This is a genomic window from Confluentibacter flavum, assembly GCF_002843175.1.
Classification (GTDB): Bacteria; Bacteroidota; Bacteroidia; order Flavobacteriales; family Flavobacteriaceae; genus Confluentibacter; species Confluentibacter flavum.
In genome coordinates this window covers 1-57671 of record NZ_PJEO01000043.1, presented here as the reverse complement: position 1 = coordinate 57671, position 57671 = coordinate 1, and the positions used below count along the sequence as shown (strand labels likewise).

The 57671-nt window shown below is 33.7% G+C and carries 52 protein-coding genes (1 of these 52 running past the window's edge); 36 read left to right on the top strand and 16 right to left on the bottom strand.

Annotation, left to right across the window (positions count from 1 at the left end; genetic code table 11):
* The 3 genes in view from dxs to CSW08_RS11990 are tightly spaced (at most 21 nt apart) and all read left to right on the top strand, a layout consistent with a single transcriptional unit that may run on beyond the window.
* Positions 1-1019, top strand: the 3' portion of a protein-coding gene (gene dxs / locus CSW08_RS12000) for a 1-deoxy-D-xylulose-5-phosphate synthase (RefSeq protein WP_106660126.1). The gene continues 751 nt to the left of window position 1, outside the view; 1019 of the gene's 1770 nt are visible here — the last part of the coding sequence; its start codon lies off the left edge, out of view; the stop codon is at positions 1017-1019.
* A gap of 21 nt (positions 1020-1040) precedes the next feature.
* Complete coding sequence (locus tag CSW08_RS11995; protein ID WP_106660125.1) at positions 1041-1622, top strand: hypothetical protein; 582 nt, start codon at positions 1041-1043, stop codon at positions 1620-1622.
* A complete protein-coding gene (locus tag CSW08_RS11990; RefSeq protein ID WP_106660124.1) occupies positions 1612-2304 on the top strand; it encodes a DUF2490 domain-containing protein in 693 nt (230 codons plus the stop codon). The genes CSW08_RS11995 and CSW08_RS11990 overlap by 11 nt, the downstream gene beginning before the upstream one ends.
* A gap of 208 nt (positions 2305-2512) precedes the next feature.
* On the opposite strand, the gene CSW08_RS11980 is transcribed toward CSW08_RS11990, so the two are convergent.
* Positions 2513-3070, bottom strand: a complete 558-nt coding sequence (locus CSW08_RS11980) for an REP-associated tyrosine transposase (RefSeq protein ID WP_106660123.1) — start codon at positions 3068-3070, stop codon at positions 2513-2515.
* Between the two features lie 227 nt (positions 3071-3297).
* Entirely contained in the window at positions 3298-4638 is a 1341-nt protein-coding gene (gene dgt / locus CSW08_RS11975; protein ID WP_106660122.1) for a dGTP triphosphohydrolase, read from the bottom strand.
* A 336-nt stretch (positions 4639-4974) separates the two neighbouring features.
* Between dgt and CSW08_RS11970 the strand changes: the two genes are divergently transcribed.
* The 3 genes from CSW08_RS11970 to CSW08_RS11960 all read left to right on the top strand — a co-directional run bounded on the left by CSW08_RS11970 (position 4975) and on the right by CSW08_RS11960 (position 9819).
* A complete protein-coding gene (locus CSW08_RS11970) occupies positions 4975-5367 on the top strand; it encodes a carboxypeptidase-like regulatory domain-containing protein (protein WP_157831477.1) in 393 nt (130 codons plus the stop codon).
* A gap of 283 nt (positions 5368-5650) precedes the next feature.
* Positions 5651-6928 (top strand): right-handed parallel beta-helix repeat-containing protein, encoded by a 1278-nt coding sequence (locus CSW08_RS11965; protein WP_106660120.1) that lies wholly within the window; start codon positions 5651-5653, stop codon positions 6926-6928.
* A gap of 65 nt (positions 6929-6993) precedes the next feature.
* Positions 6994-9819 (top strand): TonB-dependent receptor, encoded by a 2826-nt coding sequence (locus tag CSW08_RS11960; RefSeq protein ID WP_106660119.1) that lies wholly within the window; start codon positions 6994-6996, stop codon positions 9817-9819.
* A 78-nt stretch (positions 9820-9897) separates the two neighbouring features.
* Here the strand turns inward: CSW08_RS11960 and CSW08_RS11955 are convergent, their stop codons facing one another.
* Positions 9898-10242 (bottom strand): toxin-antitoxin system YwqK family antitoxin, encoded by a 345-nt coding sequence (locus CSW08_RS11955; protein WP_106660118.1) that lies wholly within the window; start codon positions 10240-10242, stop codon positions 9898-9900.
* 289 nt (positions 10243-10531) lie between these two features.
* Between CSW08_RS11955 and CSW08_RS11950 the strand changes: the two genes are divergently transcribed.
* Positions 10532-12817 carry an inorganic phosphate transporter gene (locus tag CSW08_RS11950; RefSeq protein WP_106660117.1) on the top strand — a complete coding sequence of 762 codons (2286 nt, stop codon included), beginning with the start codon at positions 10532-10534 and terminating at the stop codon, positions 12815-12817.
* 85 nt (positions 12818-12902) lie between these two features.
* Positions 12903-13823, top strand: a complete 921-nt coding sequence (locus tag CSW08_RS11945; RefSeq protein ID WP_106660116.1) for a M28 family peptidase — start codon at positions 12903-12905, stop codon at positions 13821-13823.
* A gap of 15 nt (positions 13824-13838) precedes the next feature.
* Here the strand turns inward: CSW08_RS11945 and CSW08_RS11940 are convergent, their stop codons facing one another.
* The 4 genes from CSW08_RS11940 to CSW08_RS11925 all read right to left on the bottom strand — a co-directional run bounded on the left by CSW08_RS11940 (position 13839) and on the right by CSW08_RS11925 (position 23231).
* Complete coding sequence (locus CSW08_RS11940) at positions 13839-14975, bottom strand: efflux RND transporter periplasmic adaptor subunit (RefSeq protein ID WP_106660115.1); 1137 nt, start codon at positions 14973-14975, stop codon at positions 13839-13841.
* Between the two features lie 11 nt (positions 14976-14986).
* Positions 14987-19303 (bottom strand): CusA/CzcA family heavy metal efflux RND transporter, encoded by a 4317-nt coding sequence (locus CSW08_RS11935; RefSeq protein WP_106660114.1) that lies wholly within the window; start codon positions 19301-19303, stop codon positions 14987-14989.
* A 75-nt stretch (positions 19304-19378) separates the two neighbouring features.
* Positions 19379-19771: a hypothetical protein gene (locus tag CSW08_RS11930; RefSeq protein ID WP_106660113.1), complete on the bottom strand. Its 393-nt coding sequence runs from the start codon at positions 19769-19771 to the stop codon at positions 19379-19381.
* A 49-nt stretch (positions 19772-19820) separates the two neighbouring features.
* Positions 19821-23231 (bottom strand): hypothetical protein, encoded by a 3411-nt coding sequence (locus CSW08_RS11925; protein WP_106660112.1) that lies wholly within the window; start codon positions 23229-23231, stop codon positions 19821-19823.
* A gap of 168 nt (positions 23232-23399) precedes the next feature.
* On the opposite strand from CSW08_RS11925, the gene CSW08_RS11920 reads away from it, so the two are divergent.
* The 3 genes from CSW08_RS11920 (at position 23400) to CSW08_RS11910 (ending at position 26414) form a co-directional block, all read left to right on the top strand.
* A complete protein-coding gene (locus CSW08_RS11920; RefSeq protein ID WP_106660111.1) occupies positions 23400-24164 on the top strand; it encodes an exodeoxyribonuclease III in 765 nt (254 codons plus the stop codon).
* A 25-nt stretch (positions 24165-24189) separates the two neighbouring features.
* Positions 24190-25149: an OmpA family protein gene (locus tag CSW08_RS11915; RefSeq protein ID WP_106660110.1), complete on the top strand. Its 960-nt coding sequence runs from the start codon at positions 24190-24192 to the stop codon at positions 25147-25149.
* A gap of 224 nt (positions 25150-25373) precedes the next feature.
* Entirely contained in the window at positions 25374-26414 is a 1041-nt protein-coding gene (locus CSW08_RS11910; RefSeq protein WP_106660109.1) for an NADP(H)-dependent aldo-keto reductase, read from the top strand.
* A 93-nt stretch (positions 26415-26507) separates the two neighbouring features.
* Here the strand turns inward: CSW08_RS11910 and CSW08_RS11905 are convergent, their stop codons facing one another.
* The 3 genes from CSW08_RS11905 to CSW08_RS11895 form a co-directional block, all read right to left on the bottom strand.
* Complete coding sequence (locus CSW08_RS11905) at positions 26508-27299, bottom strand: SDR family NAD(P)-dependent oxidoreductase (protein WP_106660147.1); 792 nt, start codon at positions 27297-27299, stop codon at positions 26508-26510.
* A 356-nt stretch (positions 27300-27655) separates the two neighbouring features.
* On the bottom strand, positions 27656-29203 hold the full coding sequence (locus tag CSW08_RS11900) for an Rne/Rng family ribonuclease (RefSeq protein ID WP_106660108.1): 1548 nt from the start codon (positions 29201-29203) through the stop codon (positions 27656-27658).
* Between the two features lie 486 nt (positions 29204-29689).
* Entirely contained in the window at positions 29690-29980 is a 291-nt protein-coding gene (locus tag CSW08_RS11895) for an HU family DNA-binding protein (RefSeq protein ID WP_106660107.1), read from the bottom strand.
* A gap of 137 nt (positions 29981-30117) precedes the next feature.
* Between CSW08_RS11895 and mutY the strand changes: the two genes are divergently transcribed.
* From mutY to gldD, 4 genes are all read left to right on the top strand, one after another.
* Positions 30118-31161: an A/G-specific adenine glycosylase gene (mutY, locus tag CSW08_RS11890; protein ID WP_106660106.1), complete on the top strand. Its 1044-nt coding sequence runs from the start codon at positions 30118-30120 to the stop codon at positions 31159-31161.
* An 86-nt stretch (positions 31162-31247) separates the two neighbouring features.
* Positions 31248-31700 carry a single-stranded DNA-binding protein gene (locus CSW08_RS11885; RefSeq protein WP_106660105.1) on the top strand — a complete coding sequence of 151 codons (453 nt, stop codon included), beginning with the start codon at positions 31248-31250 and terminating at the stop codon, positions 31698-31700.
* Positions 31701-31749: 49 nt separating this feature from the next.
* Positions 31750-33060 carry a gliding motility-associated protein GldE gene (locus tag CSW08_RS11880; protein WP_106660104.1) on the top strand — a complete coding sequence of 437 codons (1311 nt, stop codon included), beginning with the start codon at positions 31750-31752 and terminating at the stop codon, positions 33058-33060.
* Complete coding sequence (gene gldD, locus CSW08_RS11875) at positions 33053-33637, top strand: gliding motility lipoprotein GldD (RefSeq protein WP_106660103.1); 585 nt, start codon at positions 33053-33055, stop codon at positions 33635-33637. Before CSW08_RS11880 ends, gldD begins: the two co-directional genes overlap by 8 nt.
* A gap of 170 nt (positions 33638-33807) precedes the next feature.
* Here the strand turns inward: gldD and CSW08_RS11870 are convergent, their stop codons facing one another.
* A complete protein-coding gene (locus CSW08_RS11870; RefSeq protein WP_106660102.1) occupies positions 33808-34233 on the bottom strand; it encodes a hypothetical protein in 426 nt (141 codons plus the stop codon).
* 181 nt (positions 34234-34414) lie between these two features.
* On the opposite strand from CSW08_RS11870, the gene CSW08_RS11865 reads away from it, so the two are divergent.
* The 7 genes from CSW08_RS11865 to CSW08_RS11835 all read left to right on the top strand — a co-directional run bounded on the left by CSW08_RS11865 (position 34415) and on the right by CSW08_RS11835 (position 40962).
* Complete coding sequence (locus tag CSW08_RS11865) at positions 34415-34870, top strand: DUF4199 domain-containing protein (RefSeq protein ID WP_106660101.1); 456 nt, start codon at positions 34415-34417, stop codon at positions 34868-34870.
* Between the two features lie 76 nt (positions 34871-34946).
* Complete coding sequence (gene rplU / locus CSW08_RS11860) at positions 34947-35687, top strand: 50S ribosomal protein L21 (protein WP_106660100.1); 741 nt, start codon at positions 34947-34949, stop codon at positions 35685-35687.
* A gap of 20 nt (positions 35688-35707) precedes the next feature.
* Complete coding sequence (rpmA, locus tag CSW08_RS11855; RefSeq protein WP_106660099.1) at positions 35708-35968, top strand: 50S ribosomal protein L27; 261 nt, start codon at positions 35708-35710, stop codon at positions 35966-35968.
* A gap of 212 nt (positions 35969-36180) precedes the next feature.
* The gene (locus CSW08_RS11850; protein WP_106660098.1) at positions 36181-39027 is read left to right on the top strand and encodes a TonB-dependent receptor; all 2847 of its coding nucleotides are present in this window, start codon (positions 36181-36183) and stop codon (positions 39025-39027) included.
* 8 nt (positions 39028-39035) lie between these two features.
* Positions 39036-40055: a phytase gene (locus CSW08_RS11845; RefSeq protein WP_106660097.1), complete on the top strand. Its 1020-nt coding sequence runs from the start codon at positions 39036-39038 to the stop codon at positions 40053-40055.
* Positions 40056-40187: 132 nt separating this feature from the next.
* Entirely contained in the window at positions 40188-40586 is a 399-nt protein-coding gene (locus CSW08_RS11840; protein ID WP_106660096.1) for a Dabb family protein, read from the top strand.
* Positions 40587-40692: 106 nt separating this feature from the next.
* Complete coding sequence (locus tag CSW08_RS11835; protein WP_106660095.1) at positions 40693-40962, top strand: hypothetical protein; 270 nt, start codon at positions 40693-40695, stop codon at positions 40960-40962.
* Between the two features lie 29 nt (positions 40963-40991).
* Here CSW08_RS11835 and CSW08_RS11830 read toward each other — a convergent pair whose 3' ends face one another.
* Positions 40992-41462 carry a very short patch repair endonuclease gene (locus tag CSW08_RS11830; RefSeq protein ID WP_106660094.1) on the bottom strand — a complete coding sequence of 157 codons (471 nt, stop codon included), beginning with the start codon at positions 41460-41462 and terminating at the stop codon, positions 40992-40994.
* Between the two features lie 109 nt (positions 41463-41571).
* Positions 41572-42888 (bottom strand): adenosylhomocysteinase, encoded by a 1317-nt coding sequence (gene ahcY, locus CSW08_RS11825; RefSeq protein WP_106660146.1) that lies wholly within the window; start codon positions 42886-42888, stop codon positions 41572-41574.
* Positions 42889-43016: 128 nt separating this feature from the next.
* On the opposite strand from ahcY, the gene CSW08_RS11820 reads away from it, so the two are divergent.
* The 8 genes from CSW08_RS11820 (at position 43017) to CSW08_RS11785 (ending at position 50319) form a co-directional block, all read left to right on the top strand.
* The gene (locus tag CSW08_RS11820; RefSeq protein WP_106660093.1) at positions 43017-43643 is read left to right on the top strand and encodes a 4'-phosphopantetheinyl transferase family protein; all 627 of its coding nucleotides are present in this window, start codon (positions 43017-43019) and stop codon (positions 43641-43643) included.
* Positions 43644-44369 carry a geranylgeranylglyceryl/heptaprenylglyceryl phosphate synthase gene (locus CSW08_RS11815; RefSeq protein ID WP_106660092.1) on the top strand — a complete coding sequence of 242 codons (726 nt, stop codon included), beginning with the start codon at positions 43644-43646 and terminating at the stop codon, positions 44367-44369.
* 82 nt (positions 44370-44451) lie between these two features.
* A complete protein-coding gene (locus tag CSW08_RS11810; RefSeq protein ID WP_106660091.1) occupies positions 44452-44712 on the top strand; it encodes a thiamine-binding protein in 261 nt (86 codons plus the stop codon).
* Positions 44696-45328, top strand: coding sequence for a nicotinamide riboside transporter PnuC (pnuC, locus tag CSW08_RS11805; RefSeq protein WP_106660090.1), 633 nt, complete (start codon positions 44696-44698; stop codon positions 45326-45328). Before CSW08_RS11810 ends, pnuC begins: the two co-directional genes overlap by 17 nt.
* Complete coding sequence (locus tag CSW08_RS11800) at positions 45289-45852, top strand: AAA family ATPase (RefSeq protein ID WP_106660089.1); 564 nt, start codon at positions 45289-45291, stop codon at positions 45850-45852. Before pnuC ends, CSW08_RS11800 begins: the two co-directional genes overlap by 40 nt.
* Positions 45853-45858: 6 nt before the next feature.
* On the top strand, positions 45859-47400 hold the full coding sequence (locus tag CSW08_RS11795; RefSeq protein ID WP_106660088.1) for a DUF4301 family protein: 1542 nt from the start codon (positions 45859-45861) through the stop codon (positions 47398-47400).
* Positions 47400-47807, top strand: a complete 408-nt coding sequence (gene arfB, locus CSW08_RS11790; protein ID WP_106660087.1) for an alternative ribosome rescue aminoacyl-tRNA hydrolase ArfB — start codon at positions 47400-47402, stop codon at positions 47805-47807. The genes CSW08_RS11795 and arfB overlap by 1 nt, the downstream gene beginning before the upstream one ends.
* A 313-nt stretch (positions 47808-48120) precedes the next feature.
* Positions 48121-50319, top strand: coding sequence for a TonB-dependent receptor (locus CSW08_RS11785; RefSeq protein ID WP_106660086.1), 2199 nt, complete (start codon positions 48121-48123; stop codon positions 50317-50319).
* A 43-nt stretch (positions 50320-50362) separates the two neighbouring features.
* On the opposite strand, the gene CSW08_RS11780 is transcribed toward CSW08_RS11785, so the two are convergent.
* Positions 50363-50791, bottom strand: coding sequence for a Rieske (2Fe-2S) protein (locus tag CSW08_RS11780; protein ID WP_106660085.1), 429 nt, complete (start codon positions 50789-50791; stop codon positions 50363-50365).
* Positions 50792-51044: 253 nt separating this feature from the next.
* Here CSW08_RS11780 and greA point away from each other — a divergent pair, with 253 nt between their 5' ends.
* Together greA and CSW08_RS11770 are read left to right on the top strand one after the other, a co-directional pair.
* Positions 51045-51518, top strand: a complete 474-nt coding sequence (gene greA / locus CSW08_RS11775; protein ID WP_106660084.1) for a transcription elongation factor GreA — start codon at positions 51045-51047, stop codon at positions 51516-51518.
* A 94-nt stretch (positions 51519-51612) separates the two neighbouring features.
* Positions 51613-52020, top strand: a complete 408-nt coding sequence (locus CSW08_RS11770; RefSeq protein WP_106660083.1) for an HIT family protein — start codon at positions 51613-51615, stop codon at positions 52018-52020.
* Here CSW08_RS11770 and CSW08_RS11765 read toward each other — a convergent pair.
* Positions 52003-52347 (bottom strand): hypothetical protein, encoded by a 345-nt coding sequence (locus CSW08_RS11765; protein ID WP_106660082.1) that lies wholly within the window; start codon positions 52345-52347, stop codon positions 52003-52005. The two genes, CSW08_RS11770 and CSW08_RS11765, sit on opposite strands and share 18 nt — an antisense overlap.
* Positions 52340-53500 carry a sensor histidine kinase gene (locus CSW08_RS11760; RefSeq protein WP_106660081.1) on the bottom strand — a complete coding sequence of 387 codons (1161 nt, stop codon included), beginning with the start codon at positions 53498-53500 and terminating at the stop codon, positions 52340-52342. The genes CSW08_RS11765 and CSW08_RS11760 overlap by 8 nt, the downstream gene beginning before the upstream one ends.
* Before the next feature lie 146 nt (positions 53501-53646).
* Here CSW08_RS11760 and CSW08_RS11755 point away from each other — a divergent pair, with 146 nt between their 5' ends.
* The 4 genes from CSW08_RS11755 (at position 53647) to CSW08_RS11740 (ending at position 57652) form a co-directional block, all read left to right on the top strand.
* Entirely contained in the window at positions 53647-54024 is a 378-nt protein-coding gene (locus CSW08_RS11755) for a DUF3127 domain-containing protein (protein ID WP_106660080.1), read from the top strand.
* A gap of 107 nt (positions 54025-54131) precedes the next feature.
* Positions 54132-54761: a leucyl/phenylalanyl-tRNA--protein transferase gene (gene aat / locus CSW08_RS11750; RefSeq protein ID WP_106660079.1), complete on the top strand. Its 630-nt coding sequence runs from the start codon at positions 54132-54134 to the stop codon at positions 54759-54761.
* A 78-nt stretch (positions 54762-54839) separates the two neighbouring features.
* Positions 54840-56645, top strand: a complete 1806-nt coding sequence (locus CSW08_RS11745; RefSeq protein ID WP_106660078.1) for a glycoside hydrolase family 2 protein — start codon at positions 54840-54842, stop codon at positions 56643-56645.
* Between the two features lie 101 nt (positions 56646-56746).
* Positions 56747-57652, top strand: coding sequence for an IS982 family transposase (locus tag CSW08_RS11740; RefSeq protein ID WP_106657880.1), 906 nt, complete (start codon positions 56747-56749; stop codon positions 57650-57652).
* Positions 57653-57671: the final 19 nt, after the last annotated feature.

The following is a 57671-nucleotide window of genomic DNA, read 5'->3' as shown; positions in this document are numbered from 1 at the left end:
TAAAACAAGCGGAAGAGAACCAAGTAAAATACCATGCGCCCGGAAAGTTTGATGCTATAACAGGCGATTTAATATCAAAATCGACTTCTGGGCTGCCGCCTAAATATCAAGATGTTTTTGGTTATACCATCGTAGAACTGGCCAAAACCAACAACAAGATTGTAGGGATTACCCCTGCGATGCCAACGGGGAGTTCGTTAAAATATATGATGGATATTTTTCCAGATCGTGCTTTTGATGTGGGCATTGCCGAACAACATGCAGTAACCTTAGCCGCTGGCATGGCAACCCAAGGACTCATTCCGTTTTGTAATATCTACTCCACGTTTTTGCAACGTGCCTACGACCAAATTATTCATGATGTCGCATTACAACAATTACCCGTTATTTTTTGTTTAGATCGGGCGGGATTAGTTGGCGAAGATGGGGCAACGCATCATGGTGTTTTTGATGTGTCGTATTTAAGGTGTCTCCCCAATCTCATTATTTTTGCACCCAGAAACGAGATGGAGTTACGAAACATCATGTACACTGCACAACTTGGTTTACAACAACCCATGGCGATTCGCTACCCAAGAGGCACTGGCGTGACTGTTGATTGGAAACAACCGTTTTCTAAAATAGAGATTGGTAAAGGCATTCAACTTAAAGAAGGCAGTAAACTGGCTGTTTTAAGTATTGGGACGATTGCTAAAAATATTAGCGAAGCGATTGAAAAATCGAAGAACCCTGATGATATAGCGCATTATGATATGCGTTTTGTAAAACCCTTGGATGAGGTATTGCTACATACTATTTTAAAGACATTTGATGCCGTTATCACCATAGAAGACAACAGTATTAAAGGCGGTTTTGGAAGTACTGTTTTAGAGTTCGCCGCAACACATAATTATAAAAATAATATCAAAATTTTAGGCATTCCAGATGTGTTTATTGAACATGGCAGTGTTGCTGAACTTCAAAAAAGTATTGGGTTGGATGTTGAGAGTTTGACTGAATACTTTAAATTGTTTTTATAAAAGTTTAGAATTAAATTAGGAATGATGCATAAATTTTTCTACTTATTACTAATAATGGCTTGTACTTATTCATGCAATTTGTTTGCACAGGAAAAATTTGAAAAAGAAAGTCGTATTAAACCAAATGATGTGCCTGTTAAGGCCCTAGTATTTATTGATTCGTTAAACTTTAACAATAAAGTAAAATGGTATAAGGAAGAAGGACTAAACAGAAAAAGTATTGAAGGAAAATTTAAGCATAATAAAGTAAGATATAGTGTTGAATTTGATACACTTGGACATGTTGAGGATATAGAAATTGAAGTAAATTGGAAAGACTTGAGAGATAGCCTAAAAGACTCAATTTTTTTTCAACTCAGAACAGATTGTTTAAAACATAAAATTGTAAAAGTTCAAAAGCAATACACGGGTAGTGAATCTCAGTTGTTTTCCATACTAAAGGCTGATATAAATAACCTGTCCCTAACAACCAAATATGAGCTAATCGTTAGATGCAGACAGCAAAATGAGCTAGACCTTTTTGAATATTTGTTTAACGATACAGGGAAATTAATTTCTACATCAAAAATAGTATTTAAAAACAGTAGCCACCTTGAATACTAGAATAATAGCTTTAATCTTTGTTTTGGTGCTTCCTCAGATAAAAAATTCTGTATTTGCTCAAAGTGCTTATCAATTTGGTGGACTGCCGTCATTTAACTTAAACAGTAAGTTAAAAAATGATTGGTCTTTAAACACAAAAATAGAATTTCGACAACTTTTTCAGAGTGGTGAATTGAATGGAGATGTAGATAAAAGCTATAAATATGCTCTTACGGACTTTTCTTTAATCGCTGCAAAAAATGTTGGTTTAAATTCAAGAATAGCGAGTGGTTATTTAATTAGGTTTGAAGATGGGGAATTATTTCACCGATTCATACAGCAATACGTTATTGTGCAAAGATTGTCGGGATTTCGTTTGGCACATCGGTTTTTAAGTGACCAAACTTTTTCTAAAATTGAAAAACCTAAAATCAGAATTAGATATAGAATTACCTCAGAAATACCTTTAAATGGAGAGTCAGTAAATCCAGAAGAATTTTATGTAAAAATTAATAATGAATATGTAAATAGTTTACAAGCAATGGAATACGACCTTGAAATAAGATTAGTTCCTCTTCTTGGTTTTAGCATAGCTGGCGATTTTAAAATAGAAACAGGCTTGGACTATAGAGTCGACTCTTTTTTAAATAATAAGACGAGACATAGTTATTGGATGACATTGAATTTTTTTATAGAAATATAATGATCCCCGCTACCGCTAAGCTCTGCTTAGTGGCCACAACAGTAAGCAGCAAAACTCAACCCAAAAACCCAGCACTATCAATCTCTAAAACCGTATGGTCATCCTGAAAGTTTCTTGCACTAGAATATTTCCAATGCGTTGGATCTGTTACAAGTCCCCCCGCTACCGCTAAGCTCTGCTTAGTGGCCACAACAGTAAGCAGCAAAACTCAACCCAAAAACCCAGCACCATCAATCTCTAAAATCGTATGGTCGTCCTGAAAGTTTCTTGCACTAGAATATTTCCAATGCGTTGGATCAGTTACTAAACCACTTTGCACAGGATTATCATGAATATAATCTATTTTTTGCTTTATAACTTTATCAGTCCATAATTCAATTGGCTGATTATGATGTTGCCAAAATTGATATTTAGAACCATTACTTTTATTTTTTACAGCTCGTTGAAAAAACCATAACAAATAGTCTTTTCTACTCTCTTGCGGATTGGTTTCTATAGCTTCTATAATTCTCTTTGCTGTAAAACTTTTAAAATCTCTTAACAAACCATCCGGTTCATCATTACTCGATCTAAAAACTAAATGCAAATGACTTGGCATAAAACAATATGCATATAACTCCATGCCCTTTTTTGCTCTGCAATAGTTTATGCTTTCTACCAAAACGTCAAAATAAATCTGTCTTGTGAAAACATCCAACCAATATACCGTAGCAAACGATACACAGTACAACCCCGACTTATTATGAAATTTATAGTTTCTACTCATAAATCTAAAATACAAAAAGCTTTTACATCCTCTAATATTTACATTGTAAAAGCTTCTTTTTTCTTACTCTTGTCACCACTAAGCTGGAGCTTAGCGATAGCTTGCGGAAAGTAAAAGCGTTAATTTTCTTAATCATACCGCCACTAAGCGGAGTTTAGCGGTAGCGTGGTATTATTCTTAACTTTGTAGCCACTAAGCTGGAGCTTAGCGGTAGCGTGCATTTAATCCTAAAAACTAAACCCCTTTATCTTTTTATATTCTAAAATGGCTTTACTATCTGAAAGTAAGGACACATAAAAACACACACTAGACAAACGTTTGTACAAACTAGAACTCTCTATGTTTATTGTTTTTGGAAGGCTTTTAAAAATAAGTTTGTCATAATTGGAAGCCGTTCCATCAAACGTATTGTTTATGGCATTGGTATAAGTGGTTAATAGTGTGTTTAAAACGCCATAACCTGCAATTTCTTTATCGACCACCTCGGTTGATTGATAGATATTTTCAACACTGATTTTAATAATATCCTTTATTTGTGCGTCGTATTTGCTTTTGTCCAGCAAAGCACAATCGAATTCACCATTTAAAATGGCTTCTTCGTGTTTCATAAAAATGTCCACAGCTTCATTAATTAATGTGCCAATTGCCAATGCGCGTAAGTAACCAATGCGGTCTTCTTTAGTTGAAAGTGCATAATAATTTTCGGGTTTGATGTTATCGCGTATTATTTTAGACAGGTATTCCAGAGCAAATTCTTCTTGGATGAGTCCTAGGTTGATTCCATCTTCAAAATCGATGATGGTATAACAAATATCGTCGGCAGCTTCCACTAAAAAAGCTAATGGATGTCGCGAAAAACTTAAGTCTTTATTACTTCGTTTTATCAAACCCAATTCGGATGCAATATCCACAAAAGCATCTTTTTCACTTTGAAAAAAGCCGTATTTTTTATCGGCAATGTGAGTGGTTGGTTTTTTAGGAAGCGATTCTTTTGGGTATTTGGTAAAAGCGCCCAAAGTCGCATAACTTAAACGGAGTCCGCCACTTCTTCCTGCTCTGCTTTCAGTTAAAATTTTAAATCCGTTAGCATTGCCTTCAAAGTCACATAAATCTTGATATTCTTTTGCGGTGAGTTGGCTTTTATAGTGGTTGCCTGCTCCGGTTTTAAAAAATTCGCCTATCGCTTTTTCGCCCGAATGTCCAAACGGCGGATTCCCTATATCATGTGCTAAAGCTGCGGAGGCAACAATAGCACCAAAATCATTAACCTGGAAGCCATGAATGTTTTGTAAATGGGGATGTTTTTCCAGTAATTTTTTTCCAACCAACCGTCCCAACGAACGCCCAACCACACTAACTTCCAAACTATGTGTTAAGCGGGTGTGAACAAAATCGGTTTGCGATAAGGGGATTACTTGGGTTTTGTCTTGTAAGCTTCTAAATTCTGAAGAGAAAATAACGCGATCATAATCTACTTCAAACCCTAATCGGGTTTCATCTTGTTCTTTTCTAATGCGTTTATTGGTGTCGCCAAAGCGTTTTAAGGATAATAATTGTTCCCAGTTCATGGTTAAATTTTAAGCATGGGCAAGATAACTAAAATCAGTTAAAATAAAATCGGAATTTCATATGTAGATTTTTATTGATTTTTATTTGTCATATGTTATTCGCATATATAATTAGTGTTTACGACCAATTTTTCGGTCATGCTCATTTCATATGTAGATATTTATTTGTTTTTAAAGGTCATAGGCAATCGCTAAATCTCCATTGGTGTTTTGTGCTTCCAAATCATGGCGATTTGGTAACATTAAGCTAACATTTTAATGACCGTTGCTTAATATTTAGGTAACATTCTGTTGGCAGTAAAGCTTTTTATTTGCACTATTATTATGTATCCAATTATGAAAAACATTTTTTATTTATTTATAATGTTGTTTGCCACGTTTAGTTATGCCCAAAATACAGGCTTAATCGTTGGTAAAGTGATGGATAATGAGTCAGGCAATACACCTTTGGTATTTGCAAGTATGTCTATTAAAGGTACTTCAGTAGCATCCCAAACAGACTTAACAGGGTTATTCCTTATTGAAAATTTAGAAGCAGGCGATTATACATTGGTTTGCAGTTTTCCTGGTTACGAAACCCAAGAAATTAAGGTTCATGTAGATGCGCTACAACCAACGGAATTACAAGTATCTTTAGCAGCAAGTACAATTTCTTTAAGTGAATTGGCATCTCTTGCCACTCCAACAGTAAGGCAACAGGAAGACGAAACCCTTACGGTTTTAAAGTAACAGGTCTTTTTCTATACTTTCCAAAGTTAACGGTTTTATTTTTTAGCAATTGAACTAGAATAAAATGTAAAGTTATTTTTTAGTTTCTGCTTATTTTTTTTAAATAACCTTTTAATTTTCAATGTTAACTTAATGTTTTCAAATTAAGCATTTAATAACATTTATATAACACTTTTGTTACAGTTGTTTAATCCTTACGTAACCTCATTTTTACATTAAGTGTCTTTCTTTGCGTCATTAATTATAAAAATTATCTAAAAAATTTTATCTAAAAATTATTCTCATGAAAAAATTACTTTTAACTCTTTTAATTGCATCTTCTTTAATATTCACTGGGTGTTTTCAAGATGATGATACACCAATAATAATAGAGGAAAGAACTATCATCATAGAAAATGGTGGTGGTGGTGGTGGTGGTGAAACCTGCCAAACAATTGCTGTAACTGGTTTTATTTCTGCTAGCACTACATGGACAGCAGACAATATTTACCAACTTAACCAAAAAGTTGTTGTGCCAAGTGGTGTAACTTTAACAATCAATCCGGGGACTATTATAAAAGGTTCTTCAGGGACTGGTTCTTTAGCTTCTGCTTTAATTGTTGCTAGAGGAGGTAAAATTAATGCTCAAGGAACAGCTAATCAACCAATCATTTTCACTTCTACTAGTGATAACATTACTTGTGGACAAACTCAAGGTACTAACTTATCTGAAAATGATAGAGGTTTGTGGGGTGGTCTAATAGTACTTGGTAATGCACCTTGTTCTTTTTCTGGGGATATTGTAACTGCGCAGATTGAAGGGATTCCTGCTGATGATACTTTTGGTCAATATGGAGGAACTGATCCATTAGATGATTCAGGTAACTTAAGATATATCTCTATCAGACATGGAGGTTCTTTAATTGGTGAAGGAAACGAAATAAATGGTTTAACCCTTGGTGGTGTAGGTAGTGGTACTTTAATTGATAATGTTGAAGTTGTTGCCAATGTAGATGATGGTATTGAATTTTTTGGTGGTACTGTAAATGCGACCAACCTACTAGTTTGGGCTTGTGGTGATGACGGTTTAGATATCGATCAAGCTTACTCTGGAACTATTGACAATGCTGTTGTTGCATTAGGGGATAACTCTGACCATGCCCTAGAGATTGACGGCCCAGAAGGTTCTGCTAATGGTGCATTTATTTTAAGAGATCTAACCTTAATTGGTAATCTTGTGACATCTAACGGTGAGTATGCTGATTACAGAAGTGGCGCTCAAGGACGTACGGAAAACGTGTATGCTTATGGTTTTAAAGCAGCTGCTGATGTTGAATTGGATAATGATGGTGTTGCTACCAACTACAATGATGGTTTATTGACTTTTGCAGCTTGGGAAATTGTTTTACCAGATACTGTAACCGATGTAAAAACTATATTTAAAAATACCGCAGCAACCGTAACCGTAACTGGCTTTGGTGATTTTGCTTCAGCTGTAACAAAAGGCTCTCAAACTAAAGGTGCTAACACATCACTCCTTGCTTGGACGTATGCCAATACTGCTGGCAATTTAGGGTTTTAAAAAATTCACTTTATAAACACATTAAACCCATCACTTAAAGAGTGGTGGGTTATATAATTCTTAATATGAAAAATATACAAAACGTTTTAATTTTTGTTTTTATTCTCGTAAGTTATATTTCTTCTGCCCAAAGTAAAGTAGTAGGTACAGTTCTAGATGGTGAGTTTAATGAACCTATGGCTTTTGCTAATATTTTAGTTAAAGGAACCACTAAGGGGACTACCTCCGCTTTTGACGGAAAGTATGAGCTAGAGTTAGAAGCAGGGACTTACACCATCGTTTTTTCTTTTGTTGGTTATGAAACCCAAGAAATTTCTGAGGTGGTTGTCAAGCCTAATGAAATTGTTACTCTAGATATTGTTTTAACAACAAATTCGTTAGATACCGTTGTAATTACTACTTCTACAAAAAGAAATACTGAAAATGCGGTTTTAAGTTTACAAAAGCAATCTGTTGTGGTATTAGATGGACTTTCTGCACAAGCAATTAGAAGTTCAGGAGCAAGTAATGTTGCGAGTGCCATAAAAAGTGTTCCCGGTGTATCTATTCAAGGTGGTAAGTATGTGTATGTTCGTGGTCTTGGTGACCGTTATACAAAATCTATTTTAAATGGAGTAGATATACCTGGACTTGATCCAGACAGAAATACCATTCAAATGGATTTGTTCCCAACCAATATTCTAGACAATGTCATTGTATTAAAATCGGCTTCTGCTGAATATCCTGCTGATTTTACTGGGGGTATTGTAAATGTGGTAACTAAAGACTTTCCTTCTAAAGCTGAATACACCATATCTTTAGGAACTGGTTACAACCCAGATATGCACTTTAACAACGATTATTTATCTTATACCGGTAGTGATACTGATTTATTTGGATATGACGATGGCACAAGGAACTTACCAATTCACAGATATCAACCAATTCCTGGTACTTTTGATGATAGGCTCTTGTTAACATCCCTTACAAGCAGATTTCAAAAAGAATTGCAGGCAAAACGAGAAACCAGCAACATGAATTTCGATTTTGGTTTTACCTTAGGGAACCAGTATGATATTGGCGATGATAAATTAGGTTACCAGGCATCCTTTTCTTACAAAAATGAAACAACCTTTTATGAAAACAGAAATGATGGTGCTTATATAAAAGACTTTAGTAATGCAGGAAATAATGAGCTTAATGCTGTGCTTATTTCTAACGGCTCAGAAGGGATTAACAACATTATCTTAAATGGTTTAGTTGGGTTAACTTATAAAACAGATCTATCAAAGTATAAAGTAAATTTTCTGCACATACAGAACGGTGAGTCTGCAGCTGGTTTTTTTGACCAAGGAATTTCTGAAGATAAAGTAGGAGGGGGCTTTGAACCTTTACAAAAAAACTCGCTAACCTATACAGAACGTGCTATTTCTAATTTACAAATAGGGGGTAGCCACAGACTTGGTAAAGCCGAAAGAGCTATGGATTTTAATTGGGTTATTTCACCAACCTTTTCAAAGGTTATGGATAAAGCGCACCGAATTACACCATTAAGAGAATCTCAAAATGGAAATTTTATAATAAGTCCGAGTTCTACTACCTATCCAATCCAAATATGGAGAAACCTAATTGAGGAAAACTGGGCAGGGAAAGCAGATTTCGATAAAAAATTGGAGCTTTTTAACAGGCCTGCAAATTTAAAATTTGGTGGTGCTTATACCTATAAGTTTAGAAATTTTAGTATCGATGACTATACATTTTTTATTAGTGGTGATGATAGTTTCTTATTTGATGGTAACCCAGATAACTTACTAGCACCTGAAAATTTATGGACACCAACAACAGATGAGGGGTCTCACTTGGTTTTCGGTGACCAATTCAATCCTAATGATGCTTATAAAGGAGAACAAAGAATTGGTGCAACTTATATTTCTGCTGAGTTTAATTTAACCGAACGTTTTAAAACGGTTTTAGGTTTAAGAACAGAATTATTTAATTCATATTACACAGGACGTAATAACGCTAAAACTTTTGAAAGAGAGTTGATTATTGATGAGTTTGACCTTTTTCCGTCGGCCAACCTTATTTACGCTTTAAATGATAAAGCAAATTTAAGAACTTCATATTCTAGAACTACGGCTAGACCTTCCTTTAAAGAAGCTTCTGTGGCACAAATTTTTGACCCTATTACAAATAGATTATTTATTGGAAATATTGATTTAGTTCCAACCTATGTAAACAACTTTGATTTAAGGTTTGAACGTTTTGGCGATGATGGTCAAATGTTTGCATTAAGTGGTTTTTACAAAGATTTTAAGGACCCTATTGAGCAAGCATTCTTTTTAGAAGCACCAACCCAGCTTACAGTAGATAATTTGGGTAATGCCAAAGTTTATGGTGCAGAAGTGGAATTTAGACAACGATTGGGTTTTATAGCCGAAAGTTTAAACAACCTAAAGCTTAATGTTAATGTTTCGGTCATCAAATCGGAGCTAACCATGTCTGACGATGAATTTGAAGCCAGAAATAATGCTAAAAGAGATGGAGAGGTTATAGATCGTGAACGTGATTTACAGGGTCAAGCGCCTTATTTGATTAACGTTGGTTTCGATTATAATAATTCTGATATAGGATTTCAAACAGGTATTTTTTATAATGTACAAGGTTCAACTCTTGAAACTGTAGGTATCGGTTTAGTTCCGGATGTTTACACGCAACCATTCAACAGCTTAAATTTTACCTTAAGTAAATCTTTAGGTGAAAAACAAAGAAGCACCATAGATATTAAGGTGAATAACATTTTAAATGACGATAGGTTAAGTGAGTTTGAGTCTTTTGGAGCTAAGAATCAATTATATTCTTTAAGACAACCTGGAACGGAATTCTCTTTAGGATACAGTTATAAATTTTAAATAAAAATTTTAAAAAACAAAAAGCTCCCAAATCGGGAGCTTTTTGTTTTTTTGATAAATGCTTGCTTAAGTTTGAATCTATAAATTATCTGTGCTGGTGGCTATATTTACAATTTTAGAATCTTCAAAACTAACTTCGTTAGCTAATCCGTTGGTATAAAATATCCATTTACCTTCTTTTTTACCGTTTTCATAATTTCCAACAGCCAATTTATTTCCATTTGTATCAAAACTAGTCCAAGTGCCATGCAATTTTCCTTCTTCATTGAATGTACCAACTTGTTGTACACTTCCATCAGCATAGTAATAGGTAGCTTCAATTAAATCTTTCTTTTGTACGTGCGTAACTTTTTGGGTGTTTTCTTGTGCAAAAACTGAAGTACCAATAAACACAATTGCTAAGATTAAAATATATTTTTTCATTTTCTAGGGGTTTTTGATTAATATTCTTAAACAAATATATAAATAATTTACAATAAATCAACATTAAGGTAACATTAAATTAACATTAAAATACTAAATAGTTCATTTATAGTAAGTTAAATTTTAAAATAGTTTGATTATTTCTATTAATATCGAACTGTTTTCATGCCAAACAAGTTTTTTATAAGTATTTAAACTATAGAAGGCTGTAAAAAGAACATAACATTTTGATAACATTGAGTTCGTTAAAAAATGAGACATTTGCCATTAAATTATTTGGCTTTTTTTAATGGAAAATCTTTATATCTATATGCTAGTAGCCCTGGGCTTACTAGCTGTTGCAGATTTAGTAGTTGGAGTTAGCAATGATGCTGTAAACTTTTTAAATTCTGCCATTGGTTCAAAAGCTGTACCAGTTAAAACCATCATGATTGTAGCCTCTACGGGGCTTATTTTGGGAGCGGTTTTTTCTAGTGGAATGATGGAAATTGCGCGTGAGGGCATTATGAATCCCGCCATGTTTAATTTCAATGAGATCATGATCATTTTCATGGCGGTTATGATAGCCGACATTTTGCTATTGGACTTCTTCAATAGTGTTGGAATGCCTACATCAACCACTGTTTCTATTGTATTTGATTTATTAGGAGCCTCCGTAGCTATGGCACTCATAAAAGTCTACAGCCTTGATGGAACTTTTGAAGATGTTTTCAATTATATAAATACTGAAAAGGCTACACAAATCATATTTGGTATCTTACTTTCTGTGGTTATAGCGTTTTCCGTAGGTTCATTTGTTCAATACATCGCAAGAACATTATTATCTTTTAGGTTTCAAGAACATGGCAACTGGGTAAATGTATTAATGGGAGGTATTGCAGCATCGGCCATTACTTATTTTATTATCATAAAAGGGTTAAAAGGCGTTTCTTTTATCGATGTAACCACCTTAGATTTTATAAAGAATAATACCTTTATAATTTTAGTTGGAAATTTAGCTTTTTGGATGGCTTTTAGCGCTTTGTTAATAGGTTTATTTAAAGTTAACATTTATAAATTTATCATACTTATAGGTACGTTTGCTCTAGCATTAGCATTCGCAGGTAATGATTTGGTCAACTTTGTTGGTGTGCCTATTGCCGCATGGCAATCCTTTGAAGTATGGGAGGCTTCAGGTGTTTCGGCTACGGCCTTTAGTATGGGAAGCTTAGCGAGTGAAGTACCAACCCCAACGTTATTATTGGTCTTTTCAGGCATTATTATGGTAGTGACGCTTTGGCTTTCAAAAAAGTCAAGATATGTGACACAAACAGAAATCAACCTTTCAAGAGAAGGTGATGCAAAAGAACGGTTTGAGCCCAATTATTTATCACGGGTTATAGTGCGTTCGGCAGTTGCTCTATCAAGTGTTTATAAATTCGTTTTACCAAATTCGATACAAGAAAAAATAAACAAGCGCTTTGAGAAAGAGAATGCTAATATATCTGTAAAAGAGAATACCGAATTACCTGCTTTTGATTTAGTAAGAGCATCTATTAATTTAATTGTATCCAGTATTTTAATAGCGGCAGCAACATCCATGAAATTACCATTGTCAACCACATATGTGACGTTTATGGTGGCTATGGGTACGTCCTTGGCAGATAGAGCATGGAACAATGAAACCGCTGTTTACCGGGTTGCAGGGGTGCTTAATGTAATCGCAGGATGGTTTTTAACCGCAATCATGGCTTTTGTAGTTGCAGGACTTTTGGCCTTCATCATGTATGTTGGCGGTCCAATTGCTATAGGTATCTTATTATTAATAGCGGTTATTCTTATTGTAAGAAGCTCGATTAGCTTCACTAAAAAAATGAACTCCAATAAATCATCAGACCGTTTGCAAACGTCTGAAAGCAGCTCAATACAAGGAGTTATTCATGAAAGTGCTGATAATATTGCTAATGTGGTTAAACGTGGCAATAAAATTTACTCGAATGCAATCAATGGATTGGCATTACAAGATTTGTCATTATTAAAAAAGAATGGAAAGCAAATTGCAAAATTGTCTAGCGAGGTAGACGAATTGCGCGATAACATCTTCTATTTTATTAAAAATTTAGATGAGTCCAGTATTGCAGCTAGTAATTTTTACATCCATATTTTAGCGTATTTACAAGACATTGTACAGTCTTTAGAATATATCTCCAGAGTGAGTTACAAACACGTTAATAACAATCATAAAAAACTAAAGTTCAATCAAATAAAGGAATTAAGGGAAATTGACACCCGATTCGACACCTTTTTTAATGATACACAAGATGCGTTTGAATCTAGATCTTTCAAGCAAATTGGGGTTATTATCGGTAGGAAAGAAGAGATTTTAGGTTTGGTTGCATCTAAAATTCAAAAACAGGTTGGTCGCACGCGTTCAGAGGAAACTAGCCCAAAGAACACAACCTTATATTTTAGTCTTTTGTTGGAAACCAAGGATTTATTGAACGCAACCATGAATCTTTTAGAAGAATACCATAAATCACATGATGCTTCAGTAAAACCAGCAAGATTAGTATCTTCATCTGAAGAAGAAGAATAGAATTGGATATTTATAGAATTTAAATCCAAAGTAATATTAATTGCTTTGGATTTTTTATTTAGATTTGATTATCCTATAAAAATCTATGAGCCTAAAAACATTTTTTTACTGTCTCCTTTCTTTGGCACTGTTTCAAGTTATAAATGCCCAAAAAAACCAACTAAATGATAGTCTTGCCTTTAATCAGGATGTATTGTTGATGCATTTAAAAACGGTGTCATCGGACGCCTTTGAAGGCAGAAGAACAGGATCTGAAGGTGGCATTAAAACCAGAAAATATATTATCAATCAGTTTTATAGTTTAGGATTGTCCCCTTTAGGCAATACGTTTGAACAATCGTTTTCTTTTGTAGAGCAAAGAAAAGACTATAGAGCCACCAATGTTTTAGGGTGGATTAAAGGTACTGAAAAACCAAATAGTTATATAGTCATTAGTGCCCATTACGATCATGAAGGGATTAAGAATGGCACTATATACAATGGTGCTGATGATAATGCCTCAGGGTTATGCGCCTTGTTTAGCTTTGCCGAATATTTTAAAAATAACCCACCAAAGCATTCGGTTATATTAGCTGCTTTTGATGCAGAGGAGTTAGGACTTCGTGGGTCTAAATACTACATAGAAAATTCGATTGTTTCTTTGAATAAGATTAAGTTAAACTTAAACTTGGATATGATAAGCCGAGGTGATGATAAAGAATTGTTTGTTGTTGGCACACGGTATAATGAAAACTTAAAGCAATTAATCTTAAATTTTAAAGCGATTGGAGACATAAAGCTTATAGCAGGGCATGATGGAGAAGACCAAAAGGAAAATTGGACGTATTCTTCAGACCATGCATCATTTTACAAAAAAAAGATACCTTTTTTATATTTTGGCGTGGCAGACCACAAAGACTACCATCAACCTACAGATGATTTTGAGAATATCCAACCACAATTTTACATTGATGCCGTAAATAACATCATATCGATTTTTAAAAAAATAGATAGTTTAGGGTTGTAATAACTGTTTTTTGGGCTATTCACCACCTTCATTCAACAACATATAAATCCCTTTTGTCAAAATCTCTTTATTCAATAAATCTTCTTGGTTCGTTATTTCAGTAAATGTTTCGGTTTGCTTTCCTATATCAAGCTTTATTTTTTTAAAGTAAAAGTTATCATTTGTTTTATTGGTTAGTGCCAACGCAAAATATTGATTGTCAATCTCTGTTATGGCATCATTGGGTAAAGCCAAATAGTCGGTAACATTGTTCGTAATGGTTGCCTCTACAAACATGCCAACAATAAAATTAGTTTGATTTTCATCTGTAATATGCCCATGCACATTAACAATTCTATTTTTTTCATCTATTACCGTACCAACTAAGTATACTTTGGCTTCAAAAGTATCTTGAGATGCTTCAGGTATTTTAAATAGTATCTTTTGATCTTTTTTCACGTTTAAAATATCTTTTTCAAAAACCGATAATTCTAAATGAATATGTTCTGTGTCAACTATTTCCATAATAACATCCGATGGAGACACGTACACACCATTACTTACATTTACTTTTGTTACATAGCCATCAATAGGGGCATATAAATTGATGGTTGAGGTTATCTGTCCCTGTTCAACACTCGAAGGATTTATATGTATCATGCTCAATTTTTTCCTTAGACCATTATATTGTGCCAAACTACTTTTATAGCTACTTTCCGCTTTTAAAAAGTTTTTTTGGGATGTGATTTTTTCATCATAAAGTGTTTTTTGGCGGTCGAATTCAGATTTTAAGTAATTGAGCTGTTCCGAAAGTTCTAAATAGTGTTGCTGAACTTCAACATAATCGGGGTTCTCTAGAGTCACTAAGACTTGTCCTTTTTTTACCTTATCGCCAATTAATAATGGGGTTTTGGTAATATAACCGCCCATAAAGGTGCTAATGCTTGCTTTATTTTGCGGAGGCACATCAATCATACCGCTTGTTTTTATGGTTTCGTTAAAGGCATGTTCTTCGAGTTTTCCCAATTGCATTTGTTCGCTAGTAAATTGCGATTGACTAATTACTATAGCATCAGTTTTTAGTGATTCAGCAGGAACCGTTTCATTTTGTTTTTCTGAATTTCCGCAAGCCACAAATACAAGTGAAAATAATAAGATATATATATGTTTCATGTTAATTAAATTTATAAGATTAGATAATTGATAGCTATAATGGTTTGGTTGTATGCATTGATATTGTCCAGATAGGTCAATTCAATCTCGGTTGCTGTCTCTATACTTTGTATGTATTGGAAGAAATCAATTTCACCTTCTTTAAAGGTGCGGTCGGCAGTTTTTATAATTTCTTCTGAAAGAGTTTTACCTTGGGACTCATAATAGTTAATAGCTTCATTGTGTTGCTCAAGTTGGGCTAAAAGCATTTGATATTCGGCATGTAACTTAACCTTATAATTTTGTTTTTCAGTCTCAATGACTTCTTGGGCGATTTTTGAAGCTTTTATTTTTGAAGTATTACCGCTAAAAAGTAAAGGTACTTTTACTCCAAATTGATAGCCTTGTATATTGTTATTTAAACTGTTATTAGAGCCTTGAAAATATTCAACACTTAAATCGGGTAACAGATTTTGTTTTTCTTGCTGATTTAAAGCTTTATAATAGTGTTGGGACTCTTCATAATATAAAAGGCCCATATTGTTATCCAAAGAAATGGATTTTAATTCAAGCTTAGCCAACGGGGCGTCTACTATTGCTAAACTATCAATTTGTACCAATTTCTTTAATTGCTCTTTGGCCAAAACAACGTCTTGTAGCGATTTTTTATAAGCTGTTTCTAACTGCTTTCTTTTGGATTTTGCATTAATCATTTCCAAGTAGTTGGTTTCACCTAGTTCAAAACGACGTTCGGCTGCACTAGCAAAATTTTGATACAAACTATCTAAATATTTAAAAGTTTGAGCTTTATTTTTAGTATAACTCAAATTATAATATGCCAAATAAACATCACGCTTTAAGGTCTGCAATCTAATATCATAAGTGGATTCTTGAAGATTCGATCTTGCCTTATTGACTTTTTTGTCAGCAAAATAAACCGTTGGAAATTTAAAATCTTGAGAAACTCCAAAAACTTTTAACGGCAAACCATTGATGGCTAAATTGTTTTCGTCGTAGCTATAATATACCGATGTTTTATCAAAGTTAAATGCACTACCAATTAAGGCTTTCGTTTCATCAACCTTTAATGAATATGCTTTTAAATCGGCATTATTTTCAATAGCCAAATTTAAAGTTTCATCAATCGTTAATGGTTTGTTTTGCGCGTCTATATTCAGAGCAAAAAGAATAATGACTACAGATATTATGGCTTTTTTATTCATTTTAATTTCAGTTTTTTCTTCAAACCAAGCGTATAAAACAGGTAAAACAATTAGGGTAAGAATGGTTGCGCTCACTAAACCACCAATAACAACGGTAGCTAATGGACGTTGTACCTCTGCGCCGGCATTTGTAGAAATAGCCATAGGTAAAAACCCTAAAGCCGCCGCCGCCGCTGTTAATAAAACAGGTCTCAATCGTTCTGCAGTGCCTCTTTTTATACGTTCTTCTATATTAGTAACGCCTTCTTCTTTTAATTCTTTAAAGTGTTCAATTAATACAATACCATTAAGTACAGCGATACCAAAAAGCGCTATAAAGCCAACCCCGGCTGAAATACTAAAAGGCATATCTCTTATCCAAAGCAGTAATATGCCGCCAACAGCAGATAGTGGTATGGCTGAATACACCATAGCAGCCTCCTTTATAGACCCGAATGCAAAGTGAAGCAAAATGAAAATAAGTACGAGTGCAATAGGCACTGCAATCATTAATCGCGCTTTGGCGCTTTGTAAGTTTTCAAATTGTCCACCATAAGAAACACTATAACCCGTTGGTAGTTTTACTTTGCTTTCAATAATGAGCCTGACATCATCCACAACAGATTGTAAATCCCGGTTTCTAACATTAATACCAACTACAATACGTCGTTTCGTGTCGTCTCTTGAAATCTTAGCAGGCCCTGTGTTGTATTTTATGTCTGCTAATTCACTTAACGGAATCTTCAATCCGCTTGGTGTATCAACATATAAATTTTCTAGATTTGAAATATTTGTTCGGTGTGCTTCGTCTAAGCGGATTACCATATCAAATCGTTTTTCCCCTTCAAAAACAGTCCCAACGGTTTTACCTGCAAATCCCATGGAGATCAACTCGTTTATATCAGAAATATTCAAACCATATCTTGCAATTTTATTTCGATTAAACGTTACGGTCATTTGCGGTAAGCCCTCTACTTTTTCAATGATTATGTCTGATGCGCCTTCCACATTCTGAATAAGCGTTTTAATTTCATTTGCTTTATGTGCTAAAACAGATAAATCTTCTCCAAAAATTTTAATGGCCACATCGGCTCTTACACCAGTAATCAACTCATTAAAGCGCATTTCTATAGGTTGCGTAAATTCAACTTCCATACCTGGAATAATAGCGAGTGCTTCTTTAAACTTATCGGCTAATTCATCCTTGCTTTCGGCAGAAACCCATTCGTCTTTTGGTTTTAGTTTAATAATAACATCACTTTCTTCCATACTCATGGGGTCTGTAGGTACTTCAGCAGCACCAATTCTACTTACAACTTGATCAACTTCTGGGAAGTTATCTAAAAGGATTTGCTCGATTTTAGTGGTAATTTCAATGGTTTTACTTAAAGATGTCCCTGTTTTTAAAACGGGTTGAATAACAAAATCCCCTTCATCCAATGTAGGAACAAATTCCCCTCCCATGGTACTGAAAATCCAAATACTTAAGGCTAATAAAAGCCCTGCAAGCGAGACGACTATTTTTTTATTTTCTAGTGCCCAATGGATAGTCGGCTTATAGAATTTAGTTAAAAACCTCATTATTCTAACCGATATGTTTTTATCACTTTGTTTATTCGGTTTTAAAAACATAGAAGAGATTACTGGAACATAGGTTAAACAAAAAATCATGGCGCCTATTAATGCGAAACTGAACGTTAGTGCCATAGGTTTAAACATTTTTCCTTCTACACCACTCAATGATAAAATGGGGATAAATACAATGAGGATAATAAGCTGGCCGAAAATGGCAGAGTTCATCATTTTAGCGGCACTTTTATGTGTAATAGCATCTATGGTTGATTGCTGATCTGCATACGATAGAGCTTTGATTTTTCCGCTTTGCGACGTAATTTGAAAAGCAATATATTCTACTATAATAACAGCACCATCTATGATGATTCCGAAATCGATAGCTCCCAAGCTCATTAAATTGGCATCAATGCCAAAAAGGTTCATTAAGGTAATGGCGAACAATAGGGATAAGGGAATCACCGATGCTACAACCAATCCAGATCTTAAATTTCCTAAGAGTAAAACCACAACAAAAATAACGATGAGAGAACCTAGGATTAAGTTTTCAGCAACAGTAAACGTAGTTTTGCCAATAAGCTCGCTTCGTTCTAAAAAGCCATTAATATAAACACCTTCCGGAAGGGAATTTTGAATGGAAGCGACACGTTCTTTAACGGCATCAATCACTTTTTTGGAATTACCGTCTTTTAACATCATAACTTGCCCTAGCACTTTTTCTCCTTCACCGTTTCCTGTTATGGCGCCAAAACGAGTAGCGCTACCAAAACCTACGTTAGCAATATCTTTTATATAAATCGGTAAGCCATCATCATTTTTTATAACACTGTTTTCAATGTCTTCGATAGACGTTACTAATCCTTCACCACGAATAAAAAAGGCTTCATTGGTTTTTTCAATATACCCGCCACCCGCAATGCTATTATTTTTTTCTAAAGCATTAAAAACAGCCATATAATCAATATTCATGGCTTTAAGTTTTTGTGGGTTTAAGGCAATTTCATATTGTTTTAAATGTCCACCCCAAGTATTCACTTCAACAACACCGGGAATACCAGAAAGCTGGCGTTTCACAATCCAATCTTGAATAGTTCTTAATTCTGTATTACTATAGCGATTCTTAAATTCGGGTTTTACATCTAAAATATATTGGTAAATTTCACCCAAACCAGTGGTAATAGGCCCCATTTCTGGAGACCCAAAACCTTCAGGAATTTTTTCGCTAGCAGATTTTATTTTTTCGGCAATCAGTTGTCGGGGCAAATAGGTCCCCATATCATCATCAAAAACAATAGTTACTACAGATAACCCAAATTTAGATACCGAGCGAATTTCTTCAACACCTGGTAGATTTGCCATCTCAAGTTCAATGGGATAAGTAATAAATTGCTCGATGTCTTGAGTGGATAAATTTCTAGATGTGGTGATTACTTGTACTTGGTTATTGGTAATATCGGGCACCGCACCAATGGGAATTTGCGTTAAAGACAAAATACCAGAACCAATAACAAGAGCAATAAAAAGTAGAACTATAAGCTTATTCTTTAGGCTGAATTTTATAATGCTTTCTAACATAATTCATTTAATAGAAATTAATAAAAGCTATTCAAAATGTGCTATTTGAATAGTTTAAAAAAATATAAAAAGGAATTATGCTAGTTTGGGTGGTTGAAAAATGGACCGTTTTTCAAAAGATGAAAAGGATTCTTTATATAAAAAAATCACAGGATTTTCCGTGAATTCATGAAGGTTAATAATATAAGTTGTTTGTGGTGTAAGTATGAAAGAGGTGCTTATATGACAAAGGATATGGTGCTGGTCTTTAAAGGGTAAATCTTGATGTTCGCTATGTTTGTCTTCATGCGACACCATGTCATTGCCATAATGTTCAGATAAAAATTCAAAAAAAGTATCACCATACATTTCTTTATGGTATTGAGCATGTTCCAAAAGGGCATTGAACTTTGAAATATCTTCAATGTTAATGTTGAAACTTTGTATAAGGATCAAAAAAGAATAAAGGATGACAACTAGCTTACCCATACTAGAAGTAATATTACAAAAAAATGATTAATAATTTCTTATAAAGCGTTTAAAAATAAGCTTTTAATTGAATGCTTCCCGTATGGATGGTTTTACTGGTTTCAGTTTTTCTGCCGTAATAACTTAAATTTACGTCTAAGAAATCAGTTAGTTTTTTTTGAGCTAACAAGGTCCAAGTAAAGTTTTTGCCAGGTTGTAACCCTTCAAGCATTTGGTAAGCGACTGGTGTATTTGGGTTTCCCTCAAAGGCATTTGAAAAATAATTTAATTCTCCATTAATGGCACCTTTTTCGTTGTTGGCTAATGTAAATGATGTGCCATATTTTTGCTGTTTTAAGGACTCTAAGCTGCCAATAGTATTGTCTTTTGAAGCATATTGGTAAAACAAATCGAAGCGTGTATTATCACCAAGTAAATAGGAGATTTTAGGATTGAAACGGTTCTCGTTAAAATTGTAATTTTTACTGGCAAAGTTTTCGCTAATGCTTTCGTTGGTTTCAAAAGCGGTTAGAAAATTCAGCAACCAACTTTCCTCTATTTTATGTATGATATTTAATTGGTGACTTTTTAAACTATTTTCAATAAATCCAATGGATAATGTATTTGTTGATTTATTGGAGAGATAGGTGTATGATGTTGTATAATGCTGCTTGCCACGATTAAAAAACAACATATTTCTAAAATTTAATTGCAAACCTAACTGATTGTTGACATCGTTTTCAAATGGATTTAAATTGAAATTATTGCCGTCACGCCTTATTTTTCTATCGATTAAATAGCTGGTTTGATTGTAAAAATGCGACCAGAATTTTTCTGCTTTATCTTCTGAAACGGCCCATTGCGATGGATTGAACGTTAAAGTTTGGCTCAACCGATTTTGATGCGTTTTTACAAAAACTCGGTTTGGTAATAATACCCGAATGTATTTTCCTTGGTCTTGGAATTGGGCAATTTCAAATTCCTCTAACTCTTGTATGCTGTTATTATTGTAGTCAATCCACGTGTAAGTGCCTTGGCCTGGTTCTACTTCTACATAGGTAAAATCTTGTTGAGGAAAGGCTCCAGAGTTGGTTTCAAATAAAGTATTCCATAGTAAAAGTTGTTTAAAAAGATTTTGGTTGTATTGAATTCTGGAATTGATGGAGCGTTCATCTTCAATGGCTTCGTCTTCGTTTTTAAGGGTTCTGTAATTGGCGTAAAGTGCCAAATTTGTATTGTTATTTTGTATGAGTTTCGATTTTAAATAAAATGTATTTGAACTATTTACTTTTTGCAATTTATTGTTTTTAATACTATCGTTCACCCTGAATTTATAACCGATTTCAGCAAAAACCTTTAAACTATCGCCAACACCTGTGAAGACTTCATAAGATTTAAATTTTTGGCTTAATGGCGTTAATTGGGATGTTGACCTATTTGTTTGTTGATTATCTTCAATAGCTAGTTTGGTACCAATCCAATTGTTTTTCATGCTATAAGTAATTCGGTTAAAAGACCTTAAAAACGTTGAGGTATTTATATGGGATTCAGCATTTAGAAAACTGGAATACGATGTAATTTGAAATTTATTTAAAAAGAGGTTGGCATTAAAAACATGCCGGTTTCCATTAAAATTTTCAGAGAATTCCAAATGCTCAAAGTGGTAATTGGCGTTTCCTTTTTCGGGATGAAATAAATTCAATCCTGTTATAATTAATTGTTGGTTTCCCAGAGGCGTATCAATATTCCAATCACGGGAAAATTCGGCGTTATACAATCGTTGGATGGTTTTAAAATTTTTATGAATATAATCAGCATCAGCAAAAGCATTCAAGCTCCAAAGACTATCTTTTTTAAAAATGGTTTGCGTTATTTTTAATTTTCCTGCAAAACCATCATTATTGGCATCATCTTCAGTTGAAAATAAATTCAAATCGTTTTTACTTCCAGCCGCCTCAAAACTAATATTAGTTTTTTCAGTGGGATTGTATTGTCCGTTTAAAACAGCTATTTGAAGTTTTGTAGGCGCCACCAATTGAACAATGGGATTATAATTTCCTTGCGGAATGCCAGCTACAGGTTCAACATATTCATAAATATTGTTGATGGCATTAATGCTGCTTAATACATAATTTCCTTGATTGGAACCAACTTGAGAGAACGTTACCCGATACAATTCGTCCTCTGGATTATTGGAAAACACGTATGCTTCAACACCATTGATAAATTCTTTTTTGTATAGAATTCGGTTTTCATTATAAGGCTCCAACACACCAGACGGTGCTACCATAAGCGATTTATCATCGCCAGCATTGGCCAATATTTGAACTTGTTCTTCCGATAGGTTTTGCTGAAGCGGTTGATTTTTGGAATCGTTTTCAGAATACACCGAAACACCAAAACTCAGTTTTTCACTTTCGTGATGTCCGCCACCATAAGCAACCAATCGTGAGTAATTACGTTCGCTAAATTGATAATCCACAGTAATACGCATTTCAGAAGTGATAGGAAATGTGGAGTTGAAAATAATTTCCCCTGCATTATAATCGATGATATAATCTTTATTTTCACCGCGTTGAACAACTACACCATTAACATAAACCGTTTCGCTTCCAGATACAATAAGCACAAACAATTCGCCATTTTGTCCCTGTAATTTATAAGGCCCTTGATTGCCTTCTTGGGCCGTAAATTGGCTTCTTGTAAACTGTCCCCTCACTATAGCACCGGCAGCAAACACATTGGTTTGAGAATCTTCGTTGCCAAATTTGGTATTTACAAATAGTCCTTGTACCCGCTTAGAAAAGTTAGCAAAATAAGAGGTGTTATTTTGTAAATCAATATCGCCTGCACGTATGCTCCACGTATCGCTAAACAATTCTATAAACACTTGATCAAATTCATCCAGCCGTTGTGAATAACCGCTTTCCTGTAATGGTATATTGGCATCTTGAATAGACGCTCTTAACGACACCTTATCATTAAGTTTCCCGCTTATTTGTAAATCGAGTTCACTTCTTAAAACTGAGTTTTGATTATTGCCAACGGTGACACCACGGGAAATGCTTCCCGAAGTTGTTAAACCATCAAAAGGAATAAAAGTTTTAGTCTCGTTAGGTTGAGACAGTTTATATAGTTTTTGTTGGTTATCTGTGTTTTCAACAATAATATTCTCATCAAGTTGTTTGTAGGTTTTGGTTAAAAAATCTGGGAATCTTAAATAATCGATGGTGATGGAATCCGTTTCCAAAGGCTTTTTCAGAATTAAAATAGCTTTAGGAAAATTAATGGTATAAAAGGTAGAATCTACCAATACATTATTTTTGTCTTTTATGGAAAAAAAATTAGGATTGATGCTCACGCTATCAATAACAATAGTATCGTTTACAGCAACTTTTTTAGCTCTATAATTAGACAGTTGGTTTTGCGAAAATCCACAAAAGCCAATTAAAAAAATAAGAATTGCTGCAATGTGCTTCATTGATACTTAAACTACAATTAGTTTAAAATATTTTGTTGATAGATTTTGTTAAATCCGTTGCAAAATAATAGTGTAAAAGTAACGCATTATTTATTTTAGCTGAAAACAATACACTTTTAAAAGTGTATTGTCCCGACTTCATGTCGGGATCTCTTAAAAAATATAAAAATGAAAATTATATCCTATAATGTAAACGGAATTCGTTCGGCCATAAATAAAGGTTTTATGGGTTGGTTAAAAAGTGCCAATCCAGATGTTATTTGTTTACAAGAAATAAAAGCGTTGAAAGAACAGTTGGATTTAGATATTTTTGAAGCCGCAGGTTACCCATATCATTATTGGTTTAGTGCCCAAAAAAAAGGCTACAGTGGCGTTGCTATTTTAAGTAAAATAAAACCCAATCATGTAGAATACGGCACAGGAATTGCGTCGATGGATTTTGAAGGTAGAAATTTAAGAGCTGATTTTGACGACTTTTCAGTGATGAGTTTGTACTTGCCTTCTGGAACCAACGATGCCCGTTTAGGTCATAAATTAGAATACATGGATATGTTTCATGATTATATAAATACGCTCAAACAAGTAATCCCCAATCTTGTCATCTGTGGCGATTATAACATTTGTCATGAAGAAATCGATATCCACAACCCAAAAGGATTGAGCAATGTGTCCGGGTTTTTACCTGTAGAGCGCATCTGGATTGGTAACTTTATTAAGAATGGATTTATTGATTCTTTTCGGCATCTTAATAAAGAACCACATAATTACACTTGGTGGAGTTACAGAGCCAATTCTAGAGCAAATAACAAAGGTTGGAGAATCGATTATGCCATGATTACAAAACCCTTACAAGAAAAATTAAAAAGAGCCGTTATATTATCGGAAGCCGTTCATAGCGACCATTGTCCTATTTTAGTAGAAATCGAAAATTAATTTATAAATCAACAACCCAAACAATATGATTAAAAAACTTTCTTTGGCAGTAGTAACATTAATGTTCGCTGCTTCATGTGTATCGCCAAAAGTGTATAAAGATTTAGAAGCTAAATACGCCGATTTAAAGTCTGAAAACAGAAAACTTTCAGATGATAACGAAACACTTTTAAGTGCAAAAACAGCCGCTGAAAATGAATTGAAACAATTGCAAGCTGCTTATGATGAAGCTATTGCCGAGCGTGATAGATTGCAAAGTGACTATACTGCGACAAAAGCAAATTACGATGCTTTAAAAGCGTCTTATGATGCCTTAGAAACAAATAGCTCCGCGGCCATTGCTTCCAACACAAAAAAGAATAGAGAATTATTAGCACAATTGGAAGCTAAAGAACAAGCCCTTGCAGCTGAAAATGCACGTTTGGAAGCTCTTAAAAGAGAATTGGCAGACCGTTCCAATAGAGTAGCTGAATTGGAAAAAGTCATTTCAGATAAAGATGCCGCCATGACGGCTTTAAAAAATGCTATTTCAAGAGCTTTAACCGATTTTGAAGGAAAAGGATTAACCGTTGAGCAAAGAGATGGTAAGGTGTATGTTTCAATGGAAAACAAACTACTTTTTGATTCAGGTAGTTGGGCAGTAGGTACGGAAGGTAGAAGAGCCGTGCAACAATTAGGCGGTGTATTAGGTGAGAATCCAGACATCGCTGTTTTAATTGAAGGCCATACCGATAATGTGCCTTACCAAGGTAGTGGACAATTAACAAGCAACTGGGATTTATCGACCAAGCGAGCTACATCGATCGTTAATATTTTAAGGGAAAATGCCTCTATAAATCCTGAAAACTTAACTGCTGCGGGTCGTGGAGAGTATGCGCCCATTGCAACCAATAGCACCCCAGAAGGTAAAGCAAAAAACAGACGTATAGAAGTTATTTTAACACCTAAATTAGATGAGCTTTCTAAGTTGTTAAGTGAAAACTAAACATATTCTTATTACTATAATTTTAAAACCTTTCAAGTTTTTTTCTACTTGAAAGGTTTTTTATCTTTAGCATCTAGTAAACATAATAATTTTATGACTGTCATTGACTTCGTCGAATCTTTGATTTCCTGCGAATCCCGATAGTTATCGGGAAGGAATCCATTTTTATATAAGTTTTAATTTAAGAGATTCCCGCCTTGGCGGGAATGCCAAAATAATCTAACATGAAATACACAACACTACCAAATACCAATATAGAAATCAGTAAAATTTGTTTGGGCACCATGACTTGGGGCGAACAAAACACAGAAGCCGAAGGACATGCGCAACTAAATTATGCTCTAGAGCAAGGCATTAATTTTATTGATACCGCCGAGTTGTATCCAGTACCTGCCAGACCCGAAACCAGTGGTAGTACTAGTAACATTATTGGATCATGGTTAAAAAAAACAGGTAATAGAAATAAGGTTATTCTAGCAAGTAAAATAGTAGGAAGAACAAGCGATTATGTATCACATATCAGGAAAGACGGTTTTAGTCCAGATTCCATAAACGATGCCATAGAAAAGGAATTAAAACGATTGCAAACTGATTATATTGATCTCTATCAGCTACATTGGCCAGAACGTCTAACAAACACATTTGGGATAAGGGATTATGAACATGATCCCGAGGATTCTTGGAAAGACAATTTTAATGAAGTATTACATTCTTTGGAAAAGCAAATAAAAGCAGGCAGAATTAGACATATTGGTTTGTCCAATGAAAAAGCTTGGGGAACCATGCGATTTTTAGAAGAACATAAAATGCATCATTTACCTAAAATGATTACCATTCAAAATTCATACTCATTGCTTAACAGAACCTTTGAAGGTGATATTGCAGAGATTTCCCATCGAGAAAATATTGGACTATTATCGTATTCAACCTTAGCGTTTGGAATGCTTACAGGCAAATATATAAATGGTACGGCAAACCCGAAATCACGATTAAACCTGTTCCCTCACATGTCGCGTTACAGTAGTGAGCAATGTGTTGAAGCCACAAAGCGTTATTTGGAAATTGCCAAAAATAATGGTTTAAAATTGGCACAAATGGCATTGGCTTTTGTAAACCAACAGCCTTTTTTAACCAGTAATATTGTTGCAGCAACTAATTTAGAACAGCTTAAAGAAAATATAGAAAGTATTCATGTAACGTTAGGTGAAGATGTTTTAAAACAGATTAATGAAGTGCATGCTGTGATTCCTAATCCGGCGACTTGATTTTACTAACGTAGCTTGTCCCTGTTGCTTCGTTACCGCTAAGTTTGCCCCGTCCTGAATAAAGGCTACATAATTTTAAACATTATTTTTGAATTACATGGAACGGTGATTGGATGTGCGTTCTAACAATGCCTCGTACATTGTTGCTGCCTTTTTATCGAATTCTTTAGGGTCATTTATATTTTTTTTTACATCTTCCAGCCGTTGATCACCTCCTAAAATCACATCTATCTTATTGTTTTGTAAACCTTCAATAGTTTGTTGTGCGACCAAATCTGGTGTATCCATGGCATCTGTTTTAGCAGATTCCATCATAGGCGTAGCAGTAACTGTTGGGTAAACAGTGATTACTTGAATAGGGAAATCTTTTAATTCTCTTCTTATGGCTTCAGAAAACAACCTAACGCCACCTTTAGTTGCTGAATAAGATGCATAAAATGGCATACCAATAAGGCCTAAACCTGATGACACATTAACGATCGCTGCCTCTTTGCTCATTTTTAACAGAGGAAGCACATGCTTTGTAAGCAAAATTAATCCCGTAACGTTTATATTTATTTGGGCTACAATATCATCATCCGAAATGGACTCTAAGCTACCCGCACTCACCACACCTGCATTATTAATCAATACATCAACCGTATTCCATGAATTTGATATAACATTGACAAATTCATGTATGCTATTAGGTTTGGATATATCGCCTTGAAATAATAAAAATATGGCTTCAGGAAAATCGTTTTCTAGGCGCTTTAATTTGTCTACATTCCTTCCTATAACTGCAAAATCTCTAGTCCCTTTATGGTATAGTTCATTTATAATAGCATTACCAATACCACTACCCCCACCTGATATTACAACCTTTTTATTTTGAAAATTTTTCATATTAAAATGTTTAAATTCATTTTTCTCCATCATTACAGTCCATTAATTAGCACACCGAAAAATTTGTGCAACTTTAATTCAGGAAAGATATTACTTAGTCGACAACATTTAACTTACAAAATATATCGTAACTTACAAAATAATAGGTTAATTAAATTCAAATCAATAAAATGGCATGTTCTCAAGCAATGGTTTCAGTGCTTCACAATGCCGTTTTTATGAATATCCTGATATGGTTGGTGTAGCGGAATCTGGGGAAATTTGAAATAAGCCTGACTTAATAGTGGATTCCTGCTTTCGCAGGAATGACAAAAAAACAAAAAACCCTCACTAAACAAATAGTAAGGGTTTTTAAGTTATTTAATTTGATTACCATTTTTATCAAAAAAGTGGTATTCTAAATATGTGTAAGCGTCTCTTGGTAAAACTTTAACCCATTTTTTATGTTCAAAAAACCATTTTGAACGTGTAGATGGAAAACCTTTAGTTAAAAAGGCTGCTATAAAAGGATGCGTGTTTAAAGTCAGCTTTTTATAGTCTTTTTTGTATAATTGCTCTAGGTCGTGAGTTATTTTCGACACTATACCTATAGGAGCTTCAACTTCGGCACCATTAATGACTCCGTCTGGGTTTTCCTCGCGGGTTTCAATGTTCATTTCTGGACGAACGCGTTGTCTTGTAATTTGTATCAATCCAAATTTGCTAGGAGGCAATATTTTGTGTTTTGCTCTATCATCCTTCATTTCATCACGAAGGTGATTAAAGAGTTGTTGCCTGTTATCAGCATTGGTCATATCTATAAAATCGATTACAATAATACCTCCCATATCACGCAAGCGTAATTGTCGGGCTATTTCTGTAGCAGCGATTATATTAACTTCTAATGCTGTATCCTCTTGGTTATTGGCTTTGTTAGATCTGTTTCCGCTATTTACATCTATAACGTGCAGTGCTTCTGTGTGCTCTATAATTAAATAGGCACCTTTTGCCATAGATACGGTTTTACCGAAAGAGGTTTTTATTTGTCTTTCAATTCCGAATTTTTCAAATATTGGAACGTTTCCTTGATACAATTTAACTATTGATTCTTTGTTTGGTGCAATTTCTTGCACATAATCTTTAATTTGATAAAAAAGCTCTTCATCATCAACATGAATGCTTGTAAAGGTATCATTAAATATGTCTCGTAAAATGGACGAGGCTTTATTCATTTCTCCCAATACTTTACTTGGATGATGGGCTTTAATAAGTTTTTTACTCATTGCGGTCCAACGACTTAGCAAAATTTGTAAATCTTTATCTAGTTCGGCTACTTTTTTGCCTTGTGCTACAGTGCGTACAATAATGCCAAACCCTGGCGGCGTTATGCTTTTTACTAACCGTTTTAATCTGTCTTTTTCTTCTTTGTCTTCTATTTTTTGTGAAATAGAAATACGGTTGGAAAATGGAACTAAAACAATATATCTTCCAGCAATAGAAAGCTCGGAGCTTATTCTAGGGCCTTTGGTTGATATGGGTTCTTTTACTATTTGTACCAATAGCGATTGATTTGATTTTAAGACATCGGCAATTTTGCCGTCTTTATCAATATCTTTTTCAAATGGGAAATTTTTTAAAGAGAAATCTTTTAGTTTACCTGCACTTACATTTTTTGTGAATTTTAAAAGAGAAGGGAGCTTTGGCCCTAAATCATGATAGTGCAAAAAAGCATCTTTATCATAACCTACATTAACAAATGCAGCATTTAAACCAGGAACAGATTTTCTGATTTTGGCTATAAACACATCACCAACAGAAAAGTTGTTACCTCCTTCTTCTTTTTGTAATTCAATAAGTTTTCCATCTTTTAATAAGGCAAAATCAACATGCTCAGAACTAGATCTAATGATCAATTCTTTATCCATTGAGTTAATTTTTATCCATACTTTCAGATTTAAGTTAAAGGTTAAAAGTTAAAAGTTAAAAAGTTTTAAGGCTTTATAACCCTGAACCCTGAACCCAGAACCCAGAACCAAACGGTACAGATGGATTATACATTATTTTTTAATCTGATAATTGATATTGTTTTTCAACAGTCAGATTGAATACCTTAATTGAATAATATCGAATTTTATCAAATATTTAGTTAAGGTATTTCACAGGATTTTTTAAGTCCGTGGAGATCAATTCACGTAAAAGTTTAATACGTTTCAAAACCTCATTTCAAAGAGCGTTTTTTAAAATCGAAAAAAGTAGTTTATTATAACTACTTCTTCGAATTATTTTTTCTTTTTGTGACGATTAGCGCGTCTACGTTTTTTACGCTTGTGCGTTGCAACCTTATGTCTTTTACGTTTTTTACCACTTGGCATAAATAGTATATTTTTTGATTAATAATTTATTTTAATGCGTTATTTTACTTCTACATTACCTTTAACACCTTCAACAAAAACTTTTGCAGGTTTGAATGCAGGGATATTATGTGCAGGAATTTTAATAGTGGTATTTTTAGAAATATTTCTACCTGTTTTTTCTGCTCTTGTTTTAATAATGAAGCTACCAAAACCTCTTAGGTAAACATTATCTCCACTTTCTAAAGAAGTTTTTACTTCTTCCATAAATGTCTCAACAGTTGCTTGAACATCTCCTTTTTCTATTCCTAATTTCTCAGAAATTTTTGCTACTATATCAGCCTTCGTCATTTTTAATATTTTATTTTAGTTATTATATATTTAAAAGGGATGCAAATATAGGAATTAAAAATTCAATATTTCAAACCTAATTCATTAAAATTTAAGATTATAAACGTTTATTTTTGTTTGCTTCATATAATCGGCCCATGACATTTTTAAAAACCTTAATTAGTTGGTATTCAAACAATAAACGAGAACTTCCTTGGAGGCAAACCACTAACCCATATTACATTTGGTTATCTGAAATTATTCTGCAGCAAACCCAAATTGTACAAGGCCAGCCTTATTACGAGGCGTTTATAAAGGAGTTCCCGTCCATTTTTCATCTTGCAAGCGCTCAAGAAAGTCAGGTTTTAAAATTATGGCAAGGGTTGGGGTATTATTCCCGAGCAAGAAATTTACATGCCACAGCAAAGTACATTGTTGATGAGCTTAACGGTGTTTTTCCGAATACTTATAAGGAGTTATTAAAACTGAAAGGAGTGGGCGATTATACCGCGAGTGCAATCGCTTCTATTTGTTTTAACGAACCTATGGCTGTTGTTGATGGGAATGTATACAGAGTATTGTCCCGTTATTTTGGTATCAATACCCCAATTAATTCCAGTAACGGCGCCAAAGCGTTTAAGCAATTAGCACAACAACTTATAGATAAAAATAATCCTGCAGAATATAACCAAGCCATTATGGAATTTGGTGCTGTACAGTGTAAACCTCAAAACCCAAATTGTAGTGTTTGTCCTTTTCAGAATAGTTGCGTAGCTCTACAAAACAATCGAATCTCGGAATTGCCGGTTAAGATTAAAGCAGCGAAAGCTAAAAAGAAGTGTTTTAATTTTCTGGTTTTGGTATCAGAAGATAATAAGACTGTTTTAGAAAAAAGAAATGGGAAAGGTATTTGGCAGAACTTATATCAATTTCCTTTAATTGAAACCCAACAGGAAAAAAATTATGAGGACTTATTGCCGCTAGTTAAAGAGCATCACCTACTAAAAGAAATTCCTTTTGAACTCACACAATATAATGAGGACACAATCATTCACAGATTATCCCATCAGCATTTATATACGAAATTTTGGATTGTAACCCTTAACGCACCGTTAGCTAATGGCATTCCCATAAGCGAAGTTCGTAATTATGCAGTACCTATAGTCATAGGAAATTTTATCGACGCATTTAATTTTCAATAGAAACCTATGGGCAATCATAATTTTTTATTAATTTTAAAAAAATGATGGGCAATTGAGTAATTTTGCTATTTAATAAATAAACGATTATGTCAGGTACATTAAATAAAGTGATGCTAATTGGGCATTTAGGTGATGAAGTGAAAATGCATTATTTTGAAGGTGGTGGTTGTGTTGGACGTTTTCCATTGGCAACGAATGAAACCTACACAAGCAAACAAACCAATGAGCGTATTTCAAATACCGAGTGGCACAACATTGTGGTAAGAAATAAAGGTGCTGAAATATGTGAAAAGTATTTAAGCAAAGGCGATAAGGTTTATATTGAAGGCCGATTGAAAACCAGAAAATGGCAAGATGAAAGCGGGCAAGACCGTTATTCTACAGAAATTCAATGTACGGATTTCACATTTTTAACAACTAAAAAGGAAAGTGAAGGCAATGCGTCATCCAATGCTGCAACGGTGCCAAAGCCTGAACCAGTAAAACAAAAGGTTAATGAGCCACCTATTGAAGATGAAGAAGACGATCTTCCTTTTTAAAATTAGATTATTTGAATTACTTTTATTTGTTTAACTAATACCAAAGTATTTGGACCCCGACCCCCCGAGTTTTAATTTATTAATGATGACAGTTGATTTTTCAGTTGTTAGCGGTTTTGTTTTGATGTTTCTATTGTTGGTGTGTTCTGCACTTATTTCTGGTTCCGAAGTAGCTTTGTTTTCTCTTACTAAAACCGATATTGAAGATGGACTTTATAAAAAATCCAAACGCATTCAAATCATTTCCAAACTGTTAGAACGCCCAAAAAAATTATTGGCTACCATTCTTGTTGCCAATAATTTTATAAATATTGCTATTGTTATTCTATTTGCTTATTTGGGAGGTTTTATATTTAAAGACATTTTATCGCCCATTCTAAGATTCTTTATAGAAGTTGTTATTATCACCTTTTTAATATTGTTATTTGGAGAAATTTTACCAAAAATTTACGCCAGCAGAAACAAATTAAAATTTGCCATGTTCATGGCGTATCCATTGAGTGTTTTAGATGTGGTTTTGTCGCCTTTAAGTTTGCCTATGCGAAGTTTCACCATAGTAATCCATAAAAAATTAGGGAGGCAAAAAACCAATTTAAATGTTAATCAATTATCGCAAGCCCTTAAATTAACAAGCGAACACGATACGACGAAAGAAGAGCAAAAAATTTTGCAAGGCATCGTGTCTTTTGGAAACACAGATACCAAACAAGTGATGCGACCAAGAATAGACATTTTTGCCCTTAACATCGATCAAAATTATTCTGAAATTATGGCAGAAATAATCGAAAACGGTTACTCAAGAATCCCTGTTTTTAAAGATAATATAGATCAAATTGTTGGTATTCTTTATGTAAAAGATTTATTGCCCTATATAGATAGGAAAGAATTCGATTGGACAAGCTTAATGCGTGACCCATTTTTTGTTCCTGAAAAGAAAAAGCTAGACGATTTAATGGCGGAATTCCAACATAAAAAAGTGCATCTAGCGGTTGTAGTTGATGAGTATGGAGGGACGTCTGGGTTGATTTCTTTAGAAGATATTATTGAAGAAATTGTGGGAGATATTAGTGACGAGTTTGATGATGAAGATGTAACCTTTTCAAAATTAGATGAAAACAACTTTATTTTTGATGGCAAAACAGCTTTAAAGGATTTTTATAAAATTCTAAAAATAGATGATCCCATCGTTTTTGAAACCCATAAAGGAGAGGCAGAAACCGTTGCTGGCTTTGTTTTAGAAATCTTAGGAAGTTTTCCTAAGCAGGGCACAAAAATAAATTTTAAAAATTACGTTTTTACTATTGAAGCTTTAGATAAAAAACGAATTAAGCTCGTAAAATTAACCATACATAATGACTAAAACTTTTTATATCTTATTGTTTGTTATTGTGTTTTGTTCTTGCGGCGATCATGTTGTGCCTAAACCCAATGCCTATTTAAGGCTTGAATATCCAAAGGCAAAATATACGGAAGCGCAAGTGGAATCGCCATTCTCTTTTGAAGTGAATCAATTGGCTACCAATATAACAGCTAAAGCTATAGAAAGTACTACAGAAAGTTATGGTGTTACTATTGAATATCCATCATTAAAAGGCACCATATTCTTAACCTATAAATCTATTGATAACAATCAGGATAATTTAATTACGTTTTTGCGCGATGCTCAAAAATTCACTACAGAACACATGATTAAAGCAGATGAAATCCCTGTGTACCCTTATGAAAATAAAGAGAAAAAAGTATATGGAATGTTTTCTGAATTAAAGGGGGATGTAGCATCACAAGCACAGTTTTATGTAACCGATAGTATAAATCATTTTTTAACGGGCTCGCTTTATTTTTATGCCAAACCCAATTACGATTCTATTTTGCCCGCAGCAAATTATTTAGGAAAAGATATTAAGCATATCATGGAAACGGTCAAGTGGAAAGAATAAGAAACTGTTTAAGTTTTGTTTATGGATGCTTTTTTGAATTATTTTTGGGTCAGATGAGGCGGATTTTTTTTAATAGCAGAGCTATTAGAAAAAAATTCAACGAAATATGGGTCAAAAAGAAACAAAAAATGGCTTTTAGATAAAATTTAAACAGTTTCTAAATGCCTAATTTATTTTAAAAGTTCTTGGGCATTTTTGATGCTAGAATTCATTTTATCACGTAGTGCTTTTATTTTAGCTTCTTCTTCATCTAAAAACGTCTGCTTTTCGTCCGTCAAAGCTTTTCCTTTAAGGATTTCATCAGAATCAAAACGTTCGCCAAAGCCTTTCATCCAATCCATCATGGCTTTATGGGAGTCTTTTAAATTTTGATTAGCATTCACAAGCACCTCGGTAGAATCAGTATCTTTTATTTTTTTATCTATTTGACTTATTAAATTACCAATCGTTCCCATTTTTGGCATGACTTCATCATGTACTGCCAAAACCTCTTGCATTTGGGATTTTTCATTAGTGGATGCTTTGTTTTCATTTTTACAGCTTGTTGCTATAAAAAGTGCAAACATGCATGTAATAGTAAATTTTAATAGTTTCATTAAGATGGAAATTTAACTGAAACAAATTTAAGGAAAGTAAATAGACTTTGTACTTTGCATATTTAACTTTTTACTTAAAGAGGCAAATACCTTCTTATAAATATTTAATGGTGAAAAATTATTATAAGACATATTTTTTTACGAACTTTAGTAGATTAGTAATTCTCAAAAATTTTGCATTATGAAATCTTCTGCCTCCGTAGCAATTAAATATGGTGTTTTTACAGCACTTACCTTAATCATATATTTTTTAGCATTAAAATTAATAGGTCTTCATAATAACCCATGGTTTAGAATTTTTAACGGACCTATTATGGCTTATGCCATTTATGTTGCCATTAAAAATTTCAAAAATAGTAGCGGTTCCGAATTTGATTATGGTAGTGGTTTTAAAACAGGACTTTCAACTGGATTTATCGCAACCGTTTTATTTGCTGCTTTTATGTGTATTTACATGTTTTATTTAGATACTGCATTTACCAATAATTTGCTTAGAAATTGGTTCTCTGATTTTGATTACGGAAGTGGTATTTTAGTGTTCATAATTTTAATAGAAGGACTGGCTTCTACAGTTGTTTTAACACTTACCTGCATGCAACTTTTTAAAAACAGCAAAAATTTTCTTCAAAACAAATAAAACATTTGCAGTTTAATTAATTAGGAGTATATTTGCACTCATTTTTGAACAAAATTAATTAATAAAACGTTACGCTATGTACGCAATTGTAGAGATAGCAGGGCAACAATTTAAAGTTGTAAAAGACCAAAAAGTTTTTGTTCACCGTTTACAAACTGAAGAAGGAAAGCAAGTCGCTTTTGATAATGTTCTTCTTATTGGTGATGGTGACAATGTAACTGTAGGCGCCCCAGCTATAGACGGAGCTCAAGTAGGAGCAAAAGTCATAAAGCACCTTAAGGGTGATAAAGTCATCGTTTTCAAAAAGAAGAGACGTAAAGGATACCGTGTTAAAAACGGTCACCGTCAATCTTTAACTGAAATCATCATTGAAAGCATCGCTGCTTCGGGAGCCAAAAAGGCTGCCAAAGTTGAAAATGAAGGGGCCAAAAAGGCTGCCAAAGTTGAAAAAGCTACTCCAGTAAAAGAAGCTAAAAAAACAACTAAAAAAGAAGTTGAAGTAAGTGATAATTTGGTAACGCGTGCAGAGCACAGAGCTGAAGATGCAAATATCGAAATTAATATCGATAAAGTACTTCACAGCATTGGTACGGCGACTAAAGCAGAAGCTGATGATTTGAAAGAAATCAACGGTATTGGCCCAGCTTATGAGCAACGTTTGAATGAAATAGGCATTTACACTTACGAGCAAATTAGCAAATTAAAAGCTGCAGATAGACAAGAACTTTCTGCTATTGAAGGCATCACTCGTGAAAAAATCGAAGCTGAAGAGTGGGTAAAACAGGCAAAAGATTTGTTGAAAAACAAAAATAAGTAACCATATAAAAACTTAAGACAATGGCACATAAAAAAGGAGTCGGAAGTTCTAAAAACGGTAGAGAATCAGAATCAAAACGCTTAGGTGTTAAGATTTTTGGTGGTCAAGCTGCAATAGCTGGAAACATTATCGTAAGACAAAGAGGAAATACACACCATCCAGGTGAAAACGTATATTCTTCAAAAGACCATACATTACACGCTTATGTTGATGGCGTTGTAAAATTCACAAAGAAAAAAGATAACAAATCTTATGTTTCTATTGAGCCTTTTGAGGTTTAAGAAATAATTTTCTTTTTAAAGTATAAGCCCTTTCTGGAAACAGAAAGGGCTTGTTTGTTTCAACCATTTTTTCCTGAAGATGAACAAAATGTTAATTAATTGCAAAACAGGGTGCTTTTCTTTGATAATTTAACAGTAAGATAAAAATCGTTTAAAATGCTTTATTGAGCTATTTTGTTATTTCGCCTAAATAACTAATCAAAATAGCAACCATGAAAAAACACTATGTATTATTATGTATTACGTTTATATGTTCGTTAGCAACTTTTGCACAAAATGGAAATATAAAAGGAGTAATAGCAGATGAAAATGGTATTACTGTACCCGGGGCAACAATTATCATAGAAGAACTAAAAAAAGGTACAGTTTCCGACTTTAATGGAAATTTCACCATTGTGGATATTCCAGAGGGTACCTATAGTTTATCAATTAAATATTTAGGATATTCAGATTTTAAACAAGAGGCGGTTGTATCTGATTCAGAAACAATTAGTATCAACGTAATTTTAAGGTCTAGAGACACCGAATTGGATGAAGTTGAAATTACAGGATATACTTTAGGTGGACAGGCAAGGGCTTTAAACATTCAAAAAAACAAACAAAACATTACCAACATCGTATCAACAGACCAAATTGGTAAATTCCCAGATGCCAATATTGGAGATGCCGTAAAACGTATTCCCGGTATTACTATGCAAGTAGACCAAGGTGAGGCACGTAACATTATTATTCGTGGTTTATCACCACAATTAAATTCGGTAACATTAAACGGTAGCCGTATCCCTTCTGCTGAAGGCGATAATAGGAATGTTCAAATGGATTTAATTCCAGCCGATATGATTCAAACCATTGAAGTTAGTAAAGCAGTAACACCAGATATGGACGCCGATGCGTTAGGAGGTTCGGTAAACTTGGTAACAAGAACATCACCTCAAGGTTTTCGTTTATCGGCAACTGCGGGTTCTGGAGTAAGTTATATTACTAATAAAAGAATACTTAATGGCTCATTTTTGTTGGGCGATAAGTCTAATGACGGCAAATTTGGCTATATGCTTTCAGCGTCTTTCAATGATACTGATTTTGGAAGTGATAACGTTGAAGCAGAATGGGAAGACGAATTTGAATATAATGCTTTGGATGACGAAGATAATTTACAAGAAGTAGATGTAAACCCGTATGCGAAAGTATCTGAGATTCGAGAGTATTTAGTACAACGTATTCGTCGAAGTTTTTCAGCAAATTTTGATTACAATCTAAATGACAATAACAACATTTATTTGAAATCTATTTATAATTGGAGAGATGATCGTGAAAATAGATTTCGTTTAGAGCATGAGATTTTAGATGGCGAAGATATTGAAACGGGCGATTTTACAGTTGATGGAAATGGTAATTTAACATCATTTCCGGTAGAAGTAGGCAGGCAATCTAAAGGTGGTATTGGTAATAACCGCAATAAAAATAGACGTTTAGAAGACCAACGTATGTTTAACTTTAGTTTAGGTGGCGAGCATTTGGCCAATACATTGCAAATAGATTGGATGGCTTCATTTGCTAAAGCATCCGAAGAACGTTTAAACGAACGTTATTTAAGTTATGAAAGTGAGTATAGCGTAGCATTCAATAACAATGCGGATAAACCATTATTTACACCATTGAATGTATCTGATGCTCATTTCAATAATTTTGAATTTAAAGAGTTAACAGAAGAAAATCAATATACTGAAGAAAAGGATTTTAATATGTTTGCCAACTTTAAATTACCACTAAATATATTCCAACAAGAAGATGGCTTTTTAAAGTTTGGCGCTAGAGCTAGATTGAAAAATAAAAATAGAGACAACGACTTTACCGAATATAGTCCAGAGAGTGCTACTTTCGAATCCTTAGGTGGTGTGCCAACTCGTGATTATTCGGACAATAATTATTTAGCAGGAAGACAATATGCCGTTGGAAGATTTGTAATTCCTGAGTTTTTAGGAGGGTTAAAATTAAACGATGTCGCTCAATTTGAAGCAGAAGGTTTACCTGAAGAATACCTAACGGCAAATTTCGATGTGGATGAAAACGTGTATGCTGGTTATGCTATGACCAGTCAAAAACTATCCAATAATTTAAGTATGTTAGTTGGTTTAAGGCTAGAACATACCAGTATCAATAGTATAGGAAATGAATTGATTTTTGATGTGGATGGCGATTTCGCAGGAACAAACGAATTAGAAGATGAGAGTTCATATACTAATATTTTGCCAGGTCTTCATTTAAAATATGATGCTACAGATAACACTGTTTTACGTTTTGCGTGGACTAACACTTTAGCAAGACCGAATTATGTTGATTTAGTGCCTTTTAGGGAAATTAACAATGAAGACGAAGAGATTTATTTAGGTAATTCTGAGTTAGAACCAACAACCTCTATGAATTTTGATGTGATGGCAGAACATTATTTTAAATCGGTGGGGATCCTATCTGCAGGGGTATTCTATAAAGACATTAAAGATTTTGTATACACAAGTCAATCGGAAGACACGAATGGGTATGAAGTGTATCAACCATTAAATGGCGAGGGCGCTACCGTACTTGGGGCAGAATTTTCATTACAGCGTCAGTTGGATTTCTTACCGGGTTTTGCAAAAAACTTTAGCATTTATTTAAACTATACCTATTTAACCTCTGATGCCAAAGGCATTAAAAATGAAGATGGTGAAGAACGTAGTGATTTAGACTTGCCACAAACAGCGCCAAATATGTTTAATGCCTCTTTAGGTTATGCCAGTAAAAACTTAAGCTTGCGTTTATCTGGAAATTATTCAGATTCTTACATTGATGAAATTGGTGGTCGTGCTTTTGAAGACAGATATTATGATGAGCAATTCTTTTTAGACTTCAATGCCAATATTTCAATAAATAAAAATTTAAGTTTATATGTAGATTTAAATAACATTACCAATCAGCCTTTACGTTATTTCCAAGGTGTTCAATCTAGAACCATGCAAATGGAATATTATGGCAGACGCTTAACCTTTGGTTTAAAATATGATTTGTTTAAGAAAAATTAAGAAAGGGCATGAATAAAATAAAAGTAAATCTTGTTTTTGGAATTACCGTTTTATTGTTGTCTTGCGCCGCTAAATTACCAGAAATTGTCGCCACAACCGTTACAGAGAAAACCCCGCACGATACCGATGACCCTGCTATTTGGATAAACAAAGACAACCCAGAAGCAAGTATTGTTTTTGGTACGGATAAAGATGAGATTAATGGAGGGGTATATGCTTTTAATTTAGATGGAAAAATCATAAAAGAGAAAAGCATTACCAACATTAGCTATCCAAATAATGTAGATGTAGCATATGGTTTTAAATTAAATGATTCCACAACAACCGATATTATGGTGTTTTCTGAAAGGGAAAAACATCAAATACGCTTGTTTTCTGTACCCGATATGACACCATTGGATAACGGTGGGTTCAAAGTTTTTGAAGATGAAACCAATGTGGAAATGAAACGTCCCATGGGAGTGGCACTTTATAAAAATCCAGAAACAGGACATATTTCGGTTTTTATTAGTAGAAAAAATGGGCCATCAAAAGGGTATTTATATCAATATGAATTAGTTTCAGATTCATTAGGTATAAAAGCTAATTTACTTAGGAAACTAGGTGCATTTAGCGGGCAAAAAGAGATTGAAGCCATAGCGGTTGACCATGAAACTGGATTTGTATACTATTCCGATGAAGGTGTTGGTATTAGAAAGTACCATGCCAATCCAACAAAAGGCGATGTGGAAATTGCTCTTTTTGGAGGCGAACATTTTAAAGATGATGTAGAAGGTATTGCTATTGCAAAGTATAAAGATAGAGGCTATTTAATAGTATCCAACCAGCAAGCTCATACCTTTAACATTTTCAATTTAGAAACCAATACGTTTATTAAAGAACTTAATTTGGGGACAATAGAAACCGATGGTTGCGATGTGACGACAGTTCCTTTAGGAAGCAAATTCCCCAACGGATTATTTGTATCCATGAATGATGAAATGAATTTCTTCTTCCACGATTTAGCAAAGCTTAAATTAGTAGAGTAATACCATTTATTAAATATCGTAGAACCCTTTTTGGAAACAAAAAGGGTTTTTTTGGTTTTTAATCAGTAACCTTTTTTTACTAGGTTCAAAATTAAAATATTGTATTTTTGAATAAACCGAAAAGCAATAATTATGAAATCCATTTTAAAAGCTAGTTTAATATTTTTATTTGTTATGAATTTATCTGAAATAAAAGCACAAGAACAAAAAACTGAATTCGACAATCATTTTACCCATGTTGTTTACTTTTGGCTAAAAAATCCAGATAGTGCAGAAGACAAAAAAGCATTTTTAACTTCACTTAAAAATTTTATGTCTAAAAGTGAATATGCTAAAACCAAGTTTATTGGGGAGCCAGCAGGAACATCACGAGATGTTGTTGATGGTAGTTTCACCTATTCATTGATACTTTCGTTTCCCTCCAAAGAGGTTCAAGATAAATATCAAAAAGAAGCACCTCATGTAAAATTTGTTGAAGAATCCCAGCATCTTTGGGAGCGTGTGGTAGTTTACGATTCCGTAGGCATATAATTAAATTCAAGGCTCTTTAAATTAAGAGCTTTTTAATTGATTTTCATTCAATAAATTAGTAACTTAGGCTATTACAAAATAGTGTTTTAATAAAATTAATAGCTTTATGGAACCTTTCAGATCAGAAATTAGAAATACCCCAAGCGCTCAAACCATCAAAATTTATTTAAGTGATGAGTCTTTAGACATGAAAGTTAAACATCATTTAGAAAGTTTTAAGGAGATTGATTTTATTGAAATTAGGGAAACCGTTGAGCAAAATAGAGGTGATGAAAACCTGACTGTATTTTTAAAAGATGATATCGATATCAATAAAATGAAAACTTGTATTGATTCTAGCTTGTGGTGGTATTTTGAAGAGGATTTGGTAGATTGATTTGATTCATTATATAATTTAGAGAATCACTAATTGATATTCCCGGTGTTTATATAAACCAAAACATCATTAATGCATTTATCCAATTCGGTTTGGATCTCCTTGCTCCAAAATCTGAAAACCATATAGCCCATATTTTGTAGTTCTTGATTCATTTCTCTATCGCGTTGCATATTGCGTTCTATTTTTGGAATCCAAAAACCACGATTGTTTTTTATGGTTTCCCTTCGTTCATCCCAATTGTAGCCATGCCAAAACTCCCCATCAATAAAGATAATTAATTTGTATTTTTTTATGGAGATATCGGGTTTCCCAGGGAGAGCTTTATTGTTAATTCGATATCGAATCCCTTTAGCCCACAACGCTTTACGAAACAACAATTCTGGCTTGGAGTTTTTACCCTTAATTTTGCTCATCATTTTAGAGCGTTTTTGGGTAGTATAAAAACCAGAAGCGTCATTAAAGCGTGGGACTATTATTTTAGGCTCTTTGTATTCCATAATTTCTATGGAATTTAAGGATTTTTATTGAAACGAAAAACCCTCACATCCCGATAACTATCGGGACTGCAAGGGTTTCTAATATCTAAAAGCGAAGCGTTCTAACTGTCTAGTATCTATAATACTCAGGTTTAAAAGGCCCTTCAACACTTACACCTATATATTCTGCTTGGTCTGGTTTAAGTTCTGTAAGCTCAACGCCAATTTTAGCTAGGTGTAATTTTGCTACTTTTTCATCAAGATGTTTAGGCAACATATATACATCATTTCCGTAAGCATCGTTATTGGTCCAAAGTTCAATTTGAGCTAGGGTTTGGTTTGTAAACGAGTTACTCATTACAAAACTTGGGTGACCCATGGCACAACCTAAATTAACCAATCGGCCTTCAGCTAAAATAATGATATCTTTACCGTTAATGGTATATTTATCAACTTGAGGTTTAATGGTGTTTTTAGTATGACCGTAATTTTTATTTAACCACGCCATGTCTATTTCATTATCAAAATGTCCGATGTTACAAATAATGGTTTTGTCTTTTACAGCTTCAAAATGTTCGCTACGTACAATATCTTTATTTCCTGTAGTAGTAATAATAATATCGGCATTAGCAACAACGGTTTCTAGTTTTTTAACTTCAAAACCATCCATGGCAGCTTGTAATGCACAAATCGGGTCGATTTCAGTAACGGTTACAATGCTTCCTGCACCTTTAAAAGAAGCAGCGGTACCTTTTCCAACATCACCATAACCGCAAACAACCACACGCTTTCCTGCCAACATAATATCGGTAGCACGACGAACAGCATCTACAGCACTTTCTTTGCAACCGTATTTATTATCGAATTTAGATTTTGTAACACTATCATTTACATTAATAGCAGGCATAGGTAAGGTGCCTTTTTTTACACGTTCGTAAAGTCTGTGAACACCTGTTGTGGTCTCTTCACTCAATCCTTTAATACCAGCAATTAATTCTGGATAACGATCCAAAACCATGTTGGTTAAATCGCCACCATCATCAAGAATCATGTTCAATGGTTTTCTGTCTTCACCAAAAAATAAGGTTTGCTCAATACACCAATCAAATTCTTCTTCTGTCATGTCTTTCCAAGCGTAAACAGAAGTTCCTGCAGCGGCAATAGCAGCAGCGGCTTGATCTTGTGTTGAAAAAATGTTACAAGAACTCCACGTAACTTCTGCTCCTAAAGCTTGCAAGGTTTCAATTAACACTGCGGTTTGAATCGTCATGTGCAAACAGCCAGCTATTCTTGCACCTTTAAGTGGTTGAGAATTGCCATATTCTTCACGAAGACTCATAAGCCCAGGCATTTCAGCTTCAGCCAACTCAATTTCTTTTCGTCCCCAAGCTGCAAGTGATATATCTTTAACTTTATTAGCTGTGTAAGGAATTGTTTTTGTACTCATATCAATTTTTATTTTTGTTTTAAAACCAAACACTCTTGAGATTTGAACTTAAATAGTTAAATTCGCTTATCAAAAATGTTCGCCACTCTAGGCTGCACAAAGATAAGTAATAACTTTCAGAAAATTAAATGCCTCTTTATAAAACTATTAATCCAAATTCAAAAACATGTGTTAAAATCTGGAAGATTGAGGAATCTTATGAAGTTTTGTTTCAATCTGTAAACTTAAGACCAGAATGTTTAAAGCGTGTTTTAGGAATGAAGAGTGAGCTGCATCAACGTGGCTTTTTAAGTGTTAGAAAATTATTGGCTGAATTTGGATATTCAGATTTTGATTTGTTTTATGATGCCTGTGGTAAACCGCATTTAAAAGATGGCAAACAAATTTCAATTACCCATTCGTTTAATTTTTCGGGAGTGATAGTTAGCGATGATAGTATTGGTATCGATATTGAAAAACAACGAAATAAAATAACCGTTATCGCTCATAAATTTATAGGGTATGAGAACCAATATTTATCTGAAAATGATGCAGATTATATTAAAAAGTTAACCGTCATTTGGTGTGTAAAAGAAGCATTATATAAACTTTTTGCAACGCCTCACTTGAGTTTTAAAAAGCATTGTTTGGTTATTCCAGTTTCGGATAATGAAACGGAAACTGTGGCCTGGATTGAATATGAAAATAAAAAGTTTAGATACCATATCCAGTTTCTAGAATTTGAAGGCTTTACTTGTGCTTACGCCATTCCTTAGATGAACAGTATTTATAGAAACATACAAGCTTCGATAAAAAATGGCGAAAAGCTTTTGGCAGTTTTAATTGACCCTGATAAATTTTCTATTGAAAAAGTTTCTGGTTTTATTGAAAAAGTAAACCAATCTCAGGCAACACATATTTTTGTTGGCGGTAGTACGGTAAATGAACAAGATACGGAGATTTTAGTCATCGAAATAAAAAAGCATACCAACCTTCCAATCATATTATTCCCGGGCGATGTCACCCAAATTACGAACAAAGCCCATGCATTATTATTTTTAAGTTTAATTTCCGGAAGAAATCCAGAATACTTAATTGGGAAGCATGTGGAAGCTATTTCAAAAATAAAAAACACCAATTTGGAAGTCATTCCGACAGGTTATATACTAATTGAAAATGGAAAAGAAACCGCTGTTGAAAAAGTAACAGGAACAAAACCTATTCCTAGAGAACAAATTCAGGAAATTATTGATACAGCCAAAGCCGGAGAGCTTTTAGGAATGAAACTTATATATTTGGAAGCTGGCAGTGGCGCAAAAGCACCTATAACAAACCAGATAATTAGTTTAGTAAAACAAGCATTGGTAATCCCATTAATTGTTGGAGGAGGAATCAGAAATAAAGAACAATTAGAAAATGCTTATAATTCAGGAGCAGATCTAGTAGTCATTGGTACTGCTTTTGAAGAAGATGAATCATTTTTTGAAGAACTTAGATGGTAAATTGTCTTGGTGAACTTGTTTCAGCATCACACAAATAAAATATGAATCATATTCACTAATAAAATAAAATTAATTTAAGAACATGAAAATATCAGTAGAATTAACATTAACACCATTGCAAGACACTTATGAACCTGCCATCATTCATTTTATTAAAAAGCTTAGAGCTTCCAATTTAAAGGTGTTGGAAAATCCTTTAAGCACCCAGGTTTATGGCGATTATGATGAAGTGATGCAGGTGCTCACCGCCGAAATAAAAGAAGCTTTCGAACTTGTAGAACGTGGTTTGTTATACATGAAAATTGTAAAATCAGACAGATACGATTATGAACCCCATTTTTGATTTTTTCTTAAAATCTTACCAAGATAAAAGCACTTTTGTAATTATTCTAGAAGCCATTGTTTTAGTTACTGGAATCGCAAGTGTTTGGTATGCTAAAAAAGAAAATATCTTGGTTTACCCTACAGGATTAATAGCAACAGTAATTTCGGTTTATCTTTTGTTAATAGATAAATTATATGGTGATATGATGATAAATTTTTATTTTTCCATCATGAGTATTTATGGTTGGTGGAATTGGTCGCGAATAGAGAACAATCAAAAAGTGGTCAAAATTTCAAGAACAAACACCAAGGAAAAAATGATTGGGTTTGGCTTGTTTTTTTCAACAGTAGCGTTTACATATATAGTTTATAGGATTTTTGGAAATGAAATAACAACCTCTAATTATGTTGATATGATTACTTCTGGTATATTTTTTACTGCTATGTGGTATATGGCAAAAAAGAAAATTGAAAATTGGACACTTTGGATTATAGCAGATATTATTACGGTTCCACTTTATGCCTATAGAGGATGGGGGATGCTGTCGTTTCAATACATTATATTTACAATTTTGGCAATACAAGCATATTCTTTATGGAGGAAAAGTTTAAACAACAACCAGCAAATTGTATAAAAGTAGTTTTGTTTGGTCCGGAATCTACTGGAAAAACAACATTGTCCTTACAATTAGCAAGACATTATAATTCTGTTTGGGTACCAGAGTATGCTCGAGAGTATCTTCAGAATAAATGGAACAACGAACGCAAAACTTGCGAACCAAAAGATTTATTGCCTATAGCAGAGGGTCAAATGGATTTAGAGAACAAATTGGCACAAAAAACAGATACCATTTTAATTTGCGATACGGATTTGTTAGAAACCAAAGTATATTCAGAAGCTTATTATTTAGGTTATAGTGATCCAATGCTTGAAAAATATGCTTTAGAAAATACATATGATTTATATTTTTTGACTTATATTGACACGCCTTGGGAAGCAGATGATTTAAGAGATAGGCCAAACCATAGAGAAGCCATGTTTAAGGCTTTTGAAAACGCATTGATTGATAACAATCGCCCGTATATTTTATTAAAAGGAAATAAAAAAGAACGCTTGGAAACAGCTGTAAAATATATAGATAAGCTATTAAAGAACTAACATGTTATGTTTGCAGAAAAGGATATACAACAAATAAATGACTACGGTTTAACGGTAGAAAAGGTTAACTCTCAAATAGAAACCATTAAATCTGGAATGACGTATTCCCATTTAATTGAACCCGCTGGCATTGGTAACGGCATTTTAAAAGTTCAAGCTAAATTTGAAGATTATCTTAATGAATTTGATAGTAAACGCAACAATTTAGCTATTGTGAAATTTGTACCAGCCTCGGGAGCTGCTTCTCGAATGTTCAAATTTTTGTTTCAGTTTTTAAAGGAATACGATCCAAATAAAGAAAGCATAGAAGGCTATACAAAAAAGAACAAAGATGTTTCGGTATTTGTAAAGGGTCTTGAAAAGTTACCTTTTTATGATATTGTTCGAAATAAAGCGATGGAGATCAATCCAAATTACAACAATTTATCTTTAGGAGAGCAATGTGTTTTATTTGTAAAAGCCATGCTCGATGCCAACCAATTAAATTATAGCTTTTATCCAAAAGGGCTGTTGCCATTTCATAAATATAAAACAGGGGTTTCCACAGCATTTAAAGAACATTTGTTAGAAGCAGCCTTATGCGCTTCATCAAACAACAAGGCTAATTTGCATTTTACCGTTTCTGAGGCTCATACTGAGATGTTTAATAATGAATTAGAAAGTATTAAAGAAGATTTAGAAAAAGAGACCAACACAATATTTAATGTGTCATTTTCTTATCAAAGCAAATCTACCGACACCATTGCAATAACTGCTACCGATGAGCTTTATAGAAATGAAGATGGCAGTTTATTGTTTAGACCATCTGGCCATGGGGCTTTAATAGAAAATCTTAATACGCTTGATTACGATTTAATTTTCATTAAAAATATTGACAATATCGTCGTTTTTGAACAAAATAAGCCCTTATCCGATTATAAAAAATTGGTAGCTGGCGTGCTTTTAAAAATACAGGAACAAACTTTTAAATACATGCATAAATTTGATGAAGATGAGATATTAGAAGATGAAATTTACAACATTGAATTATTTGTCATAAACAGGCTGAATGTAGATTTGGGCGACGCATACAAAGAGTTCAGTCCAGAAGAAAAAATAGGTTATTTAAGAGATAAATTGAATAAACCCATACGTGTTTGTGGCATGGTTAAAAATGAAGGCGAACCTGGAGGAGGCCCATTTTGGGTAAAAGATGAAAATGATAATCTTTCATTAGGAATTATCGAGTTTGCACAAATAGATTTTGATAATAATGAACAAAAAGACATTGCAAATAGTGCCACGCATTTTAACCCAACCGATTTGGTTTGTGGTGTAAGAGATTATAAAGGCAATAAATTTAATCTAACGGATTTTGTTGATCCTAAAGCGGCATTTATTACGATGAAATCCCAAGGAGGAGTAGATATTAAAGCTTATGAATTGCCAGGCTTATGGAATGGAAGTATGGCACATTGGAATTCCATTTTTGTTGAAATTCCAGTAAGCACTTTTAACCCAGTAAAAACCGTAAACGATTTACTAAAACCTGCCCATCAAGTTGAATGATGTTTGATAAAGATGCTTTACTAAATGAATTGACTTTTAAAGCAACACGAAGTTCGGGTGCTGGTGGGCAACATGTTAATAAGGTATCATCAAAGGTTGAATTGATTTTTAATATACTGGAATCTTCCGTTTTTAATGAAGCACAAAAAGGACGGCTTCAAAATAAACTTCAAAATAGATTAACAAAAGAAGGTATTCTTATGTTGCAATGCGATGAAAGTCGAAGTCAACATAAAAATAAAGAACTCGCCATTAAACGTTTTTTAGAGCTCATTGAAAAGGGTTTAATCATTCCAAAAAAAAGAATTCCAACAAAAATTCCTAGGGCTGTTATAAAAAAACGTTTAAAAAGTAAACGTAACCTATCTGATAAAAAGGCATATAGAAAAAAACCGGACATCGATTAAAATAAATCGTAAATCGTAAAAGGTAAATCAAAAATCTAATATATCTTTGCATCGTTCTCATAAAGGGGTGCCTATATCGGCTGAGATCATACCCAATGAACCTAGAACAGGTAATGCTGTTTAGGGAATCGATAAAATAGCTATTTAGATATATATTCAAGTGATATGAGCACTTACAGATATTTTTTAAATATTTATTTATCTAAAAATTAATTATTAACAACAAAGAATAATTACCTCTTTTTATTCGATTATTAACGTAATCGTAATGAAATCTACTATTCTTAAAAATGTATTTTTATCATTCCTGCGAATGCAGGAATCCTATCAAGGGAAACTATCTGTTTTCTTTTTTTTCTTAATTATTTTCAGTGCTAATGCACAAACCAATCAAATTCAACAAGATTCAACGAAAATTGAATCACTCGACGAAGTTTTGGTAAACGCGGTTCGTGTAAATGCCACATCGCCGATTACACATTCTAACATCACTAAAAAAGAGTTGGAAAAACGCAATTTAGGTCAAGATTTACCTATTCTACTAAATTATTTACCATCTGTTGTCACCACTAGTGATGCAGGTGCTGGTGTTGGTTATACTGGAATACGAGTGCGTGGTGTCAGTTCACAGTCTACCAACGTAACCATTAACGGTATTCCGTATAACGATAGTGAGTCGTTAGGAACGTTTTGGGTTAATCTGGGCGATTTCACATCATCGGTTGAAAGCTTGCAATTGCAAAGAGGTGTCGGCACCAGTACGAATGGTTCAGGCGCCTTTGGGGCCAGTATTAATGTGCTCACTCAGGCCGTTTCTAATGAAGCAAATGGTGAAATTTCCAATAGTTTTGGAAGTTTTAATACCAGAAAACACAACGTGAAATTTAGTACAGGTTTAATCAATGATTACTTTGAATTGTCAGGGCGATTATCCCAAATTAATTCAGATGGATATGTAGATAGAGCGTCTTCAGATTTAAAATCATATTTTCTTCAAGGAACATATAAAGATGATAATACGTTGATTAAAGCTCTGGCCTTTGGAGGCGCTGAAGTCACCTATCAAGCCTGGAATGGTATTGATGCAGAAACTTTGGCAACTGACCGAACATTTAATCCGTCAGGTATATACACAGACGAAAATGATGTTACCAGATTTCATGATAATGAAGTGGACGACTATAAACAAGACCATTATCAATTACATTGGAATGAACGCTATAACAACAATTGGTCAACTAATTTAGGTTTGAATTATACCTATGGTCGCGGTTTTTTTGAACAATATAAAGAAGATGAAGATTTTGCCGATTATAGTTTAACCGAAATGACCATTGGAGGAGAAACTATAAATACAACCGATTTAATTCGTCGCCGTTGGTTAGATAACGATTTTTATGTTGTTACTGCGAGTGCTAATTATAAAAATAATAATCTGGATATGTCTTTTGGAACATCATACAGTAATTATATTGGCAAGCATTTTGGTGAAATTATTTGGGCACGATATGCAAGTGATTCTGAAATAGGCGACCATTATTATGATGGTGTTGGAAAGAAAAAGGACTTCAGTTTATTCACTAAAGCAACCTATAAGCTAAATGATAAAGTAAGTTTGTATGGCGATTTACAGATGCGTTTCATTGATTATAAAACAACAGGTTTAAGCTCAGATGTAGTGCCTTTTAATATTGATGAAAACTATGGTTTTTTCAATCCAAAAGCAGGTATTACTTATGAATTAGATGTTAATAATTATATTTATGCGTCATATGCTCGAGCCAATAGGGAACCAAGTAGAAGTGATTTTGAAAGCAATCCAAATGTCAGGCCCGAACAGTTAAACGATTTTGAGTTAGGTTGGAGACACACTAACAATAATTTCAGGATAAACACGAATGCATATTACATGTTGTATAATGAGCAATTGGTATTATCGGGTGCGCTTGATAATACGGGGGCGCCAATAAGAACCAATAGTGGTGCGAGTTATAGATTGGGCCTAGAGGTTGATGCCGCCATCCAAATCTCTAAAAAGTTTGCCATTCAACCAAATTTCACAATAAGTTCGAATAAAAACAAAGAAACTATTATTTCACAAGATGGAGGGTTAGTTGATTTAGGAAAAACAAACATTTCATTTTCACCAGATTTTGTTGCTGCAAATGCATTGGTTTTTCAACCAACAACAAACTTTCAAATGTCATTTTTAAGTAAGTATGTTGGTGAGCAATATATGGGAAATACCGATTCTGAAGCATCAAAATTAGAGAGTTATTTCGTGAATGATTTTAATGTGACTTATGAAATAAAACCTAATTCCATCTTCAAATCAATTGTATTGTCCGGATTGGTCAATAACATTTTTGGAGAAAAATATGTGTCTAATGGGTATTACTTTACCTATGATGATGATTTTTCAAATCCAGGAACCATCACAACCATTGAAGGCGCCGGCTATTATCCGCAAGCAACTACAAATTTCTTAATTGGAATGACATTAAAATTCTAAAGATGGCCTCTTAATTCCCCTCCTTTGGAGGGGTTAGGGGAGGCTAATTATAAATCAAAAGATTATTGCCACTTTGTTCAACCCTATAATTTTTTAATGGGCATTGTAAATCGCCATTACCTAGGGCTTGACCAGTTACCAAGCTATACGTGTTTTCATCAGCACAGCCACAAGTGGCATTTAGCCCAGAAACTGTAAGTGTAGAACAAGAACTTGATACGTGATTTGGGTCGCCGGCATCCCAAGCAAGGTAACCAGAACCTGTATTTGTAACGATGATGCCCGCATTGCCAGCATTAGGAACATATACAGAATTACTTATAAATTGTAATTGACTATACTGAGGCAAACTCATGTTTACATTCACATTAACGCCAACATTTAAAAGGAATCTACAGTTTCTGTTGTCAACTGAGTTGCCACTACAAGATGAAAGAATTACAAGCAATAATATATAGAAAAAAGATTTCATCTACAGCTAATTTTTTAAAACGCAAGTTACAACAAAAAGCAAATTGACATATTATTTTGTATATTTCCTCTTAACATTTTTATTTTTATTTTGGTAAGAGGGAAAGTGCTTTTTAAAGTATTGATTAATATGTAACTAAAAATTTTGTACTTTTGTTATTCGATCTCGTGTAAACGGGATTTTTTTATTCCGAACTCTTTCACAATTTATGTAAGCGTGGTTCGGAATCTTTTATTAAATAAACGATGAAGTTATGAGTAAAGTATCTTACTATACACCTGAAGGATTAAAAAAACTAAGAGACGAATTACAGCAATTAAGAGATGTTGAACGTGTAAAAGCATCAAAAGCAATTGCTGAGGCTAGAGATAAAGGCGATTTAAGTGAAAATGCAGAATATGATGCAGCTAAAGAGGCGCAAGGCATGTTAGAAATGCGTATTTCTAAACTGGAAGAATCTTTAGCAGGTGCTCGTCTGATAGATGAATCGCAAATGGATACCTCTAAAATATTGGTGTTATCTAAAGTGAAAATAAAAAATCAAACCAATGGTATGGAAATGATCTATACGTTGGTAGCGGATGGTGAAGCAAATTTGGCAGCGGGAAAAATTTCTGTAAATTCTCCTATTGGTAAAGGCTTGTTAGGTAAATCCGTTGGTGATGTTGCCGAAATTCAAGTGCCAAATGGGGTTATGAAATTCGATATTATTGAAATTTCAAGATAAATAATTAAAAAATTAATGACTTTAAAAAGATTCCTGGTTAACTTAATCAGGAATCTTTTTATATTTACAAAACTCTCTCAAACCCTCAGTTTTTATGGCTTCAATTTTCACTAAAATAGTTAATGGCGAGATTCCATGTTATAAAATAGCTGAAACAGATGAATTTTTGGCGTTTTTAGATGTGAACCCAAACAGCAAGGGACACACACTTTGTATTCCTAAACTAGAAGTTGATAAGATTTTTGATTTAGATGAAAACACATATAATGGTTTAATGGCCTTTTCACGAAAAGTAGCCATTGCCATAAAAAAAGTGATTCCATGTAAACGCATAGGAATGACGGTAATAGGTTTGGAAGTGCCACACGCACACGTGCATTTAATTCCTTTACACACCATGGAAGATGCGCGGTTTATTCAAAAAACAAAAATGACTTCAGAAGAATTGAATGATACTGCCAAAGCAATAAAAGCCCAATTCGATTTAGACAAAAGCAACTAATAATATAGTACCCAGAATAACTATAGAAACTAAGGCAATAATAATCCAAGACGTTTTTTTTATGTATGTAGATGACGCCAATGCTTTGAAGGCTTTTTGCTGGTATTCAACAATACGATCAATATCATCTGTCCATTGTTCAGGATAAACGATATTGTTGCATGTTTTACAATGAATGCTTTCCTTAATTTCTGATGTAATGGATTTATATAATTGGTTTTCAATAACCTTCTGTTTAAAAGTTAATATTAATCCTCCTCTACCATAACATTCTGGGCAGTTGTTGTTTAATGCGACTTCTTTTACTGTTATAAGGGTTTCATCCATAATAGGCTCTTTTTAATGCAATTTGTATGGTCGTTCCTTTGCCCATTTCAGATTGCAAGACTTTAATATTTCCAAAATGGAAATCTTCAATAATACGCTTTGTGAGTGATAAACCCAATCCCCAACCTCTTTTTTTGGTTGTAAAACCAGGGTCAAAAATCTTATTAAATAGTTTCTTTGGGATCCCTTTTCCAGTATCGGTAACGCTTACTTTTACGTTATCTTCAAGTTGCGATATTTCAATGGTAAGTTTACCTCTGCCTTTCATGGCATCAATAGCGTTTTTAACTAAGTTTTCTATCACCCAACTGTATAATTGTTTGTTTAAGTTTACAGGAATGTCACCTTCAGGAGTAATGATTTCAAATTCTACAAGTTTTGATGAACGTGTTTTCAAATAATCGTAGGAATTAATGGTTTCTTTAATGATATCAACCATTTCTAATGTAGGCACAGAACCAATTTTACTAAAGCGTTCGGTAATGGTTTGTAGTCTATCAATATCTTTTTCAATTTCAAGTATATAATCTGGATTTATGTTTTCACTTTTTAAAATTTCTGTCCAACCAATTAAAGACGAAAGTGGCGTGCCTATTTGGTGAGCCGTTTCTTTTGCCATCCCTGACCATAATTTGTTCTGTATCGCATTTTTGTTGCTTTTATAAAAGAAGAATATAACTGCTGAAAACAGAAAAATAATGAGCAATAATGCTAATGGATAATATTTTAACTTGTTTAATAATTCTGAATTGCCATAATACAAAGTAGCAAAAACATCATTTTTATATAATATTTCTATAGGTTTATTTTCCTCTTTAAATTTTAAAATTTGATTGTTTAAGAATGTTGAATCTTTGGCCTTTTCTTCATCAATGTTTTTATAATCAATTTCCCCCTTTTTACTGACAATAATCATGGGCGTTGTGGTATTGCTTTCAAGAATATATAACGGCAACTCTCCCATATTAATATCCAAATCAGTACTCTTCAATAAATCAATCTGTGCAAAAGACCATTGTTCCATTTTATTACGTTCCTCTACTTTGAAATATTGGAAAAACTCATAAGTTTTCCACAATATAAGTGAAACAATAATAAACGAAGCTACAATCATTATCCAGCGTACGGTGTTTCTATAATCTGTAAAAATCACTAGTAGTTAGTTTTAAATATGAAATATAATGCAATTCTGTTAATATTATTGTCCAACTTGTTAGTAAATCGGTTTTTAGTTGAAAGATAGAATGGCTATATTTGTTATAACGAATATAATTGTAAATAAGATATAAATAAGATTCAATGGAAGTTCAAGGAAGAATAAAAATGGTTGGCGAAACTCAAACAGTAGGGAGTGGCGGATTTAGAAAAAGAGAATTAGTAGTAACTACAGAAGAGCAATATCCGCAACATATTTTAGTAGAGTTTGTACAGGACAAAACTGATTTGTTGAATAATTATAAAATTGGACAGCAAGTAAAGGTTAGTATTAACTTACGTGGAAGAGAATGGGTAAACCCACAAGGCGAAACCAAATATTTCAATGCCATTCAAGGCTGGAGAATTGAAGCTTTACAAGCTGCAAGTTCTGATGGTAGTTTACCACCAGTTCCACCAATGGATGCTTTTGAGCCAGCTGGTGATTTAAACGAAGAAGATCACGACGATTTGCCGTTTTAACTGTAAAATAAAAATAATGCCACCCTGAGCGCAGTCGAAGGGTCTTAAAAAAACAACCTCGATGTTCCTTATAATATCGAGGTTTTTTAATTACATAATTACTCTCAATGCATTTCCTAACCCAAGACATAAAATTTCCTGACGCATCCGAAGCCACCAAAGATGGTTTATTGGCTATTGGCGGCGATTTGTCTGTAGAGCGTTTGTTATATGCATACAAGCACGGCATTTTTCCTTGGTTTAGCGAAGGAGAGCCCATTTTATGGTGGTCACCCAATCCACGTTTTGTGTTGTTTCCAGAAAAACTGAAAGTTTCTAAAAGCATGAAACAACTATTAAGAAACAATGATTTTACTGTAACTGTTAATCAAGCTTTTAAAGAGGTCATGACAGCCTGTTCTAAAGTAAAGCGTCATGGACAAGGAGACACTTGGATAACAGATCGTATGATTGAAGCTTATGTAAAATTACATGAATTAGGATATGCGAAATCTGTTGAGGTTTGGAAAGACAATGAATTAGTTGGGGGCTTGTATGGAGTTGATTTGAATAACGGGGTGTTTTGTGGAGAAAGTATGTTTTCTAAAGCAAGTAATGTCAGCAAAGTGGCATTTATAACGTTCATAAAAAGCACAAATTATAAACTGATAGATTGCCAATTGTACACAAATCATTTGGAAAGTTTAGGAGCAGAAGAAATCCCTAGAGATATTTTTTTGGATTTTTTAAATGAATGATTTTAAACGCAAACAATTAGTATCTTTAGCCTTAGCAGTTTTAAAATTGAAAAAATAAACTTTAATAGAAAAATAAAAATGAAACAAATCGGATTTTTTTTAATCGTTACAGCACTAAGTTTTAATACAATGCTTAATGCACAGGAAGCAGAATTTTCTAATTTGTTGCAAAATATAGACTCAAGGGAAAAAGTATCCTTGAACGGTTTGTGGGACATCATTATCGATCCACTTGAAAATGGTTATTACAATCATAGACTACAACCAAAAGACGATGGTTATTTTCGCAATGCAAAAATGAAATCACCATCCGATTTAATTGAATATAATTTTGACACAAGTCTTCAATTAATGGTTCCGGGCGATTGGAATACTCAAATGGAAAAATTATATTATTATGAAGGCACGATTTGGTATAAAAAAGATTTTAAACATACTGTTAAAAAGGATGAATTGGTGTATTTATACTTTGAAGCGGTAAATTATGAAGCGATTGTTTACCTTAATGGAGAACGTATTGGTTCGCATATTGGGGGCTATACACCATTTCAATTTGATGTTACAGGCAAGTTAAAGGAAGGCGATAATTTTGTGGTCCTAAAAGTTGATAATAAACGTAAACCAGAAAACGTGCCTACCGTAAACCAAGATTGGTGGAATTATGGAGGCATTACAAGAGCAGTGCATTTAATTTCTACTCCGGTTTCTCATATTTCAGATTATTCAATTCAGTTATCTAAAGGTTCAACAAACACCATTGAAGGTTGGGTAACCATTAACAATGCCACTGAAGGTGAAACGGTAACTATTAGCATCCCTGAGCTCAAAAAAAGTGTAAATGCCAATGTGCAAAATGGAAAAGCTACATTTTCAATTACCGCAAAACCCATACTTTGGGAGCCTAAAAATCCTAAGTTATATGAAGTTGTCATTAAAACCAATACAGACAAATTAACAGATAACATTGGGTTTCGAACTATTGAAACAAAAGGCTCTAAAATTGTATTGAACGGTAAAGACATATTCTTAAAAGGTATTTGTATTCATGAAGAAGCGCCGTTTAAAACAGGAAGGGTAACTTCTGTAGAAGAGTGCAAAATATTATTAAACTGGGCTAAGGATTTGGGCTGTAATTTTATCCGTTTGGCACACTATCCGCATAGTGAAACCATGATTCGTGAAGCAGAAAAAATGGGATTTTTGATTTGGTCTGAAATACCAGTGTATTGGACTATTCAATTTGAAAACCCGGATACTTATAACAATGCACAAAACCAACTGACCGAAATGATATCGCGCGATAAAAATAGGGCAGGTGTTATTTTGTGGTCTGTAGCGAATGAAACACCTGAAGGTATAGCTAGATTGTCATTTCTGACCAATCTGGCGGAACATGCTCGAAAATTAGATAATACACGTTTAATTACTGCTGCTTTAGATACACAATCGCAAGATAATGAAGGAAGGTTTATAGAAGACCCTCTGGGCAAAGCTGTTGATGTAATAGGTATAAACAATTACTGCGGATGGTATTATGGCTCCCCAGAATCTTGTGCAGAGATTAAATGGAAAAGTGCCTATAACAAACCCATGATTATGAGTGAAATTGGTGGTGGCGCCTTATTTGGTTTACATGGTGAGAAAAATGAACGTTGGACAGAAGAATATCAAGCCGACGTTTATAAAAACAATATTGAAATGATGAAAAACATTGATTTCTTGGCGGGATTATCACCTTGGCTTTTAATGGACTTCCTTTCTTCTAGGCGTCCTTTGAAAAGAATTCAAGAGGATTTTAACAGAAAGGGCTTGATATCAGAAAAAGGGATGAAAAAGCAATCTTTTTTTATTCTTCGTGATTATTATCTTAAAGAAAATAATTAACGTGAGTTCGACGTAAAAAAGTTGATTTATTTATAATAAAAAAGCGAAAAATTTAGTAAATTAAAGTTCTGAATTTCAATTATATAACTAAATATTTCGCTATGATTTCCGATTCTAAAATTACTGAAATTTTCTGTTCTATTGATGATTTTTGTCTTGAATTTGTCCCTTTTTGGCAAAAAAGCCTACTGGCCAATGGAAAAAAGCGCACCAGAGCTTCAAAAATGGGCCTCTCTGAAGTAATGACCATTCAAGTGCTTTTCCATTTATCCGGGTATAAAACCTTCAAGGATTTTTATATAGGCTATGTCTCAAAACATCTAACCAGTTATTTTCCAAACCTGGTATCCTATAATCGTATGGTGGAACTCAAAGGGCAAAGCTTTATGCCCCTGGCTATTTACCTCAAAGTTTGTGGATTGGCAAATTGTACGGGGATTAGTTTTATAGATTCTACGCCCCTAAGGGTTTGTGACAAGCGAAGAATTAACCAACATAGGGTATTCAAGGATTTGGCACAAAGGGGACAATGTTCCCTGGGTTGGTTCTATGGTTTCAAATTGCACATAATCACCAATGACCAAGGCGGTATCATTGATTTTATGATAACTAAAGGCAATGTGGATGATAGAAAACCTTTACGCTTCAAAGCCTTTGTTAAAAAGCTGTTTGGGAAGCTCTTTGGTGACAAAGGCTACATCTCCAAAGATCTATTTACTGAGTTGTTCTATAATGGAGTGCATCTGGTAACCAAGCTTAAAAAGAACATGAAAACAAAACTATTGACCCCTGTGCAAGATGCTTATCATTTAAGAAAAAGGGCCATTATCGAAACTATTTTTGACCAACTCAAGAACATTTGCCAAGTTGAACATTCTAGACATAGAAGCGTAACCAACTACTTCAATAATATTTTTGCCTCACTTATTGCCTATAATTTTAAAGATAGAAAACCTTCTTTAAAAAACAACTTCGTCGATACAAAGCAACTGTATTTAACTTTATAATTACATCGAACTCACGTTA

Excerpts from the sequence above, each read along its gene's own strand:
- pnuC (WP_106660090.1), top strand. The coding sequence starts at position 44,696 with ATGAACCCCATTTTTGATTTTTTCTTAAAATCTTACCAAGATAAAAGC.
- rpmA (WP_106660099.1), top strand. The coding sequence starts at position 35,708 with ATGGCACATAAAAAAGGAGTCGGAAGTTCTAAAAACGGTAGAGAATCA.
- CSW08_RS11815 (WP_106660092.1), top strand. The coding sequence starts at position 43,644 with ATGAACAGTATTTATAGAAACATACAAGCTTCGATAAAAAATGGCGAA.
- CSW08_RS11965 (WP_106660120.1), top strand. The coding sequence starts at position 5,651 with ATGAAAAAATTACTTTTAACTCTTTTAATTGCATCTTCTTTAATATTC.
- CSW08_RS11950 (WP_106660117.1), top strand. The coding sequence starts at position 10,532 with ATGGAAAATCTTTATATCTATATGCTAGTAGCCCTGGGCTTACTAGCT.
- aat (WP_106660079.1), top strand. The coding sequence starts at position 54,132 with ATGCATTTCCTAACCCAAGACATAAAATTTCCTGACGCATCCGAAGCC.
- gldD (WP_106660103.1), top strand. The coding sequence starts at position 33,053 with ATGACTAAAACTTTTTATATCTTATTGTTTGTTATTGTGTTTTGTTCT.
- CSW08_RS11925 (WP_106660112.1), bottom strand. The coding sequence starts at position 23,231 with ATGAAGCACATTGCAGCAATTCTTATTTTTTTAATTGGCTTTTGTGGA.
- CSW08_RS11995 (WP_106660125.1), top strand. The coding sequence starts at position 1,041 with ATGATGCATAAATTTTTCTACTTATTACTAATAATGGCTTGTACTTAT.
- CSW08_RS11905 (WP_106660147.1), bottom strand. The coding sequence starts at position 27,299 with ATGAAAAATTTTCAAAATAAAAAGGTTGTAATATCAGGTGGGGGTAGT.
- arfB (WP_106660087.1), top strand. The coding sequence starts at position 47,400 with ATGTTTGATAAAGATGCTTTACTAAATGAATTGACTTTTAAAGCAACA.
- mutY (WP_106660106.1), top strand. The coding sequence starts at position 30,118 with ATGACATTTTTAAAAACCTTAATTAGTTGGTATTCAAACAATAAACGA.
- CSW08_RS11770 (WP_106660083.1), top strand. The coding sequence starts at position 51,613 with ATGGCTTCAATTTTCACTAAAATAGTTAATGGCGAGATTCCATGTTAT.
- CSW08_RS11845 (WP_106660097.1), top strand. The coding sequence starts at position 39,036 with ATGAATAAAATAAAAGTAAATCTTGTTTTTGGAATTACCGTTTTATTG.
- CSW08_RS11795 (WP_106660088.1), top strand. The coding sequence starts at position 45,859 with ATGTTTGCAGAAAAGGATATACAACAAATAAATGACTACGGTTTAACG.
- CSW08_RS11835 (WP_106660095.1), top strand. The coding sequence starts at position 40,693 with ATGGAACCTTTCAGATCAGAAATTAGAAATACCCCAAGCGCTCAAACC.
- CSW08_RS11830 (WP_106660094.1), bottom strand. The coding sequence starts at position 41,462 with ATGGAATACAAAGAGCCTAAAATAATAGTCCCACGCTTTAATGACGCT.
- CSW08_RS11800 (WP_106660089.1), top strand. The coding sequence starts at position 45,289 with ATGGAGGAAAAGTTTAAACAACAACCAGCAAATTGTATAAAAGTAGTT.
- CSW08_RS11885 (WP_106660105.1), top strand. The coding sequence starts at position 31,248 with ATGTCAGGTACATTAAATAAAGTGATGCTAATTGGGCATTTAGGTGAT.
- dgt (WP_106660122.1), bottom strand. The coding sequence starts at position 4,638 with ATGAACTGGGAACAATTATTATCCTTAAAACGCTTTGGCGACACCAAT.
- CSW08_RS11980 (WP_106660123.1), bottom strand. The coding sequence starts at position 3,070 with ATGAGTAGAAACTATAAATTTCATAATAAGTCGGGGTTGTACTGTGTA.
- ahcY (WP_106660146.1), bottom strand. The coding sequence starts at position 42,888 with ATGAGTACAAAAACAATTCCTTACACAGCTAATAAAGTTAAAGATATA.
- rplU (WP_106660100.1), top strand. The coding sequence starts at position 34,947 with ATGTACGCAATTGTAGAGATAGCAGGGCAACAATTTAAAGTTGTAAAA.
- CSW08_RS11810 (WP_106660091.1), top strand. The coding sequence starts at position 44,452 with ATGAAAATATCAGTAGAATTAACATTAACACCATTGCAAGACACTTAT.
- CSW08_RS11745 (WP_106660078.1), top strand. The coding sequence starts at position 54,840 with ATGAAACAAATCGGATTTTTTTTAATCGTTACAGCACTAAGTTTTAAT.
- CSW08_RS11915 (WP_106660110.1), top strand. The coding sequence starts at position 24,190 with ATGATTAAAAAACTTTCTTTGGCAGTAGTAACATTAATGTTCGCTGCT.
- CSW08_RS11785 (WP_106660086.1), top strand. The coding sequence starts at position 48,121 with ATGCAGGAATCCTATCAAGGGAAACTATCTGTTTTCTTTTTTTTCTTA.
- CSW08_RS11765 (WP_106660082.1), bottom strand. The coding sequence starts at position 52,347 with ATGGATGAAACCCTTATAACAGTAAAAGAAGTCGCATTAAACAACAAC.
- CSW08_RS11820 (WP_106660093.1), top strand. The coding sequence starts at position 43,017 with ATGCCTCTTTATAAAACTATTAATCCAAATTCAAAAACATGTGTTAAA.
- CSW08_RS11895 (WP_106660107.1), bottom strand. The coding sequence starts at position 29,980 with ATGACGAAGGCTGATATAGTAGCAAAAATTTCTGAGAAATTAGGAATA.
- CSW08_RS11920 (WP_106660111.1), top strand. The coding sequence starts at position 23,400 with ATGAAAATTATATCCTATAATGTAAACGGAATTCGTTCGGCCATAAAT.
- CSW08_RS11935 (WP_106660114.1), bottom strand. The coding sequence starts at position 19,303 with ATGTTAGAAAGCATTATAAAATTCAGCCTAAAGAATAAGCTTATAGTT.
- CSW08_RS11865 (WP_106660101.1), top strand. The coding sequence starts at position 34,415 with ATGAAATCTTCTGCCTCCGTAGCAATTAAATATGGTGTTTTTACAGCA.
- greA (WP_106660084.1), top strand. The coding sequence starts at position 51,045 with ATGAGTAAAGTATCTTACTATACACCTGAAGGATTAAAAAAACTAAGA.
- CSW08_RS11970 (WP_157831477.1), top strand. The coding sequence starts at position 4,975 with ATGAAAAACATTTTTTATTTATTTATAATGTTGTTTGCCACGTTTAGT.
- CSW08_RS11740 (WP_106657880.1), top strand. The coding sequence starts at position 56,747 with ATGATTTCCGATTCTAAAATTACTGAAATTTTCTGTTCTATTGATGAT.
- CSW08_RS11780 (WP_106660085.1), bottom strand. The coding sequence starts at position 50,791 with ATGAAATCTTTTTTCTATATATTATTGCTTGTAATTCTTTCATCTTGT.
- CSW08_RS11945 (WP_106660116.1), top strand. The coding sequence starts at position 12,903 with ATGAGCCTAAAAACATTTTTTTACTGTCTCCTTTCTTTGGCACTGTTT.
- CSW08_RS11910 (WP_106660109.1), top strand. The coding sequence starts at position 25,374 with ATGAAATACACAACACTACCAAATACCAATATAGAAATCAGTAAAATT.
- CSW08_RS11850 (WP_106660098.1), top strand. The coding sequence starts at position 36,181 with ATGAAAAAACACTATGTATTATTATGTATTACGTTTATATGTTCGTTA.
- CSW08_RS11960 (WP_106660119.1), top strand. The coding sequence starts at position 6,994 with ATGAAAAATATACAAAACGTTTTAATTTTTGTTTTTATTCTCGTAAGT.
- CSW08_RS11870 (WP_106660102.1), bottom strand. The coding sequence starts at position 34,233 with ATGAAACTATTAAAATTTACTATTACATGCATGTTTGCACTTTTTATA.
- CSW08_RS11840 (WP_106660096.1), top strand. The coding sequence starts at position 40,188 with ATGAAATCCATTTTAAAAGCTAGTTTAATATTTTTATTTGTTATGAAT.
- CSW08_RS11900 (WP_106660108.1), bottom strand. The coding sequence starts at position 29,203 with ATGGATAAAGAATTGATCATTAGATCTAGTTCTGAGCATGTTGATTTT.
- CSW08_RS11755 (WP_106660080.1), top strand. The coding sequence starts at position 53,647 with ATGGAAGTTCAAGGAAGAATAAAAATGGTTGGCGAAACTCAAACAGTA.
- CSW08_RS11930 (WP_106660113.1), bottom strand. The coding sequence starts at position 19,771 with ATGGGTAAGCTAGTTGTCATCCTTTATTCTTTTTTGATCCTTATACAA.
- CSW08_RS11955 (WP_106660118.1), bottom strand. The coding sequence starts at position 10,242 with ATGAAAAAATATATTTTAATCTTAGCAATTGTGTTTATTGGTACTTCA.
- CSW08_RS11940 (WP_106660115.1), bottom strand. The coding sequence starts at position 14,975 with ATGAAACATATATATATCTTATTATTTTCACTTGTATTTGTGGCTTGC.